Raw genomic sequence first — 57671 nt, 5'->3', positions numbered from 1 at the left:
TTTGCTCTCCAAACGTAAAATCCATATCCATAAATCGCACATAAATATAGGAGCACTGCAAAAAATTCAAATATTCTCGAGTATGTAATTCCTATTGCAACTGTCATAGGTGAAATCATGATTATAAACATAATAGCACCATATACTTTACTTCTCTTTTCTCTTTTTCTCCCTATTAAACCAGCTGATAATGGCAATAGAAACGCCGAATAATGAAAATGCGCTGCTGTGAGTAAAACAATGTCAGAGCTAAAATGCATAATTGAAAGTTTTGCTACTGAAGCAAAAAACCAAAAACCACCTAAAAACAAATAAATAAACGCACTATCTATGGCGATCTCTTCTAACGGCTTCCATCCTCTTTCTAGCAATCTACTTACACCAAATAACGCAACAATTCCTGTATATACAAACCAAACTAGCGCAAATACATTGTAATTTGTGACGAAAGCTAGCATTGCACAAATTGCTGCGATTGGATATAAAAACGATACGAATTTATAAAATAGTAAATACGATCCATCTCTTTTTCTTTTATCACTAATACAAAGTGACATTGGTATAAATAATAAAACAGATAATAATATAATTGCTTCAACAGGATTTATATTCGACCACTCATATATTAGAAAAACAACATAACAAGCAAACCCAAATATTATATTTTTCATATCGTTTATTTCCTTTCCACAAATGTTCCCTTATATGAAAAAAGCGAGCCAATTAACGGGTTTCGTACTTGTACATGAATTCGAAAACACTGTAGTGTTGCATCATAACTTTCAACAATTTTTGCTTCACCATACAAAAATTTTGGTAACGGCATTTTTCTTCCAAACATATAAAACCATTGTTTCTTTGAAGAAATATGCATTGCCCCTAACTCATCGATATGAAAATGCAGTGTAGAAACGAGTAAATGTGGTTCGCCAAAATAATCTACAATTTCATTTTCGTTTCCATCCAATTGCATAACTGCGTTAAAATATCTTTTCTTATTATGAAAATAAAAAGTACGGTTCCACCTTACTAATTCTTGTCCATATTCATCTCGCTCAGCTATGTTTTGTATCGTAAATGGAATTTCCTCTCCTCGTTCCGAGAAAAACATTCGAAACTTCGATGCAATTTTTAATATAAATTTCACGAAAAAAGAGCCACCGTAAATTTCATCCATCTTTCCTTCACCTGTAAAACTATTCTCTTCTGTAATCGCATAACGCTTCTGCAATTCAGGATGAAGATTTTTATAGGTATCCCCTAATAATCGTTCATATATATTAGCCATGCACTTATCCCTTTCTCGCCCTATTGCAATTTTTCGCTCTTGGTAAATCGAAACTATTTATATAACCGACAATTGATAACCCCATTAGAAGAACATTTAATGTAATCGGATTAAACGGCCCTGTAAAGCTTGCAATATTCGTAAATCCTGCCGCTAATGTTAAAACTAGTAATACAATAATATGCAGTATAAATAATTTTCGTTTTGTTATTGGCAACAGCCATACAACACCGAAAATTATTTCTAACACCCCAATTATTTTAAGTATATATACACTATTTTCATTTGAACCGATTAATACAGAAAGCATCTTTACTTCTTCTAAATGAGTAAAAAGTAGTTTTGGCACTATCCCTTGATATATCCATACAAAAGCAAATAAAAAACATACGAGCCAATACGTCATTGTTCTTCTAATTAGTAACCTAGGATGAAGCCCCTTTTCTAACCATAATTTTAAGGCATCAAAACTCCAAGCAGTCGCCCAACCTAATAACGGACGAAAAATATAGGAATCTATCACATTTCCTATACGACCAAATCTTGTATCATAATCATATTGTGTCTCAAAATGGATGTATTCTTTATTCGGCGTATACTTCCAATAACCACGTCCTATTTGAATAAGAGATAATGTATTATCCGTCCAAAATTTTAAAGAAGAAATTCTTTCACCAGTTTCTTTTCTTATTTCACCTATTGATTCCCCTTCTCCAGCTATTTCAAGCCCAAATCCAATCTTTGTTTTATACAAAAACTTCTGTGGTTCTCCTTCTTTTTTCTCTAAATACGAAATTTCAGTAAAGCGAGCATCCCACTCTGTATGTATATCTGGTTCTTGCGTATATTCCCATAATTTTCCCATTGTCGTGTTCATTTTTGTCGCAACATAAATAGGCTGTTTCCTTTTCATTCTCCCACCTCCTATGCACTATAAGTTTAATGTACATGCAATGAATTTATTTTGCTACATTTTTCACAAACTTCCTCAGAAAAAAGAAAGAATTTTTAAAATATATATAAAACACTTGATTCCCCGAAAAATTTAAATTATTATAAAACAAATGTTACCAACAACTTCATAAATCAAACACTCTCGCCTAAAACGTGAGATAGAGGTTGCGATACTTATGAGTATTCTAATGGAGACACAGAGATGTCTATGAACTTAGATGAAAGGAAGTATTGCCGAAATTGATAAGTTTCTCTGCATTTATCAATTGGGGCTGTTTTCGAATAGAAACAGAACTGTCATATGTACAGACGTGTACGTATGAAGAGCTATCTACAAAAAAGAGATATCATTTTTTATGATATTCCTTTTTTGGCGGTTTTTTTATTAGCTCCGTTTTCTGTTTCCCTTTTCCTGTAACAGCACCATCCTCACTTATTTGAGATGGTGTTTTTTGTTTGTCTTTATGGTAACTACAGGAGTATTGGGATTTATATATTTCCTAATCTATTCTTAAAAATAGACGAAAGAAGGAATTTGTAATGGAAACAATTGTTCAAAAATTTGGTGGCACTTCTGTCGGTAGCGTCGAGCGCATTCAACATGTAGCAAATTTAATTATTGAAGAATATGAACGAGGTCATAGCGTTGTCTCTGTCGTTTCAGCAATGGGAAAAAGCACGGATGAACTTGTCGCACTCGCTAACGCAATTACAGAAAATCCAAGTAAACGCGAAATGGATATGCTTCTATCGACAGGAGAGCAAGTAACTATTTCATTATTAACGATGGCACTACAAGCAAAAGGCTATCGTGCGATTTCATTAACAGGATGGCAAGCTGGTATTACGACAGAATCTGTACATAGTAGTGCACGGATTACTGAAATTAATACAGATCGAATTCAGTCTTATCTTACTAAAGGCACGATTGTTATTGTAGCTGGTTTCCAAGGAGTCAGTGAAGATTTTGAAATTACAACGCTTGGACGAGGCGGTTCTGATACAACTGCTGTCGCATTAGCTGCTGCACTAAACGCAAAAAAATGTGATATTTACACAGATGTGACCGGCGTATATACGACGGATCCACGAGTTGTAAAAGATGCTTATAAATTAGATGAAATTTCTTATGACGAAATGTTAGAACTTGCAAACCTCGGTGCTGGTGTATTACACCCGCGTGCTGTTGAGTTTGCTAAAAATCATAATGTCATTTTAGAAGTTCGCTCAAGTATGGAACAAGAAAACGGAACAATTGTAAAAGGAGAATGTAACATGGAACAACAATCAATCGTTAAAGGTATTGCATTTGAAGATAATATTACACGCATCACAGTGAAAGGATTAGAACAAGGTTCACTTTCAACTGTTTTCTCTACATTAGCAGCGGCACATATTAATGTAGATATCATCATTCAAAGTATTACAAATGAAGGAACTGTTCATCTCTCCTTCTCCATCCATTCTAATGATTTAAGAGAAACATTAGAAGTATTGGAACAAAATCAAGAGGCACTTCACTATGAAGCAGTAGAATATGAAAATCATTTAGCAAAAGTATCAATCGTAGGATCTGGCATGGTATCTAACCCTGGTGTCGCTGCAAATATGTTTACTACTTTAAAAGAAGAAGATATTCATATTAAAATGGTAAGTACATCAGAAATTAAAGTGTCTGTCGTTATTGACCGCCTTCATTTAGTAACAGGTGTTGAGGCACTGCATCAATCATTTATGGCGAAAATTGAGCCTTTAGTGCAAATGAGCTAATTTGATATGCTCAGTAACACTTATAAAAAAATCATATTAATCTACTTCCTTCCTATTAAATAAAAGCTGTTCGTTAACAAGATGCTATATGACATATAAAAAAACACCTTGTCAATTTTTCCTATACTGTGACAAGGTGTTTTTGACTGAAAGGAATTTGTAACTACTTAGTAGTATAATTATGAGGATGATTAAATAATGAACTTTTATACATAAGGAGATAAGACTATGGCAAAAAACAAATTACTACGAATGGACAATGTCAGCATCGTTGTAGAATCTCTTGATAACGCAATCTCTTTCTTTGAGGAGATTGGCTTGAATCTCGAAGGTCGAGCCAATGTCGAAGGTGAATGGGCTGGTCGCGTAACTGGACTCGGTTCTCAGTGCGTAGAGATCGCTATGATGGTCACTCCAGATGGCCACAACCGAATTGAACTTTCGCGATTTCTCACCCCTCCTACTATAGCAGATCACCGAAAAGCTCCTGTAAACGCCCTCGGTTATCTACGCGTCATGTTCACCGTTCAAGATATTGACGAAATGGTATCGAGACTCACTAAGCATGGTGCAGAGCTCGTTGGCGAAGTAGTTCAGTACGAGAACTCGTATCGTCTCTGCTACATTCGTGGAGTCGAAGGAATTTTAATCGGTTTAGCGGAAGAACTCGGTAATAAATAAGTAAGTGACGTTTTATAAAAAGGCACTATCATTGAATAAAACGTAGACTCTTAAGCGATTTTATTATTATATTTTGAACCCCGTCCTAGCTTTAGAACGGGGTTATGCTTGTTTGAGCTTTTAAAATTAAATAACTTTATTATCATTTTACATATAGATTTCAAGGATCTACCCAAATAGCTTTCATATTACCGATATCCCAAAATCATTATAATACAATGAAAATATTCGTTATACCCTTTCCTAGGAAATATAACTAACTCTTCTCACTTTTTATCACATATATCTTTTCGCTCTTTCTCTTGAAAAAACGATCTATATTCATTCAAAATAACTTTCTTCACATTCGAATAAAAAACCATCATGAATAGTGCAACTCCTAATACAAATACTTGTATTCCTTCATAATCAATGAATGCACTCATAATTAGCAATCCAAACCCAATATAAAAACCAAAATCATTCTCTTTCTCAAAATCCTCATCTTCTTCATCAATATGTATTTTTTCTTTAATATTCTGTTTCCCTTTTATCAACTCATCTAGCGTAACATTATACATTTCGCTCAGTAAAATTAAATTATCAATATCAGGATAACTTTTATCATTTTCCCATTTGTACACTGCTTGCCTCGTCACACCAATCTTTTTAGCAACATCCTCTTGCGAAAACCCCTTTGATTCTCGTAGTTTTTTTAGCTGCTCTCCTATGCTCATAACGTCCCCTCCTTTAACAAATTATTACATAAAAAGAGATATAAATGAAAGAAACCATTAGTAAAACTCTCTGTAAACCATTCGTTTACACAATTAAAAAAAGAGGGAATAGCTCTATATTTAAGCTATTCCCTCACTTCTATTAAAACAGATGAATGTTTTCTTTTTTACAAGCTGCACGTAAATCGTCAGGCCATACAGAAGATTGAACTTCACCGATATGTGCTTTACGTAAGAAGTACATGCACATTCTTGATTGTCCAATGCCACCGCCGATTGTTAATGGTAGTACGTCTTCTAATATACCTTTATGGAAATCATACTCACGTTTGAAGTCTTCACCAGTTTTCGTTAACTGCTCATCAAGCGATTTACTATCAACACGAATTCCCATTGATGATAACTCAAATGAAGATTGTAGTACTGGGTGCCAGAATAAAATGTCACCGTTTAATTTCCAATCGTCATAATCAGCTGCGCGTCCGTCATGCTTTTCACCTGAACGAAGTGCATCACCAATTCCGATAATGAAGACTGCACCGTGTTCTTTTGCAATTGCATGTTCACGATCTTTCGGTGTTAATTCTGGATATTTATCTTCTAATTCTTGAGAAGTAACGAAAACAATTTCTTCCGGTAAATACTTTCCAAGGAACGGATATTTTTCAAATAAGTGATCTTCTAAATCTTTGAATATTCCATAAATTGTTTGTACTGTTTTTTGTAAGTATTCAACAGTACGCCATTCTTTTTGAACGATTTTTTCCCAATCCCATTGATCAACATAAATGGAATGCGTTGCATCAAGTTCTTCATCACGACGAATCGCGTTCATGTTTGTATATAAACCTTCACCAGCTTCATATCCGTATTCATGTAATGCAAATCGTTTCCATTTCGCTAGTGAATGAACAATTTCTAATTCTTCTCCTGAATGTAACATATCAAATTCAATTGGACGTTCTACACCGTTTAGGTGATCGTTTAATCCTGATTTTTTCGTTACGAATAATGGTGCAGATACGCGGAATAGTTCAAGGCGTTTTGCTAATTGGTCCTCGAAAAATGTTTTAACTTCCTTAATTGCGATTTGAGTCTCTCTTACTGTCATTAATGATTGATACATGGTGGTTTCCTCCTAAAATGTTTGGATGTTGTGAAAAGAAGCCAACAAAAAAAGCCCTTCTTTCCCAAAAAACTGGGACGAAAGGCTTTGGTTCCGCGGTACCACCCAAATTAGCAACAGAGGTTGCTCACTTATACAATACGGAGATGAAATATCTCGATACTGTTCTTCTTGTAACGGCGAAGTTCCCGGCTAAGTCTACTTTCCTATAAAGGATTTCGGTTAGCAACTCCAGGAGGTTCTTCATAATAGGCTTCGTATCAGGCTCACACCACCCCTGACTCGCTTAAACTACGTCCTACTACTACTCGTCCTTTCATAGTCGTTTTGTTGTCACATCTCTGAAACATTTTATTAATGATTATTCTATACAAAAAATAAAGAAAGTCAACAAAAAGTTTTAAAATGTTTTTCAATTCTTTATTTTACGGCTTTATTGATTGTTGTTAATTTAACATCTTTACTTTTTCTGCCTCGTCAATCCAAAAAATGTTTCACTGACCGAAACTAACGTATACACAACAATTAATGTGATCGTTCGGAATATAGAATCTGCAGTATTTCTTATTATTTTCATTTTCTTTATAATTCCTTTCAGTTTACTTGCAAATTCATGTTATACTATAGCATTCAAGCAGTTTATTTTTACTTAAAGCAATCATAGTCATTTATAAAGAGTATTTTCTAAATCATTGACTATTATTAAATAAGATTTTTATATAACGGAGTGATCATATGAGTAAAACGAAAGCAAAACCGAAAAAAGGTGTAGGACAAGGTACAGGAAGTAAAGGATGGAACCGTTGGCAATCAAGTGCAAAGAAAAAGGCAGCTGCCAAACCATACAAAAGTAAAGGTACAAAGAAGTAATTTAAATAACATTTGATTTCTTTACTTTGTACAAAACAAAATATAATTATTACAACAAAAAGCTATGCCCTCATAAATTTGAAGGCATAGCTTTTTTATATTAAATCATTAAAATATCTCGAATTTCTTCCTCTGTGATTGAGGACAATTTCTCTTCTCCCGGCTCAATCACTTCAGCGATTAAATTTTTCTTACTTTCTTGCAGTTCATGCATTTTCTCCTCAATTGTTCCCTGAGCTACTAGCTTTATAACTTGCACTGTATTTTTTTGTCCCATTCGATACGCCCTATCGGCCGCTTGTTGTTCAACAGCTGGATTCCACCATAAATCATATAATATTACTGTATCTGCACCAGTTAAATTAAGTCCGGTACCACCAGCTTTTAAAGAAATGAGAAATAGATCTCCTTCTCCTTCGTTAAACCGATCGCACAGCTCTACACGATCCTGCGCTGGTGTACTCCCGTCTAAATAAAAGTATGGAATTGTTTGTCGATTTAACTCACGACCAATAATGGAAAGCATCTTCGTAAATTGAGAAAAAATTAATATTCTCTTCCCTGTACTTCTACATTCCTCTAAAATCTCTAACAGTTGTTCAAATTTAGCTGAACTTCCTTTGTAATCATCAACAAATAAAGCGGGATGACAACAAATTTGTCGCAATCTCGTTAAACCAGCTAAAATTCTAATTTTATTTTTACGTAACGTGTCTTTGTCTAAATGCTTTAACGTTTCTTCCCTTAACTTCGCTAAATAAGCAGCATAGAGACTCTTTTGATCGGGTAATAACTCCGATGATTGTAAGTGCTCTATTTTCTCTGGCAACTCATTTAATACGTCCCCTTTTAATCGTCTTAATACGAATGGTTTCACTCGCTTCGCTATATCTTCACGCCTTAAATCACCGAACTCTTTTCTTCCTGGTAATAATTCCGGGAAGACGACATGGAAGATAGACCATAGCTCTTCTAATGAATTTTCTACAGGTGTACCAGTTAGTCCGAAACGGTATTCAGCTTGAATTGTTTTCACAGCTCTTGCCGTTTGCGTTGTAGGGTTTTTAAACGCCTGTGCTTCATCAAGAAATAGTGTATGAAATGGTCTTGCATATAATCTTATATCTCTTCTCAGTAATGGATATGACGTGATTACGACATCAAATTCCGTTATATCTTTCAAAATTTTCCGGCGCTCTGCTTGGTTTCCATCTGCAATAACTGCTCTAATATGCGGGGCGAATTTTTTCAATTCACTAAACCAATTATAAACAAGAGATGATGGTGAAACGACTAATATTGGCAGTTTCTTTTCTCGAATCTCAGTCAAAACAGAATCTATAAAAGCAATGCTTTGCAACGTTTTTCCAAGTCCCATATCATCTGCTAAAATACCGCCAAAACGGTAATGAGCAAGTGTTTTCATCCATTCGAACCCATATACTTGATACTTTCTCATTTCTGCATTTAAAGTATTTGGCACAGCAAACTTTAATTTTTTCGGGTTTTGAATGTTTTCTACTAACTCTTGAACTGAATCATCCAAACTTAAAACATTGCCTTCGTGAAGTCCGTTCATCCATTTTACACTCCGAATAAGCGGAACATTTACCTCTTCTCCATGTAAAAATTCTTTCCGAATACCTGATTCTTTTATAAACTGATTAATTTCATTAAACTCTTTACTCTCTAGCGACAAAAACGAACCGTTCGCCAATCGATAATATTTACGTTTCTCTTCAAGGGCCGCTAATACACCTTTAATTTCTGCTTCTGGTATTCCTTTTATATCAAAACGAAATGACAACCAATCAATTCTTTCTTTTCTTCTCACTCTAATAAGAGGAACTGCATCCCCTTTACTAATTCGCAATTTGATTGCTGTCGTCGCATAAATATCAACTAAACCTTTTAATGTTGGCACGACGTGATATAAAAAGTTATACTCAGCTTCTTCATTATGCATAAAGTAACCGCCTTCTGTTTTTGCAAAGGCACTTTCACTCATAATGTCTAAAATCTCTTTTTCTTTTTTCTCATCACGATTAAAAACAGACGGCTGTCCATCCTCTTCTAGCGGATTAATCATGACGTTCCCATAGTGAAATTCAAGACCTGCTAATAAGCGATTTTTCACGCGGTCTAAATACAATTTCGCTTTTAGCGAAGGTGTTTCAACACGATCCGATATTACTTCATCAATGTGTACAGTTCCGAGCTTCATTAATCCTGGTACAACTTTCGCGACGAAATGTTCCATCTTACTTTCTGGAATATAAAACTGATTACTATTTGAGCGACTCATCATCTTTTGTAATTCAATAAGTCGCATACAATCTTCAATGTGTAAGTGATATAATTTCCCACCATAAAGTGCATTGTTATACATATCCATAACTTGTACACGATTTAGACCATCTATATGAAGTGTAAATCCGCCATTATTTCCCTTCGTAAATTCAAAGTGTAACGGCAACAAACCTTTTGAAACTTGTAATCCCTGAAACAGTTGTTTATTTTGTTTCAGCTGTACATATTCAACTTTAGAAAGTGAAGAGAGCATATCTTTCCATGAAGCTGGTGGTATAAATATCATACTTTCATCTTGTTTCGCATGTACTTCTAGCGCATCCTCATACATTTTTTCGTTATGATACATTTTAATGAGCTGCTGAATAATTGCATCCGTTTCTTGTTTAAAACTATGTACATCTGATGTATATGTAAATTCATTTGAACAATGAAAAGACTCTCTTTTCTCCACCTTAGAAAGAAATTCTCTAATATGATTTATGAAATACACTTTGGCAAGTTTCAATTGAATTCCAAGAAGAGCCCCACCACTTCTCGTAGCAACTGGTGTACATATAAACTCAATATCTAATATTTCACGTGTATCAAAACGGTGTTGTTTACTTTTTGGCCTCAGTGGTTTGTCTGCAAACAGCTGAAACATACCACTTGTCAATTGATCATTTCTGCTACTAGTAGAGCTCATTCCACCTGTTTGTTGATTATAGTTTATTTGTATTAATACTGCTGCAACATGTTGACAGTACGTTTGAAAAGACGCTAATGAAGGACAACTACATTTTGCAACAACATCACCCTTTTTGGCTTTTGCTACTGTAACATGGAAATCCTCGTTCCCTTTTACTGTCGCCTCACAAATTTCTTTATTTTCATCGTAATGATCTATTATCACTTTATTTGATTTATAATAGGTTTCACCTCTTTTATATGAGGTCTCTCCGCACACTTCTTTAATAATCGATTTATTCAATGTGAAACTCATCGCTTTGACACTTCCTTAATATAAAACCATTTTCTCTTACTTAACATTTTACATGCTCCACGAGAAAATATAAAATGTTGATTTAACAAAAGAAGATGCTTATTTATAAGCATCTTCTTCACTCTATCTCCATCAACCTCTTCGCCTCAAAATACAACACTTGAATAAACTTCTTCGTATTAATTCGCGTATGACCAGAAGATGCGAGTTCATCTTTCGTCATTTCTGTCATCCGTTTTCTAACTACGGTAAAATCGAAAAATTTTGGAGCATAGCTTTCAAATTTTGGATTTGAAAAGTCTGTTAATCCTAAAGAAGCCAAATGATTTAACGACTGATAAATAGCTCGACGTACTCTTTGTTCAGACGCTTTTTTCTCTTTATCAATATCCGCCTCTAAAGCTAGATCCCCTAATTTCCTTATCGTAATATGATGAAAAATTTCTTTTAACGCAGGAAAGCCAAACTCAAATGTCTGCGCCTTTTCTTGACCATATAAATATTCCAGCATACTAAGTAAATCTTTACTTCCATTCTCTCCCGCAATACCGAGTTCTGATAGTAAAAAGCGCCCTAAATCCCCTATCTTTTTTCCTTCTTGCACTGGTTCAGTGCGCAATTGCGGTTTTTCCCACTGAAACACGTTATTCAATGATTTTTGAATATCGTGTATAGAACGCTCCAATCTAATACGCTCCATCACTTTGCGTACAACAGATACAACTTCGATTTTATTTAATGGTTTTGTAATATAATATTCTACACCAAGTGTATATGCCTCACCTATAAGCTGCTTCGATTCCACTTGAGAAATCATAATGATTTTCCCCGTGAAAGTTGACGCAATGTGACGAACTGTTTCAATTCCGTCCCTCATCGGCATCAACAAATCAATAAATAAAATATCTACTTTTTTAAAATTTAGTTGATCCGCCTCAATAAAAGCTCCGTCATCCGCCTCACCAATTACTTCGCCAAGATCTCCATCTTCAATAATTTGCGAAAGCATCGAACGGAAAACTTCATCATCGTCTACGATATAATAAAACAAATCTATTCCCCTTCCCGCTTTAAACTACCCTCTGGTAAACAAACGATAAACTTACATCCTCTTTTATTTTCTCGGCCTTCTAATCTCACTTCTCCGCCTAGCTCTGTTACCATTTCATTTATGTAAGAAAGCCCAATACCAGTTGACGGTGTTCCCGTTTGATCATACTTGGAAGTAAATCCTGGCTTAAATACTAATTTCTTATACTTTTGTGCAATACCAGGTCCATCGTCAATTACTTCAAAAAATATATGTTGATCTCTTTTATATAGCTTAATAATAACGACACCTTTATCTTCAATTGCTTCAACTGCATTTGCAGCGAGGTTATTAAAAATTGATAGAACTGTATACACGTGGTATGCAGCATGCTCACCTTCTATATGTTTAGAAAAACGTATATCCTTTTCTAGCATTTCAGCATACTTCTCGTTTATTCTAACAATCATTTCTGCTAACTCATGTCCTTCTACATATTCAGCCACATTTTTATCTAATAACAGTTTAGATAACCCTGCAAATATCCTTTGATTATCCTTTTTTATTTCATGCACTTCCCCCGCTATTTTCAATGCTGTTTTACTACTTGAATCAGCGCTTACTTGTAAATTTCGATATAGTTGATATGCTTCTTGTGTAATTAACTCCGCATTTTGTAACGTCTTTTTCAAATGAACAGATTCCACATATAAATTAGAAAGATGCATTAACATATTTTCATTTTCTTTTCGAACTTGCGATTCTTTTAATTTCGTTTCATATAAATTCATCATATTTAAAAAACCAAGTGCAAAGAAACTACGAAAAATAGCAATAATAATAAGTTTATTCACTTCAGAAATCGTTATTGTTGTACCTAGTACTAACATGTGATAAAACGCAAGTTCTGACATACTTGCAACAATTTCAATTGAAATTCCAAGGCATCCAATAATGATTGGTTTCTGATGGAACTTATTTACCCTACAAAGCGAAAAGAAACTGCCATAAATAAAATAATAGAAGAACACAGGATAACGCAAATAAAATGATTCTGTCATATGAAATGAACCTTGCATGATCCAGTCAAGACATACTCGGAATAAGACTACAGATATACCAACAAGAATACCTGCAACTCCTGCTGGTACTCTTCTTAAAAATAATAATAAAAAGAAGAATAGCGGTGTACCGAAGCTAACTCGAAACGTATCATTAAAGGGATGAAAGTTCAGCTCCCCAGCAATCGGAACAACGACCATTAATATAATTAAAAGGGACATATCTTTCTTCCATAATTGATTCCAATTCAAAAGTGACACTTCCTATACTTTTTTTCAGTAGTAAAAGTGAAAGCCCGCTTATTGTTATAAACGGGCTTTTTTTTCTATATTCTAACCTTTTCTACCGCTTTTATTTCGCGATACTCTGGCTTCCACATTGCTTCTTGCACTGCCATCTTGATATCGTTATCACTTAAGTTCACTCTTGCAACACCTTCTGCAACTGCAACTTTCGCTACTTCAATTGCAACCATTTCTGAGATATTACGTAATTCTTCGACCTCTGGTAAAATAGGTGCTCCTGGCTGACTTGTATCTACCATACTTGCAACTGCTTCAGCAGCCGCTGCGAACATTCCATCCGTCATGACGCTTGCTCGTACTACAATTGTTCCAAGACCAAGCCCTGGGAAAATAAGTGCATTATTTGATTGTCCAATCACATACGTTACACCGTTATATGTAACTGGTTCAAATGGACTTCCTGTTGCAACTAACGCTCTTCCTTCTGTCCACTCGATTAAATCTGCTGGTTTTGCTTCAGCAAGTGGCGTCGGATTCGACATTGGTAAAATGATTGGTCTTTCTACGTGAGAAGCCATTTCTTTAATAATCTCTTCTTTAAATGCACCTGCAACAGTAGATGTACCAATTAAAATTGTCGGTTTTACATGTTTCACAACTTCTGCAAGTCCGATCACATCATTTTGCTTCCACTCACTTACTTCTGCTTCTTTTCTTGCGTACGGAATTTGGAAATCAAGAAGATCTTCCATGTTATCTGTAACTAATCCGTTTCGGTCAATACACCAGAAACGATTATGTGACTCTTCTTCTGATAAGCCAGCACGGACCATTGCATCTCTTACTTGATCTGCGATACCGATTCCAGCTGTACCAGCGCCAAATACAACAACGCGGTGTTCACTTAGCGGTACACCAGAAGCTTTCACTGCCGATAATACTGCCGCAAGTGAAACTGCACCTGTACCTTGAATATCATCATTAAACGTACAAACGTCATGACGGTATTTATCTAAAATTTTTCGTGCGTTACGAGAGCTAAAGTCTTCCCAATGTAAAAGTGCTTTCGGGAATTGTTTATTTACCGCTTGTACAAACGTATCAATAAATTCATCGTAAGCTTCACCTGTTATACGAGGGTGACGATTTCCAATATAAAATGGATTGTTTAATAGTTCCTCACGGTTTGTACCTACATCTAAAATTACCGGTAATACGCGGCTAGGATCGATTCCAACTGCGGCCGTATAAACAGCTAGCTTTCCGATTGCAATGTTAATACCACCAACGCCCCAGTCACCAATTCCTAATATGCCTTCTCCATCTGTTACAACGACTAAATCAATGTTCTCAGCTGTTGCACCAATATTGGTGAATGCTTCTTCAATACCTGATGGATCGTTAATCGATAAATAAACACCACGTGGTTTACGATATTCATGACTATATCTTTGAATTGCTACACCGACAGTTGGTGTATATACAATCGGTAACATTTCACGTAAATGATCTGTTAATATACGATAAAATAATACTTCATTTCGATCATGTAACGCAGTTAAGTATACATTCTTTAATAAATCATCCGGCTGAGAACTAAATTGTTCGTATGCTCGGCGTGCCTGTTCTTCTAACGTTAAAACCGCTGGCGGTAATAACCCTTTTAAACCTAACTCTTCTCTTTCATTTTGTGTGAAAGCTACCCCTTTATTTAAAAGTGGTGTTGATAATACTTCTGCTCCTCTTAATGTTGTTTCTAATGCGCCATTAGAAGCTACTGTAAACTTGCTCATAACATCCCTACCTCTATTCATATATAGCATTTCTATATTGTAAACAAAAAAGAGGGGCTTGTCCCCCCCTCTTCTTTTAATTTTTCTTTAAAAGAGTTGCTCCTGCAATCCCTGGATGTGTCATTTCGAATGGATCTAGAATTAACTCTAGGTCTTCTTGTGACAGTACACCATTTTTCACACAAAGTTCTCGAACGGATTGCCCTGTCGCAATTGCTTCTTTCGCAACGCGAGCTGCAGCTTCATAACCGATATGAGGGTTCACGGCTGTAATAATTCCTACACTTTTCTCAACATACTCTTTTAAGCGATCTTCATTCGCTTCAATTCCTTTTAAGCAATTATCTGTAAAGGCACGGAAACCGTTATTCATAATGCTAATTGATTGCAGTAAGTTGAAAACAAGTACTGGTTCCATAACATTTAATTCTAATTGTCCTGCTTCTGAAGCAAGGCAAATTGTATGGTCATTACCAATTACTTGGAACGCAATTTGGTTAATAACTTCTGGCATAACAGGGTTTACTTTCCCTGGCATAATAGAAGAACCTGGTTGACGAGCTGGTAACATAATTTCTGCTAAACCAACACGTGGACCTGATGCCATTAAGCGAAGGTCATTCGCAATTTTAGACATATTCATCATACATACTTTCAGTGCTGCAGATACTTCTGTGTATGCATCTGTATTTTGCGTTGCATCTACTAAGTCTTCTGCACCAACTAGTGGTAGTTCACTAATTGCAGCTAAATGTTTTACAACTGCTTCAATATATTCTGGGTCTGCATTTAAGCCTGTACCAACTGCAGTTGCTCCCATGTTCACTTCATATAAGTGTTGACGTGATTGCTGAATTCGTTTCATATCACGTTCAAGTACACGAGAGTACGCTTTAAATTCTTGTCCAAGGCGAATTGGCACAGCGTCTTGTAAATGTGTACGACCCATTTTAATCACATGATCGAACTGTTCTGCTTTTAATTCAAATACATCGTGCATATAACCCATCGTTTGTAATAAACCTTCTAATGCGTTTAATGTAGCGATATGAATCGCTGTTGGGAATGCATCGTTTGTTGATTGCGCCATGTTTACATGACTATTTGGACTAATATAGTGATAGTCTCCCTTTTCCATTCCTAATAATTCAAGAGCACGATTGGCAATGACTTCATTTGCATTCATGTTCATTGAAGTACCTGCTCCGCCCTGAATTGGATCTACGATGAAATGATCATGCCATTTTCCATCAAGAATTTCTTGAGCAGCTTCTGCAATCGCGCCACCCTTGTTCAATTCCAATCTTCCTACATCTGTATTAGCAAGCGCTGCTGCTTTTTTTACAATTGCGAACGCTCTAATTAAACCTTCATGGATTTTGTATCCTGTAATTGGGAAGTTTTCAACTGCACGCATTGTTTGTACGCCGTAGTATGCATAGTTTGGTACTTCTTTTTCACCTAAAAAATCTTTTTCAATTCGAACACCATTTTTAACTTCAGTTAATGTTGCCATGATTATTCACTCCTTAACGATTTCTTATGCTGCTTTTGTTTCTTTGACTGTTTCTACATATTGTTTTGCTTTCTCATTATCGAATTCGCCTTCCCACTTCGACATAACAATGGCCGCTAATGCATTTCCTAATACATTGACAGATGAGCGAATCATATCTAAAATGCGGTCAATTCCCGCAATTAACGCGATACCTTCTAGTGGTAGCCCCATTGAACCTAACGTTGCTAATACAACAACGAACGATGCACCTGGAACTCCCGCCATACCTTTGGATGTTAACATGAGAACGAATAATAACGTTATTTGCTCCGTTAGTGACATGTGCACACCGTACATTTGTGCAACAAACAATGCCGCTAACGCTTGATAAATAGCCGATCCAGTCAAGTTAAATGTATAACCTGTCGGAATTACGAAAGAGGCAACTGCCTTTGGACAACCGAACTCTTCCATTTTTCTCATTATATTAGGTAAAACAGCTTCTGAACTTGCTGTCGTAAACGAAAGAATCAGTTCTTCTTTTAAAATTTTTATTAATGTAAAAATGTTTACTCCAACCATTCGTGCATTAATACCTAATACAATCACAACGAATAGTATAACAGTTACGTATACAGCTAGCACTAGTTTTCCTAGCGGAAGTAATGTTGCTACACCAAATTTTGCAACCGTAACGGCAATTAATGCGAATACACCAAATGGTGCAAATTTCATAACTTGATTTGTAACCCAAAACATTGCTTCGAGTACACCTTCAAAGAAGTTAAAAACAGGCTTTCCTTTTTCCCCAATTGCCGCAACTCCTAAGCCGAATAATACTGAGAAGAATATAATCGGTAATAGGTCACCTTGTGCAATCGATTCAAATACGTTTTTTGGTACAATGTGAACAATTGTCTCAGCAAAACCTTTCTTCTCCGTTGCATCTGCTGTTTGTTTATAAGAAGAAATATCACTTTGCTGTAAATTACTCATATCAACACCAGTACCTGGTTGGAATATATTCGCTGCAAGTAATCCCATTAAAATAGCAATCGTCGTAATAATTTCGAAATAAAGAATTGTCTTACCGCCCAGTTTCCCAAGCTTTTTCATATCTCCTACACCAGCTACCGCAACAATTAAGGCTGAAATAACAATTGGTACTACAATCATCTTAATTAAGTGAATAAATATATCCCCAATTGGTGTGATATAAGAAATCGCCGTTTTATTGCCATAAAAGACTGCCCCTACTACAATCCCTAAAACAAGCGCGACAAAAATTTGTGTTGCCAATCCGAATTTTTTCATTTATGTTCATCCCCTTCATGCGAACGCTTTCAATTTGAATTTATAAAAGCTACTCACACATCTTATAAGCGAACCTACAAAATCATACAAAAACCTACAAGTTCGTCACAAAAAATTCAAATATTTTTCTTCTTTTTTTCATTGACACCATTTTGTTAAAAAACGATAAAATAAACTTGATAAGTAATCAGATTGTTTCGTATAATCAAAAAGATATATACTTAAAACAAATCAAAATGAAAAGGAGTGGATGTTATGAAAAACTATACAAAGCAATTCGTCCTGTCTTCTTCTTTTCTTTTTCATTTTCTTAAAAAGGAACAAAGGCATTCGCCTTTGTTCCTTTTTTATTGCGATCTATATAGGGGGAATTGTTATGAGACCATATAAACGTGTCTTAATTAAATTAAGCGGCGGTGCACTTGCCGATCAAACTGGAAATAGCTTTAACTCCAAACGATTAGAACATATCGCAAACGAAATTTTATCCATTGTTGATTTAGGTATCGAAGTATCCATCGTCATCGGTGGCGGTAACATTTTTAGGGGACATCTAGCTGAAGAGTGGGGAATTGATCGCGTAGAAGCTGATAATATCGGTACGTTAGGTACAATCATTAACAGCTTAATGCTTCGCGGTGTTTTAACAAGTAAAACAAATAGAGAAGTACGCGTTATGACTTCCATTCCATTTAATGCAGTAGCTGAACCATACATTCGCTTGCGTGCAGTCCACCATTTAGATAACGGTTATATCGTTATCTTTGGAGGCGGTAACGGCCAACCGTTCGTGACGACAGATTATCCAAGTGTACAAAGAGCCATCGAGATGAATAGTGATGCCATATTAGTCGCAAAACAAGGGGTCGATGGCGTCTTTACAAGTGATCCAAAGCATAATAAATCAGCAAAAATGTACAGCAAACTAAACTATAATGATGTCGTTAGACAAAATATACAAGTCATGGATCAAGCGGCATTACTGCTTGCCAGGGACTACAATTTACCAGCACATGTCTTTAACTTTGATGAGCCTGGTGTCATGAAGAAAATATGTTTAGGCGAACATGTGGGGACGTTGATCAATGATGATGTTACGATGCTGGTGCATGAGAAATAATGATTTCCCACCAAAAAGGGTGCCTTTTGTAGGCACCCTTTCCTAATTCATCGTTACAAATAAAAATCAAACAATCCCGCCACTTTCTCCTTACAACGCTCCCAAAAAGATAACTTCTCAAAAAACTCTTTCGTCATTTCTTTTGAATCACGAAAATCCTCTGTTAACGCCTTATTCACGTCCGATACAATAGTCCCGCCATGAATATACAAATTCATCTCATCATTTATATAGAAGCTACGGGCAGTAAAGTTTGTTGTACCTATAACAGTTAACTCATTATCAATTAGCATTAACTTTCCATGAAACATCCCTTTTTTATAACCATATACCGTAATCCCGTTATTAACAGCTTGACGTATATACGGATATGCCGCCTCTTTAATAAGGGGGATATCTGGTTTATATGACCAAAGTATTTTTACTGTAACACCACGTTTTTGCGCTTCAATTAAAGCATTCATTAATTCTTTATTTTTCGCTATAAAATAAGGTGTTGTAATGACGATTGAATGCTGCGCTTGCTTTATTAGCTGTATATATGTTTCAGCGACGTAATGCCCATTGTAACTAGTCATAGTATGTAAAGTATTCCCTTTACTAGCTTTATTCGTACTTCTCTTTATCTCTTCTTTCGTATCTCGTTTCCAATCTAAAGCGAATTGCTGTTCTAAATCTTTTGCCCCTTCTCCTTTAAGACGTACATGATAATCACGCCAATATCCAAATCGCTTATCTTTCCCTAAGTACTCATCTCCTATGTTAAATCCGCCTGTATAGCCAATCTCCCCATCAATCGTCGTAATACGGCGATGATTACGATGGTGAAGTGAATAAAATCCGAATGGTAATGAAGGTTTTCTACTATATGTAAAATGTACACCACTTTCCCGCAATTCATTTATCACCTTTCTTTCAAATGATAAATCATTAATGCGATCAACTGATAAATAGACGTTTACTCCTTCTTTTGCCTTCTCTTTTAATAAGTTTAAAAAAGTATGGCTACTTTTATCATCCGACAAAATGAAGAAATAAGTGTAGATGGAGCTTTTCGCTTCTCTTATATCAGTAAATAATTGTTTATAAAAAGACTTCCCTTCTACATATAATTGAAAGTCACTATAATGAGATGCATACTCTGTCGGCATGTTTTTCCCAGCTTCCATTTTCCTACCTAAGGTAACATCGATATGCATCCAAATTAAAATAAAAACAAAAATAGCAATAATAATAGAAGTAACTCGTAATATTTTTTTAATCATTTTGATTTCCTTCCGATCAAATTACTTTCTACTCTGTAGTGTTTCATTTAAATATGTTTTCATACGAAATGTATTTCTATTGATACCAAACGATTAAAGGAGAGAGAAATATGAAAAGAGGAAAAATCCCTATTGTTTTTATCCCAGGTCTTTTCGGTTCAATGAGTAATATTATCATTCCAGGTACTGGTAATTGGAGTTTTGGACTTTCTGCATTTGTTTACGAACCATTCATCATGATGTTAGAAAGTATGGGGTACGAACGAAATAAAGACTTGTTCATCTGTTTTTATGACTGGCGGCAGCGCATTGTTTTTTCTACACAAAAATATTTATTACAAACAATTGCCTATGCTAAAAAAATTACAGGGTGCGATAAGCTAAATCTAATGTGTCATAGTATGGGCGGGCTTCTTGGACGTTCTTACGTTCAAAGTGAAACATATAAAAATGATGTGAATCAACTTATAATACTCTGCACACCAAACGCTGGATCTCCACCAAATTATAGTTATTGGACTGGAGGTAGTCTCCCTATCCATGCCTCTTCTAAAATAAATATCGTTCATTTTTATATGGAACAATATATTCGTTACTTAAGCATCTTACATAAACTGAATAAGGTTGAGGCGATACATCTTTACTTTCCAGGATTACAAGATGTTATTCCTTGTAAAGATTACGGAAATTATTTATTTATAAGATCTGACTCTTCTCTTACATTTCTTCCTTATAGTAATATGCAAACGAAAAACCCTTTCCTCGATACATTAAATGAAAATAGATTTATTATACAAAAAAGAAATATTGAAACTACACTCATTGCCGGAGATGGAGAGGAAACAATTCAATATTTACAAGTTGTCCCTTCACACTCCAAACTGAAATGGACAGACGGCAAAGTCGTCGGTGATTTACTTACAAAACATGGTGACGGCAACGCTGTTTTACATAGCGTTTTTCTTCTAGAGGGAAATAAATATGTTGTGCATGCTTCACATAACGAAGTGCTCTACAAAAGCATTCCTATATTACAAAAGATACTCTAAATTACAAACAAAAAAGGTATGGCATTAAGCCACACCTTTTCACATTAAACAAAATTCCTCGCATCATTATTTCTTCCAAACTTATAAATCGCAATTAAGAAGAATGCAATTGCGAAAGCGAATAAAATTAAAATGTTTAAATACAACTCCGAGAATGGTATTCCTTGTTGTAGTTTCGATACTGTATCTAACAACCAGCGCTGCGGAAGAAAATTAGCTACTTTTTGTACTGCACTTGGCATAATGTCATATGGGAAATAACATCCAGCAAGTAAGCATGTTGGTACAATGACCATGTTTTGCATCGCATTTGCCGATGCTGAGTTTTTCGAAAAAGCTACAAGGACTAATGATATTCCAATTGCGATTAATGCAAATAGCATTAGTACGCCCATCATCACTATAAAAGGCATATTGATATTCGTATGAAAAACATTCGTTAGGAATAGGATTGTAATCAAAATTTGTACTGTTAGTATTATCATATTTACCCCGACATTAGATAATATGAACTTCTTCCCATCTATCGGCGTTGATAATAGTCTAAAGTACGTTCTATTCTCTTTTTCTTTTAAAATATGACCTGATAAGTTCGCTGCTGAAAACAGCATAAACATAATAAGGTAACCCATCGTTTGATTTGTCATATCTTTATTTTTCGAAGTATCTTCTAGCGTCTCAGTTTTCATTTTAAATGAACTTTTTTGATACCCTGCGTACATATTGTCGAATGTACTTTGATCTGTTCCTGCTACTTTACTAATAGCTGCTATATTATCAATATAATTATATAAATATGATTTTATAAATCCTGTTACTTGATCACCTTTAATCGATGAAATTTCAATATGCTCTGGTTTCCCTTCTCGAACACTTTTTGAAAAACCAGAATCTAATGTAATAACTCCATCAAGTTTTTTGGAAGTGAGTTTATCTTCTACTTCAGACTCCTTAACCTTACTCACATTCACATGATTTAATCCTTCTAAAAACTTTATCGTATCATTTGCTATCGGCTCATTTTCTTTATTTACAATCCCGATATTTAACGTTCCTTGCCCTGCATTTCCGTATATCGAGAAGGAAATGAGCGTCCCTATTATCGGCAAGCTAATTATAATGAGTAAACTTTTTTTATTTTTCAAAAGCACAGATAACGTTTTTTGTATGAGCCATAAAATATCCTTCATACTATAGCCCCTCCCGTCTACGTAATGCAATAATTGCAATTAATAAAAAGAGTGCTGAAATTCCAAGGTTTAAAGAAATGACTGGTAATGCTGCCCCTACATCATTTGCATAAATAATTTTCATAACAGCTGTATTTGCCCAAGTTAATGGTGATAAATTCGTAATGAAATTTTCTTCTATTACGAAATATGCACCTCCAAAAATAGAAGCTAATTGCACAACAACCATAATAATTGCCCTAGACGCTTCAGCTGTTTTCGTAATATATCCGATTCCTAAACCGAAGCTAATTGCTAGAAAGACTTCTGTTAATAAAATAAGAAATATGATTCCAAGATGGTCGCCCCAATTCGCTTGAAAAACAAATTTACTAAATAACATGACGAGTAATATGCACAGGGCATTCGCTACTATGCTACCAAGTACTTTTCCAATGAATATTTCAGCTTTACTTATAGGTGCAGCAATGAGACGATCTCCTGTTTTACGTATTCGTTCTCCTCGAATTAAAGAACTCGCTCCCATCGCAGCATATAGTGCAATCATCGTTGTCATTACAACCGCATAGTAATCCATAGAACCTGGTTTTTTCGCAGCTTGTAAAGATGTTTCTTTTATATAATCATTATGATTTCCGTTTGAAATAACCGTACTAACCTTAGTAGGATCTACTTTTGCAACTTCGACCGCTACATTGTACTTATCAACAAATGTTGTAAGCATTCCTTCCACAATACTTCCCTCAATACTACTTTTGTCACTTCCATAAAATTTTGCACCATCTTTATTTAACTCTACATAAGCGGCATATTTATTTTGCTTCACTTCTTCTTTCCCATCTATACTGCCGGAAGCTTTTTTAAAATGAATACCTGATTTATCCACTTCTTTCGTAAATGCTTCAAATGATTGAGAAAACGTGCTACTCGCTTCATCTTTATATAGCACTTGTATATCTTTAATCGAATGACTATCACTATTAAATGCGTTGGTTAACGCTGTTCCTAACACAAGCATAAGCACAATCGGAAATGCTAACATAAAAACTAAAGTCCTTACGTCTCTGAAATCTCTTTTAATATGCATAATTGCAATATTGAAGATGTTCAATTGATGAACCTCCCTTTACCTTTTCTTCATTTACTTTTTATTTATCTCGTAAGTTTCTTCCCGTCAATGTAAGAAATACTGTTTCTAAGTTGGGAGCCTGCTCCTCTAATGAACGAATTTCAATATCATGATTGATACAGTGTTGAATGATTTTATTTAAATTATTTAATCCCGCATCAGAATTCACTTTAATTACGTTTTCTTCAATTTGAACTGCTTTCACACCGTTTATCTCTTTTAATTTTTCCACGTCTAAATTTTCCACCGACTTCACTTCAATCCAAATATCTTTCGTATCAGTAATAATCGATTTTAGTTGTTCTTTCGTACCTTCTGCAATTACTTTACCGTGATCTACTATTGCTATTTTCGTACAAATCTCTTCTACCTCTTCCATGTAGTGACTCGTATAAATAATTGTACTTCCCATTTCATTTAATTTACGTACTGACTGCAAAATGTAGTTTCTTGACTGTGGATCAATTCCAACTGTCGGCTCATCCATAATAATTAACTTCGGTCTATGAGCAATTGCACAAGCGATATTCAGTCTTCGCTTCATCCCACCAGAAAAGTTCTTCGGATAGCTTTTCTGTTTATCACTAAGTCCTACAAATTGAAGAGCTTCCTCTACCCTAGCTTTTAATTCGGTTCCTCGTAATCCGTACAATCCAGCAAAGAATTTCACATTTTCATAGGCAGTTAGCTCTTCATAAATCGCAATATCTTGTGGAACAATACCGATATTCATTTTCGCAAATCGATTATGTTTCTTTATATTTTTTCCTAGTATGCTAATTTCACCTTCATTACTTCTTAACAAACCAGCAATCATATTTATCGTTGTACTCTTACCAGCACCATTTGATCCTAAAAAGCCAAATATTTCTCCTTCTTTAATAGATAAAGACATATTATCAACTGCGATGAAATCACCAAATTTTTTCGTTAAATTTTTAATTTCTAATGTATTCATCATTTTCACCCCTATTTCGGTTTCTCTGCTATTAGTATAAACAAAAAGAATGAACCTGCTCAGTGCAGAAGTTCATTCTTTTCACATGAGAATATTCACTTTTTTCATATGAGATGGTTCATCCTCGTCCCATTCTCTTTATATTGGCAACAACATCGTTACTGAAAAACCACTTGTCCCATCTACAATAATTTTTCCGTTTACAGACGCCGTTCGCTCCTCCATCCCCATAATACCGAGACCTTTTTTAACAAGTACTGCACCTTTGCCGTTATCCTTCACTTGTACCTTTACCATCTTGTTAAGTACATGAATATCTATAGAAATGACTGTCGCATCAGCATATTTCATTGCATTTGTTAGTGCTTCTGTAACATTCTCACCGATAATTTTCCACTGAATGGGAGAAATCATATCTAAGTTCCCTTTGTACACAAAAGGAATATTCACATCATTCTTACCGGCAAATTCCTCTATGAATAATTTCATACGATGAATGCCAATTTGCTCAGTTGGTGGTTTCATATTTTTTAATGTAATCCGAATGCTTTCAATACCATCTTTTGAAATGTGAATTGCATTTTGTAATAACTCGGCTGATTTTTCTTTATCTATCTCCATTAACCTCTTTGCTGCTTCCATTTGAATAAGTGCACCTGTCATCGAGTGGCCAATTTTATCATGAATTTCTTGAGAAAGTCGATTTCTCTCTTCTAACTTAAATGTGTATTCTGATTGCCTTATGTACTCTTTATTTTCATGTAAGCTTTTCGTCAATCGCTGCATATCTTTTCGCATCTTATCATTTTGTGATTCAAGCTTTACTACACGTGATATATATCGATCTGCCATAGTTAAAACGAGAAAAGTAAATGCAACAATTAATCCATAAGTCATTCGAATACTTTCATCTGAAATCGTAATTGGGAGCATCATAATGACAAAGCGTGGCCAATTCTTTTCTATGTAATAGAATGTAATTTCGTATAAATTCAAAGGTAAAAACAAAATAAAAAATGGATGAACCCTCCATGTAAATAACATAACTACACCAATTGACATACAGATTAATATTTTTTTATACGTATCTTTTTTAAATATAGAAATCATTACGTTTACAGAGAGGTAAATAAGTAAAGTAAATATAACCCACGATAAATTTGCTACATTTGCGTAAATATAACTAAACACAATATATAAAAAGACAATTAATTTACTTACAGTTAACCAAAATTCCATATCATTAATCTACTTTCCCTGTTAAGTAATAAATCGCAATTTGTGTGCGATGTTCAAGTCCAGTTTTCCCTAAAACTGATGTAATATAATTTGCGATTGTTCCTTCAGATATAAAAAGCTGCTTCGAAATTTCTTTATTTGAGAAACCTTTTGCAATTAATGCGATAATACTAAGCTCCCTTTCTGTGAAAAGGCTCTTATCAATTTTACATTCTTCCTCTTTACTTTCCATTAAATTAGACTTAATTTTATCGAGGACAACATCTTGCATAACAGTTTGACCGTTATATACTCCTTTTATCGCATCACGAATCCGCTCCGGATCGTTATTTTTTAATAAATAACCTTTCGCTCCGTTTTTTACTGCATCCAAAATATATTCATCATCATCAAACGTCGTCAAAATAAGCGGTTTTGTTTTCGTCTCTTCACAAATGAACTTCGTCGCCTCTACCCCGTTCATATTTGGCATGCGAACATCTAATAGAGCGATATCAACATCGTTCTTTTTGCAATACTCCACTGCTTCTTTTCCATCATTTACTGTATCTACAACTTCAAACTCTTCATATGTATTTAAAATAATTTTCATGCCTTCTCTAATAAAAGAGTTATCATCTGCTATCAATATTTTAATTTTCATGTTTGTTAGTATGGACCATCCGTACTAACATTCACATCCTTTCTTCCCGTAACATTTCCTACTTGCTCATTATATACTTCTCTTTACCATTTTTTCACACCTTTTTTCATCTAGCTCTCCTGCAAAAAATATATTATTCTTTTTTTATAAAATGTGTAGGGTGACTTATCATTCTTTACGTCTATATAATAGAATGCGTCAAAAAGGAGGGAGAGACCGATTGAGGAAAAACAATTAATTGAAAAAGCACAGCAAGGAAGCGAGCATGCTTTTCGTATCCTTGTACAAACATATCGTCATTATATTTTTCAAGTTATCTTTTCTATTTTAAGACATGAAGAAGATGCTAAAGATGTTACACAAGAAGTATTCGTAAAAATTCATACCTCTCTCCCAAATTATCAATTTCGCGGATTAAAAACGTGGATGGCACGTATTGCCACCAATCACGCTATTGATTATAAGAGAAAGAAAGCTAGAGAACACGAAGAACTCTCCTTATGTAAAGAAACAGAGGAAAATATAAAATCCTCTCATAACATTGAAGCTTTACTATTGACGAAAGAGCAAAAATTACTTATTGCTCAAAAACTGAGAGAACTTCCGGAAAATTACCGTGACGTTGTTCTCGCGCATTACTTGGAGGAAAAAAGTTATCAAGAAATTGCTTTCCAAGAAAACATCGAAGTGAAAACAGTCGAAATGAAACTGTATCGGGCAAGAAAATGGATAAAAAAACATTGGAAGGAGGAAGAGTTTCTATGATGCATTATTCAAAAGAAGATTGGCGCAATTATACATTAGATTTTATAGAAAACAATGAACGTGAATCTATGGAAGAACATCTTTATGAATGTGATCATTGTTTAGCACTTTATATGGAAAGTATTGATGAACAACATGAAAACCTTCCAATGATAAATGATGATTCATTTACGAACGAAGTTATGACGCAAATTAATTTTGAAACGCTACAACCTAATGAAAATATAAAAACAAACTCACTAAAACGCACAATTATTCACTACATAATTGCGACTGCAGCTACAATTATTTTTATGGTAAGTGGTTTATTCCAATATATTTTTACAGCGACATCAAATTTCGAGAAATCTTCAAAACATAACGAGTCTTCTATCTCACAACAAATTGTAAACAAATCGGTAGATACATCAAAAAAGGACGGAGGTTTAAAGCATGAATAAAAACCCCTTTTTAGCACTTGTATTAGGGCTAATTCCTGGGCTTGGACATTTATACTTAAAAAAGCTAGGACGGTTTATTCTATATAGCGGAGGATCTTTATTTCTATTCTCCTTTGCAGTATTTTGTACCATAGTAGTAAGAGGACGTGATATTGCTTTTCTTTCTCTATTTTTACTAGCTGTTCTATGGGTAATTAACTTACTAGATTTAGTTATCACCATTATAAAACAAACGAAAAAACAAGAAGCTGGAGAATTGATAAATTCTTCTAAAGAGAGCGAACGATTTTATATCATTCTCCTATCCATCATCCCTGGACTTGGCCATTTCCAATTAGGACTTATGCAACGCGGTCTTACGTTTTTAGTCGCTTGCGCTGGCTTAGGCAGCATGATTATATTTGTAACATTATTAACATCTCAAGGAAGTTTCCTTATCTTTCTTATTACGTTACCTGTTTTATGGATTTATAATTTCTTTGACGTTGTTCAGCAACTACAGAAAAAAGAACGCGACGAGCAATTAATTGACCGTACTATTTTCGAAGATTTTGAAGAACATCGAGAGCAAGGAAAGAAAAGTAAAACATTTGCTTCTATTTTAGCAATGTTCCCTGGAGCAGGTCATATGTATTTAGGTTTACAACGCCGTGGTCTTCAGCTTATGGCAGCCTTTTTACTATCTATTTATTTACTCGACTTATTAAGACTTTCTGCGTTTTTATTTTTAGTACCAATCATTTGGTTCTATAGCTTTTTTGATGCGTTACAGCAAACAGCAAAATACGGAAAAGAACGAGTACAAGACGAACCCATTATCGATTATTTTATAAATCATCAAAGATGGATTGGTATCGGATTAATTACACTCGGTGGTTATTATTTATTAAATCAAACAGTCCTTCCTATTTTGAATGATTATTTTGTAACTATATTTAATATTCATCTTAGTGAACTATATTATCGCTATTTCCAGACATCTATCGTTGCGCTCCTTTTAATTGGTGGCGGCTTTAAATTGTTACTTGGAAATAAAGAAAACAAAGGTGGGACAAGCGAATGAGGACTTGGCGTGTTGGAACATTCTCAATGGGGCTTTCTATTATATCGTTAGGATGCTTTTTACTATTTTCAGTAGTAAAAGGAATTCAAGTATTAGATACACTAACTGCATGGTGGCCAGTTTTACTTATCATACTTGGAGCTGAAGTTTTACTATACCTTCTATTTTCTAAGAAGGAACAATCATTTATTAAATATGATATTTTTAGTATTTTCTTTATCGGTGTTTTAGGAAGCGTCGGAATTGCTTTTTACTGTTTATTATCAACTGGATTACTAGAAGAAGTTCGTCACTCTATTAACACAACGAGGCAAACGAGTAATATTCCAGACGGACAATTTGATATACCTGAATCTATCAAAAAAATCGTAGTAGATGCAGGACATCAGCCTCTAACGATAGAGGGAAATAATACAAATCAAATTCACCTTTTGGGAACTTATGAAATGACGACGAAAGCAAATGAAAAACTCAATTTAAAACGAGATGATTTCCTTTCGGTTCAAACGGCTGGAGAAACGATGTACATCGCTTTAAAATCATTACCTGTTCAGCATACGTTATTTAACTCAGCACCACAGGTGAAACCTACGCTTGTTCTTCCGCAAAATAAAAATGTGGAAATTCGCGCTTCAAATAACGAGCTATCTCTTTATCCTGGCCAATTACAAAATAATTGGTTTGTACAAAACAACTCAAGTGTATCTGTTCATTTAGCTAAAGAAAGTGATGTTTCTTTAACAGCAATAACAAATCAAAAAGAAACACACGGAAACACACCTTGGGAGCAAGTAGAAGATTTAACGAAAAAAGAAAATAATTCTTCAGAAGAACATCCAGAATTAACCGAGCAAGAACATTGGTATAAAAATTCGATTAAAACTGGAAATGGGACGTACAAGTTAAATATTGAGAAAGCTTATAATTTGAATATGAGCGTTATCGAAAAATAAGAAAAACCTTCCACAATTGTGGAAGGTTTTTCTTATATAATCGCTTTAATTCCTTCTAATATTAATCCAATCATAAATCCACACACAGCACCGTTCACACGGATCCACTGCAAATCTTTACCGACATTATTTTCAATCATTTCGATTAATGTTTTATCATCTAACTTATCCAGGTTTTCTTGTACAAGCTTACCGATTTTCGAATGGTTCTTCTCAACAAGATTCACAACTTGTTTTTGTAACCAATCTTCTATTTTTTGAACAGTCATTTCGTCTTCTTTTATTTTATTCATTTGTTTTTGTAAAAATGGAATAACATATTCATCAGCAAATTCTTCATTATTTACAAAAGCAACTGCTCTTTGTTGCACTTGCTCTAGCATCTCTTTTATTTTGTCAGTAGCATTCCAATTCGCAATCCACTTTTCTTTCCAATTTTCTAATTCCTTTAATAAGGCTTCATTTTCTTTTACATTGATAATTTCTTGACGAATCTTCGCTAATATAAGTTGTCTTGTGCTATTATCAGCCTCTTGTAAGCTGTTAATATTACTAATGATAAACTTCTGCAAAATGCCGCCAATTTTATCTTCATCTACAATATTCATAAATGATTTCAAAGTAAACTGCAAGAATCCATCTACTTTTATATTTTCCATCGCCTTCATACCTAAGCTACCGAGCTGGTAACGAGCTTCATCTTGCGCTGTCCAATCTTTTACCTTCACTAATATGTAATCAAGTGTCTTTTCATCATATTCTTGCACAACTAATTGATCAACAAGCACTTGTAAAATGTTACTTGTATTAATTGTATGCAAATATGTTTTTAATTCTTTTTCAATAATAACAGCTAACTTTTCTGTATCTATTGTAACAATTGCTTTCTCTGCAATCGTTACAATCCCCTTTTTCACAGCATCAGACTGCATTTCTCTCTCAGCAATTTGCAGTACCATTTGTGCTAACTGCATCTCTTTTACTTTATTCGTAATACTTTCTTTCGTCAGCCATTCATTTTCTAACGTATGAATGAGCCCTTTCGTTACCCGTTTACGGTTTTTAGGTAACAAAGCTGTATGCGGAATTGGTATTCCCATCGGATGACGGAATAAAGCAGTAACCGCAAACCAATCCGCAAGTCCACCAACCAATCCAGCTTCAAATCCCCCTTGTATAATCTCTCCTGCTACCGTTCCTTGAAAAGGGATAGAAGCCGCAAAGCCGACACCCATAACCCCAAGCGAAATACCCGCTATATATTTAGTCTGTAATGACATCGTATACACATCCTCTTATTATGTAAAATAAAGCTTTTTTGTTGTATTTATTCAATATTAGTTATCCTTTATATATACTATAAAGAACTATTGTGAAAATAACAAAGATTTTTATGTACATGAAAAAATGAGGCTACAACTAGCCTCATTTTTCTTATACCGTTAAATCCAAACCTTTCCTATAATACTCATTCATTACATCTTTTGGAACCATACTTCCACCCGTTCCCCACACAATATGAGTACCTTTTTTCACCTTCTCTGTTACCTGTTGCTTTTGTAAATACTCACCTTCTTTGCATACTTTCATTGGCCCTATCATACCTGCTAGTGCAGAAGGCTCTAAATAAATATTTTCCGTATCAGCTAGTTCTTTTAACAATCTATATAACTCTTCATCGCTTACTGTGTAATTCCCACTCAAAAATGGTTCCATCGTTTTACCGACAAATCCAGATGGCCTTCCTACCGCAAGTCCATCCGCATCTGTTACATTATCAATTCCGATATCTTGAACGGAAATTTTGTCATGAAGGCCTGTCATTAAGCCGAGTAACATACAAGGAGAATGTGTTGGCTCTGCGAAGAAACAATGAACATTGTCTTTATACAATAACTTTAAACCGAATGCTACTCCGCCAGGTCCTCCTCCTACTCCGCACGGAAGATAAACAAATAAAGGATGGTTTTCATCTACTACAACCTCTAACTCTTCTAATTGCTTTTGTAATCTTGATGCTGCTACTGCGTATCCTAAAAATAAATCATGCGAGTTTTCATCATCTACAAAATAACAGCTAGGATCCGCATCCGCTTGTCTTCTTCCTTCTTCTACTGCTTTGCTATAATCATCTTCATATTCAATAACGTTTACACCTTTACTTCTTAATAAATCTTTCTTCCATTTTTTTGCGTCTGCTGACATATGAACAGTTACATTAAAACCTAGATTCGCACTCATAATCCCTATGCTAAGTCCTAAATTCCCTGTAGAACCTACTGCAATTGAATATTTCGAGAAAAACTCTCTACATGTATCACTATCTAAAACGGAATAATTATCTTCTTCTGTTACCATTCCGTGCTGCAATGCTAGTTGCTCAGCATGTTTCAACACTTCATAAATGCCGCCCCTAGCTTTAATTGATCCTGATATTGGAAGATGACTATCACATTTTAATAATAATTCTCCTAAAATAGGTTGCTCATATTTTCTCTCTAAAGCTTCTTTCATAGAAGGTATTTTCACTAAAGGTGATTCGATTATGCCGTTCGCCCCTTTCGTTTCAGGAAAAACTTTCGCAATATATGGTGCAAAACGCTTTAATCTCTCTTCCGCATCTTTTACATTCTCTTCATTAAGTGGTGAATCTTTTATTGCTGTTTCATACTTTTCTATGTTTGGATTTATCCAAAATACTTCTTCTGTTGCAATAAGCTTATTCACTAATGGATATTCTGCTTGTAATGCCCCTATTTCTTTCATTTTGTTTCCTCCTTATATCCTTGTAGCTCACCATACAATAAATTATAATTAAATTAATTTTAATATAGTTTAACACAAATAATCCAATTAAGTTAATTTTAATTTAATTTATTTAAATATAATTTAATAATTATTAAGGAGATTTTCATTATGGAAAATATAGATATTGGTAAAAAAGTTGAAAAACAAAGAAAAGAAAAAGGTTTAACTAGTAAAGAACTAGCAAAGATGGCCGATATTACACCATCAATGTTAAGTCAAATTGAGCGCGGGTCCGCTAACCCTTCTATCCAAACATTAAAAGTGCTTGCTAAAGCTCTTGATGTGCCAACATTTAGCTTTTTACTTGAAGATACAAATACAGACGATTTAATTGTACGTTCCCATAAACGAAAGAAAATGATTATTGATAATTTATCATATGAAATGCTTTCACCTGATTTCACTGGAAATTTAGCAACAGCAATTATGACCGTCCCGCCTAATACAGCTTCATCAGAAAATGTGCTAGAACATAAAGGAGAAGAATTAGCATTTGTCTTAGATGGGAAAATCACATTATATTTAAATGAGGAAGAATACGTATTAGAAACTGGCGACAGTGTAAAAATACCTGCTTATTTAAAGCATAAATGGGTGAATCATTTTGAAAAAAACGCGATTGTCTTATTTTCTGTTACTCCGCCGATTTTTTAATATATCAATAAAAACAGGATGATTCTTATAAAATGAGGATTATCCTGTTTTTATTAAATAAGAAAGTGAAATTTTTGTTAAAAACTTAACAGTTGGACCCAATCCGAACAATCCTCCTAATAACATATTTACAAGTGAAACTATCCCTCCCATTGATGCTAACGTATCATGGGTCAGATTCATCCCACCACTACCAGAGGCACTTGTAATATTCACATAACAATAAGAAATACGAAAAAAATTAATTAATTTTTCAGAATTTTGTTGAAAAATATGGTAAAATCACTCTTATACTTCTTCTATTTTGCTATTATAGAAATAATTAAATTAGGATACTTTTATCGAATGGGGGAATATATAATGAGTGTGTTATTAAAAGGGCATGAACAGATTGTCAACGAATTAAACATTTTATATCAAGTAATGGTAGCGGAGCAATTAATTGAAGCGAAACAATTAAAAGAAAAAATAGAGAAACAGATTAATAAAATTGAAGCTGATCAAAATCTATCGCTTTACTACTCCCTACTAAACTTTAAATATAAGGTCCTAACCGATTGGACAAACATTAAGTATGATACTTTTAGTCAAATTGTTCGTTTAGACAATCCAATAACTGAAGACTTTATTACTTATTATTATCACTTTTTTAAAGCTGAACATGCTACCATTATTGGAAATTATGATGAAGCAAAAAAAGAATACGAAAAAGCTGAATCCCTTTTAAAACATGTACCAGGCGAACTAGAAGAAGCTGAATATAAATATAAATTTGCTATATTTAATCACCATACAAACAAACCACTTACAGCAATCAATTATGCAAATCAAGCTAAAGAGATTTTCTCAAAATATCCACGTTATGAAATTAAAATAGCTCTATGCGAAAACATTTTAGGCTCATGTTCTGTTTATTTAAAACAATTCGAACAAGCCGAAGAGAACTATAATTCAGCAATCAATATTTTACAAAAGCTGAAAGACGATACACTAATCTTAAAAGTTCGAAATAACTTAGGTTGGCTCTACTCTTCTCAAAATCTATCAACCCTTGCTATTAGACATCTTACAATAGTTACAAACAAATTACCTAAACACCTAAAAGCCAATTTTCTACAAGCCAAAGAACATTTTAGTTTAAATGAAAAAGAACTTGCAAACAATTGGGTTCAAAAAGGCTTAGAAATTTGTAATGAATTAAATAATCAAGAATATAAACACCATTTCACTATCTTAAAAACACAACACACTGGTATTCTAGACGACTTAGAAAACGCGATCATTGCAGGCACTACATATTTTAACAGTAAAGAATTATACGATTATGTACAAGAATATTACGAATTATTAGCAGTAGAATTTCATAAAGTGAATAAAATAGAGAAATCTCAAAAATATTTTTTCAAAACTTACGAAGCAAAACAAAAATTATTAACTAAGGAGGCACTAAGATAATGAAAAAGATTAGTTTAGCTATTTTAACCTTTACATGCATACTTGCTTTTGGATTTAATAATTTTACTGAAAGTCAACAAGCAAAACAACTTCCAAAATGGGATACAGATAAACAAGAAACACATGCAGACCTATAGAAACCTAAAAACCCCTAATAAAGGGGTTTTTAGATTTCTACAATATAATGATTTAGCATATGATGAAGAAATAGGCTTATAAAAGATAGCCATATACTCTCTGTACATGGCTATCTTTTATTTTTTCGGCACCAACAAAATCCCTAAACTAATAATACAAAAGCTCATTATTTGCTCTGCTGATAGACCAAACAGAACCGAATTTTGTTCACTAACAAGCGAAATAATAATATGAGCAAACCCCTCAATAATTAGAAAAACACTTATATTCTTTCCATTTCCGAGCCTTTCATTTTTCATCCATAACAAGCCCATTATACAAAGAGCAAGGATGATCTCGTATACGAATATAGGGTGATATAAAAGTTTAGATTCATATATTTTCATTCCCCATGGTAGTGTCGTTTGTGCACCTACTTCATGATGTAATAGAAAATAAAAGATAATACTCACACACAGACCAAAAGGCAATGCATCAAGTAAAATACGAAGCGAAAATTGCTCCTTTTTACTTTTCCAAACAATGTATACACTCGCAATTACGCATCCTACTACAATATGTTGCATACTTCCAACAGCTAATATTGCTTGCACTGGCGCCCCAAAGGCCCATACAGGATTTAAAATTGCTGGTGCAAACTTCCATACAAATACGATGATAAGAAAAGCATTTGTTACGGCATCCATCATTTTTTCATATGATACATTTTGATGCCTCATCTTTCGTTTCATCAACATAAATCCAAATAGACTTCCAATTATAAGAGATATGGGTTGTAACCTCACGATCCACTCCATCGTCACGAAATCTCCTTTTAATTCTCAATCAATTTCTTAAATTTCTTTTCTAATTGATCTGGTGGTAATACACCTCGTACATGATCTACTATAATTCCATCTTTATTAACAAAAAATGTCGTCGGTAAAGAGAATACTTTATAATCTAGTCCAGCTACTCCGTCCATATCTAGTAGAACAGGAAACTCAAAACCATAACGATTAGCAAATGCGCTTGCTTCTTGTACTGGGTCACTAACAGTTGCATTCACCGCAAAAATTTCAACATCCTTTTTATATTTATCATACATATGAACTAAGTCAGGTGCCTCCATTTCACACGGCCCACACCATGATGCCCAAAAATTAATAATATACGGTTTTCCCTTTGCATCATTTAACGACTGTAACTTTCCGTCTAATCCTTTTAATGTGATGCTAGGTGCTTTAAAACCGACTTGTGGTAATACTTCTTTCTCCTGTAACTCTGCTTGCTTTGCTTTTCTTTCCTTCTCTTCTTTCTTTGAATTATAAAAGTTAACCCCCGCCCAAACGAGTGCCCCTACTAATATAATAGCAATTATTTTCTTCACTTTTCTTCCTCCTCATTTTTAAAAACCCGTAAATCCACCGAATAGACGAATAAAGAATGCTGTAATTTTCGTCATTTGATTTGTATACAATAAAATACCCGTTACAATCATCATTCCACCGCCAATTTTCATCATGACATTGGCATATGTAACAATCCATTTTACCTTCCCAATAAAGAACGCCATCACGAAAAATGGAACCGCAAACCCAAGAGTATACGCTGTAATATAAAGAAGTGCCCCTTCAGGATTCGTCGCGCCAAGCATGAGTACAGCTGAAAATATCGGTCCAACACATGGCGTCCAACCCGCTGCATATGTCATACCGACTAAAATCGAGCGAATAAATCCAGTCGATTTACTTCTATACTGCACCTTTTTCTCTGCCATAAGCCACTTAGGCTGAAACAAGCCCGTCATAAATAGCCCCATTAAAACAATAAAAATCCCACCAATTTGTTGAATCAATTTTTGGTTAGATGAAAATGTTATTCCAATCCAACTTACCGATAAACCTAACGCGTAAAATATAACCGAAAATCCGATCATAAAAAATACTGTATGTATAATCGCTGATTTTTGCATAATCCCACGATTTTCTTTTAAATCTTGAATAGACACACCTGTAATATAAGATAAATAAGATGGATATAGCGGTAAAGAGCACGGTGATATAAATGACAATACTCCTGCCCCAGCCACAAGCCAAATTGTTAAATCTCCTGCATTCATTTTATTCCCCCTAAAACACTACAATGAGTAGTGTTTATTCTAAAAAAAAGAGGCTATATGCACTCTCCGACAATAAGTACAACCGACATACAGAATAAACCTACTGTTACATATACCGAATTCGTATGTAACGGGATAGTAAGCTTAACAACCTTTTCATTTAACACTTGCTCGATTCGTAAATTTATTGCTGTTTTTGCAAATAAAGCTGTAACACATCGATTTTCCATTGTCTTTATTTTAATTAATTTTAATAACGCGCTACCTAACTCAAGTGAGGATTCCATTTTTTGCATCGCATATTTATCAGCAGCTAGTTCCTGATACGTATGATATCGCTGTAATAACCCTTTTAATATTGGTATGTACATCATTCCTTCTGCTAATAGCGTAAAACAAAATAATTTTAGCGGATCCCAATTCTTTTGATGATATTCTTCATGGAAAATAATTGCATCCATTTCTTCATCTGAAAATGTTTGAAGCATCCCTTCTGACATGACAACTTTCGGACGAAATAGCCCAATTGTAAATGCCGCAACTTCCGTAGTCGGCAATATATATATTTGTTTTCCTTTTCGGATGAAAGGGATAAGTACTTTTTGTAATTTTTTACTATAGAAAAATTGTCGCCAAATTCTTTTGCACACGATTAATACAGTAAGTAATAATAATCCAGCGATTATTATACGAATCAGCGATAATTCTTTCATATGTTTTTCTAACTGGAACAAGCAAAATTTTGAAAGAAGGAACATCTTATTTTGAAACAGAAATGGATATGTAACGTAATACAGTAACAAGCTGAAAAAGAGGGTACTAACAATTACTGCTAACAATACGATTTTACGCATTTGCCATTTCATTTCATTAATCCTCTTTTTTTAACTGACTCAATTTGTCTTCTAACTTTTTTATTAAAGTCGGATCAGCCTGCTCTAACTCATCTAACATATGATTTACAACTAAATCTCCAAATTCCCCCATCAATTCCTGTGTCATTTTCTTCGTTTGATTGGATAAGAATTCTTCTTTCGTTTGTACAGCACGATATATGCCACTTCTTTTCACAGTCTGTTTTTCTAAGTGTAATTTCTCTACTAACCTGTTCATAACTGTCATAACAGTGTTAAAATTCACAGGTGATTCTTCACTTAATTTCTGCTGCACTTCTTTAATCGTAATACCATCGCTAGACCAAACAATCTCCATAATTTTTGCTTCAAGCGGTCCAAAGAAATGATTTAACCCGTGCTCATTTAACTTATAGTTTTGAGTAAACATTGTACAACTCCTTTCACACTACGAATTGTAGTACAAATTAAATGAAAGGTCAAACGTAAATGATATATACGAAAATTAACTACCTATAAATACATAGGCTATTCCATTCATTTTAAACCTAATTTTTCTCCAAATGTATCAAAAAGGTACTGCTCTAATATTTGTACACTAAACTTCTCATTACGCCCAAGGGCAAATAATTCCCGATCTTTCGCTACGATAGTATCTAACGGAATAACTACATTATCCACTATTTTTACAATTTCGATTATATTACTTTTCACATTCACTTCTGTTTTAAATTCAACGTTTTCTAACACTATATGTGAACGTCTTCCTGATGCAAAAAAAGTAAAATTAGGATTTTTAACAACGCCAATTTCAGTCTCTAACGCATATAAATAGTGAAAAATTACATCTCTATGTCCATCTTTTATTATTTTTTCATCCTTCTCATCGTCTAAGTATTCTTTCAGCTTCGTTGTAAATTCAAATCGAAAATCCACTTTTTTCACGCTCCTTCTTTGTATTTCATATTAAATAAATATATTGAAATAATTTTACCATATTGTAATACAACTTCCTATTAAAAGTAAAAACTGTTTTAGAAAATCGCTATTATTTCCGATACCCTTTTAAAATATAAGTATAAATTCAATATGAACGAATGCGTCATTATATCTATTTAAACATATTTTTTCCATATTTTGAAACATTAGTATGAAATATTATATATCAATGAATGGTTTCTAATGCATTGGTATATATAGTCAGTAGTTTCTTTACTATTCCGATATACTTAAGCTATATTTTCTAATTATTGATTACATTACGGAAGGAATGTAACTCTCTTCTATCGAATTTTTATATAACAAAAATGATTAGGTGGTGCTTTACTATGAAATTAGCTGTCATTGGTGGCGGTGATTTACAAGATTCAAATCACTTGCCTATTAATGAACGCCTTATAGAATTAACAAATAAACAGTACCCAAAAATATTGTTTATTCCAACGGCTAGTCATGATGATGAAAGCTATATAAAATTATTTTTAGACACGTTTGAAAAACAATTACATTGTGAAGTACAAATTTTACGTACTACAACAGATTCACCTTCTAAGTATGAAATAGACGAGATGATTCATTCAGCCGATTTAATTTATCTAGGTGGCGGGAACTATATTCACATGCTTACGCAATGGAAAGAACATAGACTCGATGAAAAATTATTATTGGCTCTGCAACAAGGAACACTTATTGCTGGTTATAGCGCTGGTGCTATGTGTTGGTTCACGTCTAGTATCCGATCAGATTATGAAGGTTCTGGTTATATAGAAAGTAACGGATGGGGGATTGTTAATAAAAGATTTTGTCCACATTATAATCAATTAAACAGAATGAACGCCTTCCATTCCTTTTTACAAAATCATCAAGGGAATATAGAAGGAATTGCACTCGAGGATAATTGCGCTTTATATATTACAGAAGAATCCTTTGAGATTATCGGTGAACCGGAAAAAGCGTGGGAGTTTTATATGAGTGATAAAACACTCATTAGACAACATTTTGATATCACTTTAAAAAGCTATTTGTAAACCTGCACTTACGAAAAAATGTCCCTAAGTCTAATAACTTAGGGACATTTTTTCTATTTAACTAACTAATCGTGTAATTCGTTTCTTTTGCCATGAAAGCTTATAATATGCATACTGTAATATTAAGCTGACAATAAATGCTGCTGGATACCCGATCCAGATGCCTTCTATTCCAAGACTTGTATGGTAAGAAAGATAATATGCTACGGGTACTTCTACAAGCCAAATTGAAACAACTCCAATAACAGTTGGCCAAAGTACTGTACCGCTCGCTCGCATTGTCGCACTAATAATTTGTGCATGACCGAAAATTAAATAACTCCATAACGTAATCATAACTAAGCTATGAGCAATTTCAATTGTAGTTTGACTTGTTAAAAATAGTGATAAAATGTCTCTTGAGAATAAGTAAATAAGAGATATTAACACACCACCGATGACGTAGTTCATAATAATTCCAGCCTTCACAACTTTCTGCAATCGATCAAATTGATTCGCACCAATCGATTGTGCCGCAAAAATGGAAACTGTAATACCAAGGCTAACTGCTGGCATTTGTACATAACTTGCAACTTGATTCACAACGCCGTAAGCAGCTGTTGCATCCGAACCGTAACGATTTACAAATGCGATTACGGCAATCTCAGATAATGATACTAATATCATATTTATACTTGCTGGTATACCGAGCCTTAGCAATAGCTTTAATAACTCCCCATCCATTCGAAGGTATTTTCTAACCGTGCCATCTAGTTGTAATGGGTGATTTTTCTTCTTTAAATACACAAGCATGACAATAAACGTAATAACTGTAGATATAACAGATGCATAGGCCGCTCCATACACATCTAATTTCGGAGCTCCTAACCATCCAAAAATAAGAACTGGTAATAAAATCATATTTAGCGCTGTACTTACAATTAAAAAGTAAAATGGCGTTTTAGAATCTCCTGTACCTCTCATAAATGTTGTATATGCGAAATATAAAAATAATACTGGCATCGATATAAATAAAATCCGTGCATAATGTACACTTATTTCAATAATATTTTCTGGCGTTCCCATTAGACGCATAATATCCATCGCAAAAATACTGCCTATTATCGCCAACACAACTCCAATAATAAAGGTAAACGTCAACGTCGTACCAACGATAGCTTTTAAACGATCTTCGTTTTTAGCACCAAACGCCTGACCAATTAAAATAGAGCTTCCTGAACCGATACCAATTACAAATGAAACGAGCAAGAAAAATAATGGGAAGAATGCTGATATAGCCGCTAAATCATTAACTCCAAGCCATCTTCCTACTACTACCATACCAAATAATTGTCCAACTGATTGTAGTACATTACTTAATAATAACGGTACTAAAAACATCGACATCGATTTCCAAATCGGTTTACTCTCACTTTCCAACTTATGTGACTCCGCACCTTCTTTATTGTTATCTGCAGGTGGTTTCAAATTTCATTTCTCCTTTTATTAAACATCTATTTTCAATCTCTATCTCTTTGTATAGTTGTTATAATACTGTGCTTCTATTCATTTTCTTTTCGTATGATTATAACTTCACCCAATATTGACTTCCATCGGCTGTTCGATCTAAAAATCCATATTCGATTAAATATCTTCTTAATGTTACAAAATCAGGGTATACATTTTCTATCACTGTATTTACTTCTTTTTCAGTATACTTTTTATTACTATCAAACTTCTTCACTAAATGGCGCAATATAATTAATTTGCGCTTTTGTTTCTTCGGAAATTTAGAGAGAGGTCCATCTAATCCTTCTGTAAAATGAGCTTTTAATACTTCATCATTTTCTTCTTCCGTAATATTGTATCGATCATCCACCATCGTTGCTGTTCTATGAATTGGCACAAATTTCGTTTGTACTTTTGATTTTTCTTCTGATAATTCCATTAGCGCTAAAAATACTTTTGCTTGCTTCATTTTCTCTCGCAGTGTAAATCGATGATTACGAATTGTTGATGTACTTCCGCCATCCATTTCTTTTACAATTTCTTTATCATTCAGTCCCATATGGAAAAACTGAACCATTTTCTTTTGTAAATCCGTTAAACCAGTAAATTTCTTATCCATATTTAACAAATAATCAAACATAGACGTATGCTCATTTTGAATATGCAATTGGACGAACTTCTCTGCTTCATACAAAATTTGGTTATCTTGATAAATAACACCTTTAATAAATGTTTCACCACAAGCTAAGCAAATGTACTCCTCTTTTTCTTCATCAAACACATACCCTTTCTTTAATTCCTCTATTGACGCATCCCAAAACTTCTCTGAAATATCACTCATACTAAACACTCCTTTAAAATGTTTATTTAAAACCAAACAAATCAGCATAACATTTACTATCACTTCACCATCTTATCACAACGCAAACAAACATTTCAATGTTTCGTTTACCCATTTTATAAACTTTTATAAAAACATCTAACAAAAGGGTTTAATACAAAGAAAAGCGAATATGTTTATACAAATTCATTTTATAGGATGTGAAATAGAACATAAATATTCTTCAAGACCCTTAGTTTACCGATAAACAAATTGCACAGAATACATATGCGATTAGTGAATATGGAACTGGTATTCACTCATTCCAAAACTTCAGTATTCAATTTTAACTACAAAAAAGATGTTTTCGTATAAGAAAACATCCTTTACTTTTTATATATTCTATTTACAGTCTCTACTAAAACCTTACTTGCTTGTACAAATGTATGCTTTCGATTTCTATCTTCAACAAATTTATTAGCACAACTACTCATAATCATCATACAACTAATTATGACTAACGCTATCTTTCTATTCTTGTAAGTCACTTCATGCCACTCCACTATTACAAAACTTCTTTTGAATTTATCCCATCAAGAAATTTTACATGAATAATAAAACGTGTGAATATGCAATTCTGCATATTCACACGTTTTATCACAATGTTATGATTTAATTTAGTTAAAGAACAAGTATACCGAGGTGACAAACTTGAAATTTAAAGCGAAAAAAAATCCATTCCACGTCATTTTCATTACATTATTTATAATTATTTTTTTCGTTTCGTTATTCTTCCAAAATGAAAATTCTATTTTTTTCACTCTCATGATGCTGCTAAATATCGTGAATCTTTCTTCATTCTATTTCTCTCACTACAACGTAACGGAATCATCTCTTGTTGTAAAACACGGTTTCATACTTCGTACTGAAATCCCATTTAAAGACATTCGTCATATTAAGTACTCTGGCAAAAAACTTCGTTCAAAAAAATGGACGAGGCAACAATTAGAAATTAATTATAATTTATTTGACTCAGTGACCACTTTCGTACCACAAGAAGAAGAAAAATTCATTTCACTCTTAAAAGAGAACTGCCCACAGATGAAAGTAATGAATACGCCTGCTAACAAATAATATATTTTGAAGCTTGCATTATTGTAAGTAGATGAAACTTAAAAATGAACATCAAAAAAGCCAAGATTCTATACTAAGAATCTTGGCTTTTTCTATTACTCTTTTGGAGCAATCATTTTCTTTGGATCTACAATTTCATCAAATTGCTCTTCTGTTAGTAGTCCAGATTGCAATGCTGCTTCTTTTAAAGTTAATCCTTCTTTATGAGCATGCTTCGCAATTTTCGCTGCATTTTCATATCCGATATGTGGGTTTAGCGCTGTTACAAGCATTAGTGAACGATTCACATTTTCATTAATTACTTCTTCATCTGCTTCAATACCAACTGCACAATTGTCATTAAACGAAACAATTGCATCCGCTAATAAGTGAGCTGATTGTAAGAAGTTATAAGCAATTACAGGTTTAAATACGTTTAACTCAAAGTTACCTTGGCTCGCAGCAAATCCGATTGTTGCATCATTCCCCATCACTTGCGCTACAACCATCGTTAATGCTTCACTTTGCGTTGGATTTACTTTACCAGGCATAATAGAGCTCCCTGGTTCATTTGCTGGAATAATAATTTCTCCAAGACCACTACGTGGACCACTTGCAAGCCAACGTACATCGTTAGCAATCTTCATTAGATCCGCAGCTAATGCTTTTAATGCACCGTGAGTATATACAACTTCATCATGGCTCGTTAATGCATGGAACTTATTTGGTGCAGAAACAAATTGTTTACCTGTAAATTGACTAATTTCCTCTGATACCATCTCACCAAATTTAGGATGAGCATTAATACCTGTTCCAACCGCAGTTCCACCAATTGCTAACTCTTTCATATATGTATTGCTCTCTGCAATCATACGCTCTGTTTTTTCAAGCATACGGTGCCATCCGCTAATTTCTTGCCCTAAAGTTAACGGCGTTGCATCTTGTAAATGTGTACGACCAATTTTTATAATATGTTCAAATGCAGTTACTTTTTCTGCTAAAGTTTCTTTTAATTTCGTAATTGCTGGTAATACGTGATTTTCTACTGCGATTACACAAGCTACATGAAGCGCCGTTGGAAATGTATCATTTGAACTTTGTGACATGTTCACATCATCATTCGGATGAATGTGTACGTCAGATCCCTTCTCTTTCAAAATTTGATTCCCACGATTTGCAATTACTTCATTCACATTCATGTTTGACTGTGTACCACTACCTGTTTGCCATACGACAAGCGGAAAATGTTCATTCCATTTCCCTGCAATCACTTCATCCGCAGCTTCTACAATTGCTTCTGCTTTTTCTTCTGATAGCTTTCCTAATTTTTGATTGCTAAGCGCTGCACTCTTCTTTAAAATTGCAAATGCTTTTACAATTTCAAGCGGCATTGGCTCTGTTCCAATTGGAAAGTTTTCTTTACTACGTTGTGTTTGTGCTGCCCATAATTTATCAGCTGGAACTTTTATTTCTCCTAATGTATCTCTTTCAATTCTGTACTCCATGTTTTCATCCCCTTGAAAATATAATACCTACATCTCTTATAATAACAGACTTTCTCTTAAATGATAAGAATTCTCACTCTTATATATAGATATTCTATATTTATTTTAAAAAATTCCTCTTGACCTAAACTTAAGTTTAGGCTGTATCCTTTCCATTGTAACCTACTATAACACTACTGGAGGAATTCAATATGAAAAAATATGCTTTTATAACAGGTGCGAATAAAGGAATTGGATATGAACTTGTTCGTCAATTAGCAGAAAAAGATTATCACGTATTTTTAGGTGCTCGTAATGAACAACTTGGACAACAAGCCGTAGAATCTTTAAATGTTTCAAACGTTTCCTATATTCAAGTAGATATTTCAAATTCACAATCCATTCAAGAAGCAACAAAGAAAATTTACGAAACGACTGACCACTTACATTTATTAATTAATAACGCAGGCATAGCGCTAGACTTCAATACGCTACCTAGTGAATTAAATATTGAAACTTTACGCCAAGGATTTGAAGTTAACTTTTTTGGAACTTTCCAAATGATGCAAGCCTTTTTACCATTATTAAAGAAATCAAGCAACAGTAAAATCATAAATGTAACAACTGACATGGCCTCACTAACAATGTTTGCTAATGGTGAAACACATCCAATTAATACACTAGGATATAATTCTTCCAAAACAGCTATTAATGCTTTAACATTAGCTTTTAGTAAAGAATTTGCCACTAACGGTCCACAAGTATTTGGGGTAACTCCTGGTTTTACAACTACGGATCTTAATGGAAATTCCCCCGGTGGCCATACAACCACTGAAAGTGCTAAAATTATTATTAAATATGCATTAAGTGAAACAAATTATAATGGTAAAATACTAAATAAAGATGGCATTATACCTTGGTAATAAAAGGATGAATGATATGTATTATACAATTGGGCAAGTCGCCAAAATGCAACATTTAACTATTTCTCAAATACATTATTACGATAAACAAGGACTGTTCCCTTTTCTTCAAAGAAATGAAAAAGGAGATCGAGTTTTTGACGAAGAAGCACTGAAATATTTAGAGATGATTTTGTGTTTAAAAAACACTGGTATGCCAATTCAAAAAATAAAACAATTTATCGACTGGTCTATGGAAGGAGAATCTACTATCTTTCAACGGCTGGAATTAATGAAACAACAGGAAACCAATGTCTTACAGCTCATTCAAGACACTGAAAAAAACTTAAAAAAGATACAACAAAAAATTGCTAAATACGAGAATGAAATAACTTCAGAAAATGCTATTAAAAAATAAAAAATCACCTTCTACATATTGTAGAAGGTGATTTTTATTTTATGATGCTTGCTTTCCTTTATCTGCATCATCTACATACCAGATGAATTTGCCTGTATATCCATAAATAACTGCTAAAATTAACGATACGAAGCTTAACCACATAAACGGAACGTATGAGAACGTTGCTACACCTAAAATACCAGCCATAAAAATACCATTATCAGACCATGGAACCATACCTGAAGTTAACGTTCCACCTACTTCTGAGTTACGCGCTAATACACGACGGTCTATTTTTAATTTATCATAGCTATCTTCCATAATTTTTGGTGTTAAAATTAGTGATACATACATCGCACAACCAAATATATTAGCTAAGAATGCCACGATTAAGGTAGACAATGTTACATTACCTGCAGAATTTAATTTCTTCTCGAATTTTGATACGATTACTTTTAAAACACCTAATTTTTCAAGTAATCCACCAAATCCTAAACCGAAAATAATAACGGCTACTGAGCCAAGCATGCCGTTAATTCCACCACGGTTTAATAACTTGTCAACAAACTCAACACCAGATTGAATTGAGAATCCGTTATAAGCTGTTCCAATCGCCTCTCCAAAGTTCATCCCTTGGAAAAGAGTTGCCCAAATTGCACCAATTAAAGCTCCCATTGCAATTGTTGGCATAGATGGTTTCTTCATCGCTAATAGAACGATAACAATGACCGCTGGAATAAGCATCCATATTTTAATATCAAATTGCTTTAATAAAGCTTCTTTTAAAAATTCTACTCGATTCAAATCTACATTATCGCCGCCATACATCCAACCAGCTACAGTAAACATAATACTAGTAATAATATAAGCCGGAACATCTAATACGAGCATAGCTCGAACGTGAGCAATAACATCTACTTTCGCCATAGAAGCTGCAAGAACTGTGCTATCAGAAAGTGGTGATAATTTGTCGCCGAAATAAGCTCCTGAAAGAACTGCACCAGCAACAAGCGGAAGTGGTAAACCAAGTCCTTCACCAATCGCCATCATAGCAATACCTGCTGTTCCCACTGTTCCCCAAGACGTTCCTGTTGCGATAGAAGTTATAGAACAAATAATTAATGTTGCTAATAGGAATATGCTAGGGTGAATAAATTCTAATCCATAATAGATTAATGTTGGTACTACCCCACCAGCAATCCATGTTCCAATTAAAGCACCTACTGCAACTAAAATCAGTATTGCTTCTAATCCGTTAGAAATCCCTTTCGTAATTGCATCTTGCAATTCTTGATAACGAAATCCTAATCTTAATCCAAGCGCAATTACTAAAAACCATGAAATAAATAGCGCTAATTGAATTGGGAGATCAAAAATCGTTTGGAAGGAAAAGACAACAGCAAGAAATAGTAATAAAAGAACTATGATTTCTAGCATCGATGGTAATCTTACACTTTTCATTTTTTTCTCTCCTTACAAGTCGATAACATGACGTATGTCGTCTTACATGTATGTAATATACAATTAGCGAAGACAAAACAAAATTTTCATATTATTTCGATTTATTTTTCCAGTATAATATATTCACAACCCTTTCTATTGTAAAAGTAGATTACGTTTTTCGCAATGAAAAATATAAAAAATGTTGTATTTTTATTTATCCCGATATTTTCGGTCAATAAGACCCTTGTATCAAAATTTAGTAAGTGCAAAGCACTTAGTTAAGAAATTAACTACTGTAAAATCCCGAATTGACATGAACCTATTAAAGCTTCACTTTATTTACAAAAAACAATCCCATACTAACTCTTTTAATATTTGCTGCAACAAAACTTTTTACAACTATCTTCACTTTTTAATTCAAACCATAATTCCCCAAACAAAAATAGGGCACACATCATTAAAATGATGCATGCCCTACCTTTATTTATACATATTTTGTATTTCTTCTTTATTTTTAAGTATTTCCTCAAACTTATCACTACAACCCTTCGGAAATAACACTCCCAGTCCATATGAATGCGCAAATTGAAAATGAGGGTACTTCGCTTTTACCTCATCCCAAAACTTATATACGCCGAAATCACGACTTCTAACTTCAATATCATGAAATAATACAATACCGTTTTTCGCGACTTTCGGTAGCCATGTATTATAATCGTGAGAAACAGCTTCATACGTATGATAGCCATCAATATGCAAAAGATTTATCGTTTCATCTTGAAACCGCTCTACAGCATCATCAAAAGTAGATCGAATTAAATTTCCTATATTAAGGTAGTTATCACTCACTACTTTTTCTACTATTTGAAAAACCCCTTCTCCATATGGACCTGTATGCCCATCTCCAGCCCAAGTATCTACTGCAAAGCATTTAGTCGATAACCCTCCATCTTTTACTCCTTGACAAAAACTGAAGAAAGAAGCACCTAGATGTGTACCTAACTCAACTAAAGTTTCTGGTTTTTCAAATCGTACTAAGTCATATGCAAAATCTAAATGTCCACTCCACGCAGATTGTGACCGAATAATAGGACTAAATGTTTCAAATTCAAATGATGGTTTATGAGTAACCCAGTTCATCGCATAACTCCTTCTGCACATATTTTTAACAAACCAAATTACTCTTATCTTTATTTTTTTATCGCCTTGATTATGATTCTATTTCATGAAAATATGAAGAATTTATTCTTTTCTATTAAGGTAAAGCATCATATACATATGGGTCAGTTGGCTTATTAATTTTCTCGATTTTGTTTACTTTTACAAGTGGAAAGACTGTTCCTTTATATGTCGTTTCATCTAATAATCCTGTTATTTTCACCCATGTTTCTTCTGGAGTTTTTTCAATATTTTTCCCGGTAACAATCATCCCCCAGACTGATGCATCCGCAATACAACAAGTTATACCATATCGAGCCACTACTGCTTTATTACCCGTCACATCTTTATCCTTATATATAAACCCTAAGAATGTAATTTCTTTCCCTTTAAACCAATTAACATTTTGACCAATTACATTCATTGTTTGAACATAGTCCTTATCCTTTACTTGTAGTTTACGCTGTCCTAACATACTTTTTACTACTTGCTCTTCCGTTTTATAAGTCGTTGATAAATTTGATGTTTCTTCTGGATCAACGGATACTTCTCGCCCATCAAACTTAACCTGTTCCCCCTCTTTTTCGTTCCTTTCTAGACTTCTCGCCTGTACACTTTGATTCATACCCCTTTTTCCTGCTAAACTTCCATCAATTGTTACACTTCCAAAGAGAAAAGCACTAACTATCGGAACGACAAATAAAACATATACAAAGAAACTTTTTATCCCTGATTTTGATGTTGTATGATGTTTACAACAATTACAATCATGCTGTTTTTCTCTTCCATCTCCCAAAACTTGCACAGTACCAACAATTAAAATTACTACAAAAGCTATATACGTAAATTTGATCATTTTTGGAGCGATAAAATTATAAATATTCCCTGTTACAAGTAGCTTAAATAAGAGCATTGCTAAACCAATTAAAATAATGCCACGTATATAGCGATGATATGCCTTCCGCTCCTCTTTCTCCATTCTTTCTCACCTCCTATAACATTATGATTTGCAGGATGGTATACACAGATACAATCACAATTCCCATCAAAAAGAATACAAATCTCTTTTGAAAATATGCAAATAGCATTAACGTATTTTTCATATCAAGCATAGGCCCAAACACAAGAAATGCGAGAAGTGCCTTTACCGAGAAAACATTTCCAAAAGATGCCGCTATAAAAGCATCTGCTGCAGAGCAAATTGATAGAACATAACCAAATCCCATCATAATAAAGGGGGCAATTACTTCGTTATGTGCTATTGCATCCAGTACATTCCGATCAAAAAACGTTTGAAATACACTTGCTAAAAAAGCACCAATCAATAAATATTTACCAGTATCAAAAAACTCATCTACAATATGATTCATAACATCTTTCCAACTCTTTTTTTTGCTTGTTTGAACTGAAACCTCTACATCTTTTAAAACATTTCTTTCGCGATAGCAATAATACACAATTAGACCTATGAATAGAGCAACTAAAATTGTTATCCCAAAGCGTGCATATACTACGTAATCATTTTTTGGAAACGCATATACAGTAGATAAAAGAACAACTGGATTCATAATGGGTGCACTCAGTAAAATAACAATGCCTACATGAAGTGGTAACCCCTTTTGAATGAGCCTTCTTACAATTGGTATAATGACACATTCACACATTGGAAAAAGAACTCCCACAAATACTGCCGGAATCATTGCAACAATCGGAGATTTCGGCATTACTTTTTGAATCATATCTTCCGTCACAAACACTTGAATACATGAAGAAACAATTACCCCTAATAAAATAAAGGGTATTGCTTCAAAAATGATACTTAAAAATACTGTATTCACATTCAACCATTCCTGTGGCATATTTTTGTGCAAATTTGCTAGACTTGTAAAATCTACAAAAAATAATAAAAAGAGAAACATAGCGATAAGAGCTATGCCTACTAATTCTTTTGAAACTCTATTAAAGACCAAGCTTCTCGCCTCCATTTTATTTATATGTAAACATGTGCTTGTCCAAATGCTCCATACTACAGCACAAATTTTATAGTCTATTTCTATTCTTAAATCGTAATCATTATGATTTATTCTTGCTTTTTCTTTTCTCATCGTTTAACATAAAACGTAATCATTACGATTTAAAGGAGAGATCATTTCATGAAAAAAGTACCTATCACTGTATTAAGTGGTTTTTTAGGATCTGGAAAAACTACCTTACTACATCACATCTTGACTAATAAGAATAACTTAAAAGTAGCTGTCATCGTTAATGATATGGGCGAAGTAAACATTGATGCATCTCTTATAAAAAAGGGTGGTTTTTCACGTACGGAGGAAAAACTAGTAGAAATTCAAAATGGCTGTATTTGTTGTACACTACGAGAAGATTTAATGATAGAAGTGAATCGTCTTGTTGAAAATGGTGATATTGACTATATTATTATTGAATCTTCTGGTATAAGTGAGCCTATTCCAGTTGCTCAAACATTTACTTATACAGACGAAGTTCTTAACATTGATTTAACGAGAAATTGTCGCCTCGATACGATGGTTACAGTTGTAGATGCAAATAGGTTTTGGGATGATTTTGCAGACGGAGAAAGTTTATTAGACCGAAAACAAGCAATCGATGAGAATGATACCCGGGAAGTTATTGATTTATTAATAGATCAAATTGAGTTTGCAAACGTAATTATTCTTAATAAAATAGATTTGCTAGAAAAAGAAGATGTGATAGAGCTTCATCATTTACTAAAAAAATTAAATCCTAATGCAAAAATTCTTGAAGCTTCGTTTAGCAAAGTACCATTACAAGAAATTTTAAACACAAATCTATTTAATTATGAAGAAGCTAGTCAATCGGCCGGCTGGATACAAGAATTAAATAGTGAACATCATACACCGGAAACGGAAGAATACGGTATCAATTCCTTTGTTTACCGTCGCAAATATCCTTTCCATCCCGAGCGCCTTATGAATTGGCTAGAAAAATGGCCTTTAGATGTTGTAAGAGCGAAAGGATTCTTCTGGCTCGCATCTCGTAATAATATGATAGGGCTTCTATCTCAAGCAGGTTCCTCTATTACAATTCAAGGAGCCGGTGAATGGATAGCCGCATTACCTGAAACTGAAAGAAATCAAATGATTGCAGAAGAACCAGAAGTATTAAAAAACTGGGACGAGCGATATGGAGATCGAATAACTGAGCTCGTATTTATCGGTATTGATATGAATCGTTCTGTGATTGAACAATCATTAGATGATTGTCTATTAACAGAAAAGGAAATGGGACAAAAGTGGAATACATTTATTGATCCTATTCCGGCTTTTACTTATACTTCATAATAATTAATAAAAGGCTTCAGTAGAATGAAGCCTTTTTACTTTATAGCACTCTTATTTAATAGGTTTGCTTTAATTATAAATACAACTGTACCTAAAACAATTAATATAGCATATACGATACCAACTACATCCCCTATTTTTTCTAAGCCAAGCGGTAATATTATAGTAGCAACTCCAACTATATAAGAAAATGCTCCTGAAAGCTTCGCTAATTTATTTTTATCTCCAACAAACGTTTCTTCTTGATATCCCGCTAACAAAAACAACCTCTTTTTCACATGTATTTGATACCCTAAAAAAATGATAAGTAACCCAACAAATAAACAAACTAAAAATCCAGCTAACATATACTCCCCCTCCTCTACAATATTTTACTATACATAAAAAAATAAAATTAGAAATTTCAGTTTATTAACGAGTCATTCTGTGATATATTGCATATTGTATTCAATTTATATTTTTAGAAAGGAGAATTTTAAATCATATGGATTCAAATCGATTAAAAGGAATTATAATGGTCATAATCGGTGCTTGTTTATGGGGCTTGTCTGGTACAGCTGCACAACAGCTTTTTCAATATGACAATGTTTCAACCGAATGGTTAGTTACGATCCGTTTACTTATATCTGGAATTATTTTGCTCATTATTTCCTCATTCGGAACGAGAAAAAAAGAGATATTTGGCATTTGGAAACAAAAATCTGATGCTATTAAAATGATTTTGTTTGGTCTATTCGGTATGCTTGCTGTACAGTATACGTATTTCGCTTCAATTAAAGAAGGAAATGCTGCCGTGGCAACATTATTACAATATTTAGCTCCTATATTCATCACTGTATACTTACTTTTCAAATGGAACGTTCGTCCATCAAAAGTTGATTTCATTTCAATTACCCTTTCATTAGTAGGCACTTTTCTCTTACTAACAAACGGGTCTGTTCATAACTTGGCTGTTTCTACACCAGCTATTATTTGGGGTGTTTTATCTGGATTATCTCTCGCTTTTTATAGTTTATATTCAAAGGAATTGTTAGAAAAATGGTCTTCCTCCGTTATCGTTGGATGGGGCATGATTATTGGGGGTATTGGTGTAACGATTGTACACTTTATTTCTACAAACGAATTCATTTTATTATCAACTATGAAATATGTAAAACTAAGTACCCTACCGCTCATCACATTTGTCGTCATTTTCGGGACACTTATTGCCTTTTATTTATACTTAGACAGCATACGATACCTTACTCCGAAAGAAACAACATTATTTGGTTGCACAGAACCACTCGCAGCTATTATTTCTTCTGTACTTATATTGCACGTGCCATTTCAATCTTTTCAGTTATTAGGCGCTTTTTGTGTCATTGTAATGGTGCTCATCTTAAGCCAAAAGCCGGATGAAGGGAAACAAAAATTAAAGCTTGTTCATGCAAAAAAGGAAAATATACAATGAAAGGATTGAATTCACTATGCCTGTCCCTCAAAATTATAAAAAACCAGGAAGAATTTCAGCAAAATCACTCGTTTTAAATCAACTACAAAATTGGATTATTGAAGGTGTACTGAAGCCCAATGAAAAAATTAATGATGGGGAATTGGCTGAGGCACTAGGAGTAAGCAGAACACCTGTAAGGGAAGCACTTCAAATATTAGAGCTTTCTGGATTAGTGGAAATGGTACCAGGGCAAAAAACGAAAATTGCTCCTATTAAGTTAGACGACGTATCTATCATTTATGAAACGATGGCTGGTCTTCACTCTATTATAGGAAAGCAAGCTCTTCAAAACATTACAGACGCTGATATTCAACTACTTTCTGAAATAAATGATCATTTTCAGCACTCTATAGAGAAAAAAAACGCAAAACAAGCTTTAGAATTAGATATACAATTCCACAATACAATTTCTTCTATTGCTAAAAATCAATATATTGAACCCTTTCTAGAAAATATACAACTTCACGTTTTACGTCTTGAATATTTGTTTTTCCAAAACTTTGTTCCAGCAAGTCAATCTATTGAAGAACATCACTCTATCATTCAAGCATTGCAGAAGCAGGACGAAAAACAAATGGAACAAATAATGACTCAAAACTGGCTCCGTCCCATGAAAGAAATACAAAAAATAATTTCTACGAAATAAAAAGAGAGCTGGTTACATTATATCGTAACCAGCTCTCCTTTTACTAATCTATATAGCTACGCCTGAATATTTGCATAATCTTCCATATCTTCGTACTCTTTTTCCAATTCCTCTAAAGACAGCTCGTATAATTGTCGGTCGCGAATCTTAAACACACCTGCTCCAATTAACTCATCAATTAAATGCCTCTTACGATTTTCAACAGCAAAACGGAGTTGACTACTCATCTTTTAAAAAACTCCTTTCTACGATCATTGAAAATGATAATCTTTATCAATTACCACTTTTGATTATAAAAGATGACTCTTTATAAGTAAAGTAATTTCATGAAATATTTACCTTACAAAGTATTTGTGGCCACATTATATATATGTATGCCATGCGAAAAATGTTATGACACATTTTCTTACCCTTTTTCTTTCATACTTTGCAAGTTGTCTCACCATGATTAAATGCACCATCTATTTCTACTTGAATGGTGACATGTTCTACATGAAACTTTTCCTTTAATACATCCGTAGCCTCTTTTAATACACTTTGCGTTTCATTATCTTTAATAATCAAATGGCAAGTTAATACTTGAAAATCAGATGTGACAGACCATATATGCAAATCATGAACTTCTTTTACAACCGGAATATTTAATAACGTACTTTTTACCTCTTCAACATTTATGTGCTGTGGTGCACCTTCCATTAATATATGAACCGTATCACGTGTTACACGCCATCCACTAATAATGACTAAAATAGACACAAAAATACTAGCAATCGCATCTGCAGCAGTCCATCCGAAAAATTTAATAAGTAACGCAGCAATGATCGCTCCGACGGAACCCAATAGATCGCCTAGTACGTGTAAGAAAGCACTTCTTAAATTCAAATTACCTTTCACATCTCCGCCTCTCATTAATATCCAAGCTGATAAAATATTAATAAGCAGACCAAGGACTGCAATAATGAGCATCCCATTACTAGCAATCTCAACTGGTTCTTTAAAACGACGGATTGCTTCAATAAAAATGTATACCGAAATGACAATAAGAACGACACCGTTACATAATGCTGCTAACATTTCGACTCGCTTATATCCATATGTTTTCACAGTTGTTGCTGTTTTTTCTCCGAGCTTAAACGCAAGTAAACTTAAAGCTAAAGATACTGCATCACTTAGCATATGCCCCGCGTCAGATAGTAGTGCTAAGCTATTTGTTACAAATCCACCAATAACTTCTGCAATCATAAAACTTGTTGTTAGTAGGAAGGCAATTAGTAACGCCTTTTTATTTTTTGAATGACCATGATCATGCGAATGTCCCATACTTATACTCCTTTAAGTACAATATCTGTATGTTAGTATGAAACAAACTCCCCATCTTTATCCCGAATCGACTGATTGTAAACGCCCGCTTCCTCTGTATACACACTTCGCTATTTTTTAGACAATCCCTTTTTCTCAAATAAAACAAGACTACTTCTTTTTTATTTTCATATTGTTTACTAATGAAAGAATTTTAAGGAGGTTACTTAAATGAAACGTTTATTTCTCTGTATGGAACGTGAACTTGTTGTAGTGAAAGAACAATATGATAATTATGAAACGACTTACCACTTACAAAATATGCAACCTACCTGTATCGCTGTTGATCCGTTCCACCCAAACCGTGTATATTGCGGAACATTTGGACGAGGTTTATGGTTAAGCGATGATGGTGGGGATTCTTGGCGACCAATTGGGGATTCCTATCGTTACTTTGATTTCCCTAAAGAAGATGGTATTTTGCACTCCTCTATCACTTCCATAACAATAAGCTCAAATGAACAAGTGAACGGATATGGGGTCGTTTATGTCGGCACAGAACCGAGCGCTTTATTTCGCTCTGAAAATGGTGGTGAAACGTGGACTGAACTTAAAAATATGAAATCATTATTATCTTCTTATACGTGGGCTTTCCCGCCTAGACCTTTTACCCATCACGTACGCTGGATTACAGTTGATCCAAACAACCCTAATACAATACACGTTTCAATCGAAGCTGGTGCTGTTATTCAAAGTAATGATAAAGGGCATACATGGATTGATAAAAAATTCGGTGCTCCTATCGATGCTCATCAATTACTTATGCACCCTGAAGCACCAAATCGTCTTTATGCATCATGTGGTGACGGATTTATGGGCGGACCTGATCGTGCTTATCTTGAAAGTTATAACAATGGAAACAGCTGGATCTCATGTAGTGAAGGACTTGAACATCATTATTTATACAGCATGGCAATTGATCCAGCTGATTGTAATACGATTCTAGTTTCTGCCGCGCCAAGTGCTGATCTGGCTCATCACCGTATCCCTTATGAATCTTATATTTATCGAAAAACGAAAGATACTCCTTTCCAGCAAGTACAACAAGGACTACCATCTGCAATCGGTACAGTCATTTCGATGTTTGCGACAAACAAGGCTGAACCACATACGTTTTACACGTTAAATAACAATGGCGTCTTTCAATCCAATGATAGCGGCGAATCGTGGGAACAACTAAATATTCCGTGGAAAGATGAATATAAAACGCAGCATCCGCATGCATTGCTCGTTACTAGTTCTTAACGAAAAAAAGACTGCCTAAATGGTTTTAGGCAGTCTCTCTTTTATTTCTTTAAATCAATGACCATATCATCTAACACAATATCTTTACTCTTCGCTTCTTTTTTCGGCACTTCTATTTTCTTCTCTTTCCCATTCACATACTCTACTCCACCATGATTTTCAGGTGTATGTACTTGCAAGTGCACACGAGGTGTAACGATAAGCTTTGTTGCATTTTCGTTTAGTTTTTGGAAGGTGGCACTCCAATGGATATTGTAAGGATCGTTGCCACTTCCCCCATTTCCTTCACCCGAATAAATATTCCCTAAATCATCCTTAACCGTCAATTCAACATCTACACTATCCCATTCTTTCCTCGCGCCCTTAGAAACCTCTTGATTGTAATAAAGAATAAATGAAACTGGCGATATTGCGACCTTTTCCATATTTGCTTTTATACCTTCTTTTTCCGAACTCCCACCAATTGTTCTCTCTTTACTATCCACTGATTTTACAGTTAAGGCGAAATTCCAATTACCTTGTATTGATTTTTTCCTATCTGGCATCTCTATTCTCTCTATATTCCATCTAAAGTTTACTTTGTCCTTTTTATTGCTATCATGATGCGTCGTTGTTACCATACCTACATACTTTTTTTCATTAACTTTAGTCATTTTACCACTGCCTGAACTACCATGAGCGTCCATTATATCCAATCCACCTAATAATATGATAGGATCCTCCCCTAAGTCCTGCTCACTTTCCAGTGAATACGTTATAGATAATGTTCTGCCATCAGAAATTACATCATTAATGGTAACCTTAACTCCATTACTCTCTCTCGTCATATTCAACTCAGTCGAAAATTCTTTATAATTTTCATATAACCCTGTTCTACCATTATCTAAAAATCGGAATATGTCACCGACAATTGGCAATCCCCCCGCATATGTAGGAAATCCGATACCGAGTGTTGCAACTGATAATCCTACTAAAATAGATGCAGCAGCGACACCTTTTTTCCAACTTTTCATCTTTTTCTTCGTACGTATCGATTGTTTTACATTTCGTTTTACTTTTTCCTTTTCAATTTCAGAAGCCTCAATTTCTTCTAGTTCTTTTTCGTCTATATCAATATCATTTAATAGTTCATAAATGTCTTTCATATTGCACTACCTCCAAAACTAATATTCGTAGCATTTTGTTGTAGTTTCTTTTTCCCACGGTACACTCGATTATCAATGGCTGCCCGAGTTAATCCTAACTTGTCACCTATTTCCTCTGTCTTCATACCAAATAAATATTTCA

Annotated in this window: 59 protein-coding genes, 1 riboswitch and 1 other annotated feature (2 of these 61 cut by a window edge); of the genes, 20 read left to right on the top strand and 39 right to left on the bottom strand. The window is 34.1% G+C overall.

Going from position 1 to position 57671, the window contains the following annotated elements; translation table 11 throughout:
* The 3 genes in view from AC3EMB_RS09235 to AC3EMB_RS09225 are tightly spaced (at most 5 nt apart) and all read right to left on the bottom strand, a layout consistent with a single transcriptional unit that may run on beyond the window.
* On the bottom strand, nucleotides 1-671 hold the 5' portion of the coding sequence (locus AC3EMB_RS09235) for a YndJ family protein (RefSeq protein WP_095691094.1). Its footprint begins 955 nt before the window's first position; only the first 671 of its 1626 coding nucleotides appear in the window; it begins with the start codon at nucleotides 669-671; the stop codon falls past the left edge of the window.
* 5 nt (nucleotides 672-676) lie between these two features.
* The gene (locus AC3EMB_RS09230; protein ID WP_001284321.1) at nucleotides 677-1288 is read right to left on the bottom strand and encodes a DUF4166 domain-containing protein; all 612 of its coding nucleotides are present in this window, start codon (nucleotides 1286-1288) and stop codon (nucleotides 677-679) included.
* Nucleotides 1289-1292: 4 nt separating this feature from the next.
* The gene (locus AC3EMB_RS09225; protein ID WP_089170781.1) at nucleotides 1293-2201 is read right to left on the bottom strand and encodes a DoxX-like family protein; all 909 of its coding nucleotides are present in this window, start codon (nucleotides 2199-2201) and stop codon (nucleotides 1293-1295) included.
* A gap of 192 nt (nucleotides 2202-2393) precedes the next feature.
* Nucleotides 2394-2580, top strand: a riboswitch (Lysine riboswitch).
* A gap of 202 nt (nucleotides 2581-2782) precedes the next feature.
* Here AC3EMB_RS09225 and AC3EMB_RS09220 point away from each other — a divergent pair.
* Nucleotides 2783-4012, top strand: a complete 1230-nt coding sequence (locus tag AC3EMB_RS09220) for an aspartate kinase (RefSeq protein WP_488517645.1) — start codon at nucleotides 2783-2785, stop codon at nucleotides 4010-4012.
* 228 nt (nucleotides 4013-4240) lie between these two features.
* Nucleotides 4241-4693, top strand: a complete 453-nt coding sequence (locus AC3EMB_RS09215) for a VOC family protein (protein WP_001107258.1) — start codon at nucleotides 4241-4243, stop codon at nucleotides 4691-4693.
* Between the two features lie 266 nt (nucleotides 4694-4959).
* Here AC3EMB_RS09215 and AC3EMB_RS09210 read toward each other — a convergent pair whose 3' ends face one another.
* Both AC3EMB_RS09210 and asnA read right to left on the bottom strand, forming a co-directional pair.
* Complete coding sequence (locus AC3EMB_RS09210; RefSeq protein WP_023521645.1) at nucleotides 4960-5409, bottom strand: helix-turn-helix domain-containing protein; 450 nt, start codon at nucleotides 5407-5409, stop codon at nucleotides 4960-4962.
* 142 nt (nucleotides 5410-5551) lie between these two features.
* Nucleotides 5552-6535 carry an aspartate--ammonia ligase gene (asnA, locus tag AC3EMB_RS09205; RefSeq protein ID WP_000284916.1) on the bottom strand — a complete coding sequence of 328 codons (984 nt, stop codon included), beginning with the start codon at nucleotides 6533-6535 and terminating at the stop codon, nucleotides 5552-5554.
* Between the two features lie 70 nt (nucleotides 6536-6605).
* Nucleotides 6606-6864 (bottom strand) — a binding site (T-box leader).
* A gap of 406 nt (nucleotides 6865-7270) precedes the next feature.
* Between asnA and AC3EMB_RS09200 the strand changes: the two genes are divergently transcribed.
* Complete coding sequence (locus AC3EMB_RS09200) at nucleotides 7271-7405, top strand: DUF3934 domain-containing protein (protein ID WP_000047588.1); 135 nt, start codon at nucleotides 7271-7273, stop codon at nucleotides 7403-7405.
* A 100-nt stretch (nucleotides 7406-7505) separates the two neighbouring features.
* Here AC3EMB_RS09200 and AC3EMB_RS09195 read toward each other — a convergent pair whose 3' ends face one another.
* From AC3EMB_RS09195 to AC3EMB_RS09170, 6 genes are all read right to left on the bottom strand, one after another.
* Nucleotides 7506-10700 carry an SNF2 helicase associated domain-containing protein gene (locus tag AC3EMB_RS09195; protein WP_488517644.1) on the bottom strand — a complete coding sequence of 1065 codons (3195 nt, stop codon included), beginning with the start codon at nucleotides 10698-10700 and terminating at the stop codon, nucleotides 7506-7508.
* A 118-nt stretch (nucleotides 10701-10818) separates the two neighbouring features.
* Nucleotides 10819-11751, bottom strand: coding sequence for a response regulator (locus AC3EMB_RS09190; protein ID WP_000500302.1), 933 nt, complete (start codon nucleotides 11749-11751; stop codon nucleotides 10819-10821).
* Nucleotides 11752-11753: 2 nt separating this feature from the next.
* Nucleotides 11754-13052, bottom strand: coding sequence for a sensor histidine kinase (locus AC3EMB_RS09185; RefSeq protein WP_078400936.1), 1299 nt, complete (start codon nucleotides 13050-13052; stop codon nucleotides 11754-11756).
* Nucleotides 13053-13117: 65 nt separating this feature from the next.
* Nucleotides 13118-14830, bottom strand: coding sequence for an oxaloacetate-decarboxylating malate dehydrogenase (gene malS, locus AC3EMB_RS09180; protein WP_488517643.1), 1713 nt, complete (start codon nucleotides 14828-14830; stop codon nucleotides 13118-13120).
* A 76-nt stretch (nucleotides 14831-14906) separates the two neighbouring features.
* A complete protein-coding gene (gene aspA, locus AC3EMB_RS09175; RefSeq protein WP_000224194.1) occupies nucleotides 14907-16346 on the bottom strand; it encodes an aspartate ammonia-lyase in 1440 nt (479 codons plus the stop codon).
* A gap of 24 nt (nucleotides 16347-16370) precedes the next feature.
* Nucleotides 16371-17642: a cation:dicarboxylate symporter family transporter gene (locus tag AC3EMB_RS09170; protein WP_000713291.1), complete on the bottom strand. Its 1272-nt coding sequence runs from the start codon at nucleotides 17640-17642 to the stop codon at nucleotides 16371-16373.
* 376 nt (nucleotides 17643-18018) lie between these two features.
* Here AC3EMB_RS09170 and pyrH point away from each other — a divergent pair, with 376 nt between their 5' ends.
* Nucleotides 18019-18762 carry a UMP kinase gene (gene pyrH, locus AC3EMB_RS09165; RefSeq protein WP_001248059.1) on the top strand — a complete coding sequence of 248 codons (744 nt, stop codon included), beginning with the start codon at nucleotides 18019-18021 and terminating at the stop codon, nucleotides 18760-18762.
* A 53-nt stretch (nucleotides 18763-18815) separates the two neighbouring features.
* Here the strand turns inward: pyrH and cls are convergent, their stop codons facing one another.
* Nucleotides 18816-20027 carry a cardiolipin synthase gene (gene cls / locus AC3EMB_RS09160; protein ID WP_140155599.1) on the bottom strand — a complete coding sequence of 404 codons (1212 nt, stop codon included), beginning with the start codon at nucleotides 20025-20027 and terminating at the stop codon, nucleotides 18816-18818.
* 110 nt (nucleotides 20028-20137) lie between these two features.
* Here cls and AC3EMB_RS09155 point away from each other — a divergent pair, with 110 nt between their 5' ends.
* Complete coding sequence (locus tag AC3EMB_RS09155) at nucleotides 20138-21076, top strand: esterase/lipase family protein (protein ID WP_095691097.1); 939 nt, start codon at nucleotides 20138-20140, stop codon at nucleotides 21074-21076.
* A gap of 44 nt (nucleotides 21077-21120) precedes the next feature.
* Here the strand turns inward: AC3EMB_RS09155 and AC3EMB_RS09150 are convergent, their stop codons facing one another.
* The 5 genes from AC3EMB_RS09150 to AC3EMB_RS09130 form a co-directional block, all read right to left on the bottom strand.
* Nucleotides 21121-22266: an ABC transporter permease gene (locus AC3EMB_RS09150; RefSeq protein ID WP_000651881.1), complete on the bottom strand. Its 1146-nt coding sequence runs from the start codon at nucleotides 22264-22266 to the stop codon at nucleotides 21121-21123.
* Between the two features lies 1 nt (nucleotide 22267).
* Nucleotides 22268-23377, bottom strand: coding sequence for an ABC transporter permease (locus AC3EMB_RS09145; protein ID WP_089170775.1), 1110 nt, complete (start codon nucleotides 23375-23377; stop codon nucleotides 22268-22270).
* A 37-nt stretch (nucleotides 23378-23414) separates the two neighbouring features.
* Complete coding sequence (locus AC3EMB_RS09140; RefSeq protein ID WP_088023064.1) at nucleotides 23415-24353, bottom strand: ABC transporter ATP-binding protein; 939 nt, start codon at nucleotides 24351-24353, stop codon at nucleotides 23415-23417.
* A 138-nt stretch (nucleotides 24354-24491) separates the two neighbouring features.
* The gene (locus tag AC3EMB_RS09135) at nucleotides 24492-25592 is read right to left on the bottom strand and encodes a sensor histidine kinase (RefSeq protein WP_488517642.1); all 1101 of its coding nucleotides are present in this window, start codon (nucleotides 25590-25592) and stop codon (nucleotides 24492-24494) included.
* A gap of 4 nt (nucleotides 25593-25596) precedes the next feature.
* A complete protein-coding gene (locus AC3EMB_RS09130) occupies nucleotides 25597-26235 on the bottom strand; it encodes a response regulator transcription factor (RefSeq protein ID WP_000694106.1) in 639 nt (212 codons plus the stop codon).
* A 219-nt stretch (nucleotides 26236-26454) separates the two neighbouring features.
* Here AC3EMB_RS09130 and AC3EMB_RS09125 point away from each other — a divergent pair, with 219 nt between their 5' ends.
* Genes AC3EMB_RS09125 through exsE form a run of 4 tightly spaced genes read left to right on the top strand, consistent with a single transcriptional unit; the run spans nucleotide 26455 to nucleotide 29456 of the window.
* Complete coding sequence (locus tag AC3EMB_RS09125; RefSeq protein ID WP_306236426.1) at nucleotides 26455-27000, top strand: RNA polymerase sigma factor; 546 nt, start codon at nucleotides 26455-26457, stop codon at nucleotides 26998-27000.
* Nucleotides 26997-27440, top strand: coding sequence for a hypothetical protein (locus AC3EMB_RS09120; protein WP_016082116.1), 444 nt, complete (start codon nucleotides 26997-26999; stop codon nucleotides 27438-27440). The genes AC3EMB_RS09125 and AC3EMB_RS09120 overlap by 4 nt, the downstream gene beginning before the upstream one ends.
* A complete protein-coding gene (locus tag AC3EMB_RS09115) occupies nucleotides 27433-28503 on the top strand; it encodes a hypothetical protein (RefSeq protein ID WP_016082117.1) in 1071 nt (356 codons plus the stop codon). Before AC3EMB_RS09120 ends, AC3EMB_RS09115 begins: the two co-directional genes overlap by 8 nt.
* Nucleotides 28500-29456, top strand: a complete 957-nt coding sequence (gene exsE / locus AC3EMB_RS09110) for an exosporium protein ExsE (protein WP_088023070.1) — start codon at nucleotides 28500-28502, stop codon at nucleotides 29454-29456. Before AC3EMB_RS09115 ends, exsE begins: the two co-directional genes overlap by 4 nt.
* A gap of 32 nt (nucleotides 29457-29488) precedes the next feature.
* Here exsE and AC3EMB_RS09105 read toward each other — a convergent pair whose 3' ends face one another.
* Both AC3EMB_RS09105 and dsdA read right to left on the bottom strand, forming a co-directional pair.
* A complete protein-coding gene (locus AC3EMB_RS09105; RefSeq protein ID WP_098975784.1) occupies nucleotides 29489-30736 on the bottom strand; it encodes a DUF445 domain-containing protein in 1248 nt (415 codons plus the stop codon).
* Between the two features lie 154 nt (nucleotides 30737-30890).
* Nucleotides 30891-32222, bottom strand: a complete 1332-nt coding sequence (gene dsdA / locus AC3EMB_RS09100; RefSeq protein ID WP_088023076.1) for a D-serine ammonia-lyase — start codon at nucleotides 32220-32222, stop codon at nucleotides 30891-30893.
* A 150-nt stretch (nucleotides 32223-32372) separates the two neighbouring features.
* Here dsdA and AC3EMB_RS09095 point away from each other — a divergent pair, with 150 nt between their 5' ends.
* Entirely contained in the window at nucleotides 32373-32918 is a 546-nt protein-coding gene (locus AC3EMB_RS09095) for a helix-turn-helix domain-containing protein (protein ID WP_488517641.1), read from the top strand.
* A gap of 39 nt (nucleotides 32919-32957) precedes the next feature.
* On the opposite strand, the gene AC3EMB_RS09090 is transcribed toward AC3EMB_RS09095, so the two are convergent.
* A complete protein-coding gene (locus AC3EMB_RS09090; RefSeq protein ID WP_098236624.1) occupies nucleotides 32958-33134 on the bottom strand; it encodes an ATPase in 177 nt (58 codons plus the stop codon).
* 144 nt (nucleotides 33135-33278) lie between these two features.
* Between AC3EMB_RS09090 and AC3EMB_RS09085 the strand changes: the two genes are divergently transcribed.
* A complete protein-coding gene (locus AC3EMB_RS09085; RefSeq protein ID WP_098975788.1) occupies nucleotides 33279-34373 on the top strand; it encodes a response regulator aspartate phosphatase in 1095 nt (364 codons plus the stop codon).
* Nucleotides 34373-34510: a hypothetical protein gene (locus tag AC3EMB_RS09080; RefSeq protein ID WP_000724012.1), complete on the top strand. Its 138-nt coding sequence runs from the start codon at nucleotides 34373-34375 to the stop codon at nucleotides 34508-34510. The genes AC3EMB_RS09085 and AC3EMB_RS09080 overlap by 1 nt, the downstream gene beginning before the upstream one ends.
* A gap of 117 nt (nucleotides 34511-34627) precedes the next feature.
* Here the strand turns inward: AC3EMB_RS09080 and AC3EMB_RS09075 are convergent, their stop codons facing one another.
* The 6 genes from AC3EMB_RS09075 to AC3EMB_RS09050 form a co-directional block, all read right to left on the bottom strand.
* Entirely contained in the window at nucleotides 34628-35308 is a 681-nt protein-coding gene (locus AC3EMB_RS09075; RefSeq protein ID WP_098127815.1) for a prolipoprotein diacylglyceryl transferase family protein, read from the bottom strand.
* 17 nt (nucleotides 35309-35325) lie between these two features.
* The gene (locus AC3EMB_RS09070) at nucleotides 35326-35880 is read right to left on the bottom strand and encodes a TlpA family protein disulfide reductase (protein WP_000719879.1); all 555 of its coding nucleotides are present in this window, start codon (nucleotides 35878-35880) and stop codon (nucleotides 35326-35328) included.
* A gap of 18 nt (nucleotides 35881-35898) precedes the next feature.
* Entirely contained in the window at nucleotides 35899-36612 is a 714-nt protein-coding gene (gene ccdA, locus AC3EMB_RS09065) for a cytochrome c-type biogenesis protein CcdA (protein ID WP_488517640.1), read from the bottom strand.
* 53 nt (nucleotides 36613-36665) lie between these two features.
* Nucleotides 36666-37478 (bottom strand): M56 family metallopeptidase, encoded by an 813-nt coding sequence (locus AC3EMB_RS09060; RefSeq protein WP_065228601.1) that lies wholly within the window; start codon nucleotides 37476-37478, stop codon nucleotides 36666-36668.
* Nucleotides 37479-37482: 4 nt separating this feature from the next.
* Nucleotides 37483-37896 (bottom strand): BlaI/MecI/CopY family transcriptional regulator, encoded by a 414-nt coding sequence (locus AC3EMB_RS09055; protein ID WP_000495052.1) that lies wholly within the window; start codon nucleotides 37894-37896, stop codon nucleotides 37483-37485.
* Nucleotides 37897-38003: 107 nt separating this feature from the next.
* Nucleotides 38004-38402, bottom strand: coding sequence for a DUF3942 family protein (locus AC3EMB_RS09050; RefSeq protein ID WP_000347529.1), 399 nt, complete (start codon nucleotides 38400-38402; stop codon nucleotides 38004-38006).
* A 392-nt stretch (nucleotides 38403-38794) separates the two neighbouring features.
* Here AC3EMB_RS09050 and AC3EMB_RS09045 point away from each other — a divergent pair, with 392 nt between their 5' ends.
* Nucleotides 38795-39493 (top strand): peptidase E, encoded by a 699-nt coding sequence (locus tag AC3EMB_RS09045; RefSeq protein WP_000762116.1) that lies wholly within the window; start codon nucleotides 38795-38797, stop codon nucleotides 39491-39493.
* Nucleotides 39494-39550: 57 nt separating this feature from the next.
* On the opposite strand, the gene AC3EMB_RS09040 is transcribed toward AC3EMB_RS09045, so the two are convergent.
* The 3 genes from AC3EMB_RS09040 to AC3EMB_RS09030 form a co-directional block, all read right to left on the bottom strand.
* Nucleotides 39551-40960 (bottom strand): MATE family efflux transporter, encoded by a 1410-nt coding sequence (locus AC3EMB_RS09040; RefSeq protein WP_000804127.1) that lies wholly within the window; start codon nucleotides 40958-40960, stop codon nucleotides 39551-39553.
* A gap of 97 nt (nucleotides 40961-41057) precedes the next feature.
* Nucleotides 41058-41822, bottom strand: a complete 765-nt coding sequence (locus AC3EMB_RS09035) for a DUF2087 domain-containing protein (RefSeq protein ID WP_001280271.1) — start codon at nucleotides 41820-41822, stop codon at nucleotides 41058-41060.
* A 365-nt stretch (nucleotides 41823-42187) separates the two neighbouring features.
* Nucleotides 42188-42349 carry a hypothetical protein gene (locus tag AC3EMB_RS09030; protein WP_000221432.1) on the bottom strand — a complete coding sequence of 54 codons (162 nt, stop codon included), beginning with the start codon at nucleotides 42347-42349 and terminating at the stop codon, nucleotides 42188-42190.
* Nucleotides 42350-42512: 163 nt separating this feature from the next.
* Between AC3EMB_RS09030 and AC3EMB_RS09025 the strand changes: the two genes are divergently transcribed.
* The gene (locus AC3EMB_RS09025; RefSeq protein ID WP_000669072.1) at nucleotides 42513-42935 is read left to right on the top strand and encodes a PH domain-containing protein; all 423 of its coding nucleotides are present in this window, start codon (nucleotides 42513-42515) and stop codon (nucleotides 42933-42935) included.
* Nucleotides 42936-43030: 95 nt separating this feature from the next.
* On the opposite strand, the gene fumC is transcribed toward AC3EMB_RS09025, so the two are convergent.
* Nucleotides 43031-44419: a class II fumarate hydratase gene (gene fumC / locus AC3EMB_RS09020; protein WP_168410433.1), complete on the bottom strand. Its 1389-nt coding sequence runs from the start codon at nucleotides 44417-44419 to the stop codon at nucleotides 43031-43033.
* A 191-nt stretch (nucleotides 44420-44610) separates the two neighbouring features.
* Between fumC and AC3EMB_RS09015 the strand changes: the two genes are divergently transcribed.
* Nucleotides 44611-45321 carry an SDR family NAD(P)-dependent oxidoreductase gene (locus tag AC3EMB_RS09015; protein WP_416474536.1) on the top strand — a complete coding sequence of 237 codons (711 nt, stop codon included), beginning with the start codon at nucleotides 44611-44613 and terminating at the stop codon, nucleotides 45319-45321.
* A 16-nt stretch (nucleotides 45322-45337) separates the two neighbouring features.
* Nucleotides 45338-45718 (top strand): MerR family transcriptional regulator, encoded by a 381-nt coding sequence (locus AC3EMB_RS09010; protein WP_340784258.1) that lies wholly within the window; start codon nucleotides 45338-45340, stop codon nucleotides 45716-45718.
* Nucleotides 45719-45757: 39 nt separating this feature from the next.
* On the opposite strand, the gene nhaC is transcribed toward AC3EMB_RS09010, so the two are convergent.
* The 4 genes from nhaC to AC3EMB_RS08990 form a co-directional block, all read right to left on the bottom strand.
* Nucleotides 45758-47161, bottom strand: a complete 1404-nt coding sequence (gene nhaC, locus AC3EMB_RS09005) for a Na+/H+ antiporter NhaC (protein ID WP_000843986.1) — start codon at nucleotides 47159-47161, stop codon at nucleotides 45758-45760.
* A 462-nt stretch (nucleotides 47162-47623) separates the two neighbouring features.
* Entirely contained in the window at nucleotides 47624-48283 is a 660-nt protein-coding gene (locus AC3EMB_RS09000) for a class I SAM-dependent methyltransferase (protein WP_488517639.1), read from the bottom strand.
* A gap of 115 nt (nucleotides 48284-48398) precedes the next feature.
* Nucleotides 48399-49280, bottom strand: a complete 882-nt coding sequence (locus tag AC3EMB_RS08995) for a TIGR03943 family putative permease subunit (protein ID WP_340784262.1) — start codon at nucleotides 49278-49280, stop codon at nucleotides 48399-48401.
* Nucleotides 49281-49293: 13 nt separating this feature from the next.
* Nucleotides 49294-50286, bottom strand: a complete 993-nt coding sequence (locus AC3EMB_RS08990; protein WP_340785042.1) for a permease — start codon at nucleotides 50284-50286, stop codon at nucleotides 49294-49296.
* A 168-nt stretch (nucleotides 50287-50454) separates the two neighbouring features.
* Between AC3EMB_RS08990 and AC3EMB_RS08985 the strand changes: the two genes are divergently transcribed.
* Nucleotides 50455-51642, top strand: coding sequence for a GTP-binding protein (locus tag AC3EMB_RS08985; protein ID WP_089170767.1), 1188 nt, complete (start codon nucleotides 50455-50457; stop codon nucleotides 51640-51642).
* 35 nt (nucleotides 51643-51677) lie between these two features.
* On the opposite strand, the gene AC3EMB_RS08980 is transcribed toward AC3EMB_RS08985, so the two are convergent.
* Nucleotides 51678-51989, bottom strand: a complete 312-nt coding sequence (locus tag AC3EMB_RS08980; RefSeq protein WP_089170766.1) for a DUF3784 domain-containing protein — start codon at nucleotides 51987-51989, stop codon at nucleotides 51678-51680.
* Between the two features lie 137 nt (nucleotides 51990-52126).
* Between AC3EMB_RS08980 and AC3EMB_RS08975 the strand changes: the two genes are divergently transcribed.
* On the top strand, nucleotides 52127-53092 hold the full coding sequence (locus tag AC3EMB_RS08975) for a DMT family transporter (protein WP_089170765.1): 966 nt from the start codon (nucleotides 52127-52129) through the stop codon (nucleotides 53090-53092).
* Nucleotides 53093-53108: 16 nt separating this feature from the next.
* Nucleotides 53109-53780 (top strand): GntR family transcriptional regulator, encoded by a 672-nt coding sequence (locus AC3EMB_RS08970; RefSeq protein ID WP_089172099.1) that lies wholly within the window; start codon nucleotides 53109-53111, stop codon nucleotides 53778-53780.
* A 56-nt stretch (nucleotides 53781-53836) separates the two neighbouring features.
* Here AC3EMB_RS08970 and fbpA read toward each other — a convergent pair whose 3' ends face one another.
* Nucleotides 53837-54007, bottom strand: a complete 171-nt coding sequence (gene fbpA, locus AC3EMB_RS08965) for a Fur-regulated basic protein FbpA (RefSeq protein ID WP_000098302.1) — start codon at nucleotides 54005-54007, stop codon at nucleotides 53837-53839.
* 193 nt (nucleotides 54008-54200) lie between these two features.
* Entirely contained in the window at nucleotides 54201-55100 is a 900-nt protein-coding gene (locus AC3EMB_RS08960) for a cation diffusion facilitator family transporter (RefSeq protein ID WP_089170764.1), read from the bottom strand.
* A gap of 210 nt (nucleotides 55101-55310) precedes the next feature.
* On the opposite strand from AC3EMB_RS08960, the gene AC3EMB_RS08955 reads away from it, so the two are divergent.
* Nucleotides 55311-56384 (top strand): WD40/YVTN/BNR-like repeat-containing protein, encoded by a 1074-nt coding sequence (locus AC3EMB_RS08955; protein ID WP_098678587.1) that lies wholly within the window; start codon nucleotides 55311-55313, stop codon nucleotides 56382-56384.
* Between the two features lie 41 nt (nucleotides 56385-56425).
* On the opposite strand, the gene AC3EMB_RS08950 is transcribed toward AC3EMB_RS08955, so the two are convergent.
* Nucleotides 56426-57529, bottom strand: a complete 1104-nt coding sequence (locus AC3EMB_RS08950) for a DUF4179 domain-containing protein (RefSeq protein ID WP_488517638.1) — start codon at nucleotides 57527-57529, stop codon at nucleotides 56426-56428.
* On the bottom strand, nucleotides 57526-57671 hold the end of the coding sequence (locus tag AC3EMB_RS08945) for a sigma-70 family RNA polymerase sigma factor (RefSeq protein ID WP_053564809.1). 421 nt of this gene lie beyond the right edge of the window; the window shows 146 of its 567 coding nt (coding positions 422-567); its start codon lies beyond the right edge, outside the window — the gene reads right to left on this strand; it ends in the stop codon at nucleotides 57526-57528. Before AC3EMB_RS08945 ends, AC3EMB_RS08950 begins: the two co-directional genes overlap by 4 nt.

This window comes from Bacillus sp. LQ16 (assembly GCF_057784645.1).
Note: the sequence above shows the minus strand (reverse complement) of the source record. Positions and strands in the feature narration are given on the sequence as shown.

What these genes read in the sequence shown, in the direction of transcription:
- AC3EMB_RS09230 (WP_001284321.1), bottom strand. Translation starts at nt 1,288, where the DNA reads ATGGCTAATATATATGAACGATTATTAGGGGATACCTATAAAAATCTT.
- AC3EMB_RS09225 (WP_089170781.1), bottom strand. Translation starts at nt 2,201, where the DNA reads ATGAAAAGGAAACAGCCTATTTATGTTGCGACAAAAATGAACACGACA.
- AC3EMB_RS09220 (WP_488517645.1), top strand. Translation starts at nt 2,783, where the DNA reads ATGGAAACAATTGTTCAAAAATTTGGTGGCACTTCTGTCGGTAGCGTC.
- AC3EMB_RS09215 (WP_001107258.1), top strand. Translation starts at nt 4,241, where the DNA reads ATGGCAAAAAACAAATTACTACGAATGGACAATGTCAGCATCGTTGTA.
- AC3EMB_RS09210 (WP_023521645.1), bottom strand. Translation starts at nt 5,409, where the DNA reads ATGAGCATAGGAGAGCAGCTAAAAAAACTACGAGAATCAAAGGGGTTT.
- asnA (WP_000284916.1), bottom strand. Translation starts at nt 6,535, where the DNA reads ATGTATCAATCATTAATGACAGTAAGAGAGACTCAAATCGCAATTAAG.
- AC3EMB_RS09200 (WP_000047588.1), top strand. Translation starts at nt 7,271, where the DNA reads ATGAGTAAAACGAAAGCAAAACCGAAAAAAGGTGTAGGACAAGGTACA.
- AC3EMB_RS09195 (WP_488517644.1), bottom strand. Translation starts at nt 10,700, where the DNA reads ATGAGTTTCACATTGAATAAATCGATTATTAAAGAAGTGTGCGGAGAG.
- malS (WP_488517643.1), bottom strand. Translation starts at nt 14,830, where the DNA reads ATGAGCAAGTTTACAGTAGCTTCTAATGGCGCATTAGAAACAACATTA.
- aspA (WP_000224194.1), bottom strand. Translation starts at nt 16,346, where the DNA reads ATGGCAACATTAACTGAAGTTAAAAATGGTGTTCGAATTGAAAAAGAT.
- AC3EMB_RS09170 (WP_000713291.1), bottom strand. Translation starts at nt 17,642, where the DNA reads ATGAAAAAATTCGGATTGGCAACACAAATTTTTGTCGCGCTTGTTTTA.
- pyrH (WP_001248059.1), top strand. Translation starts at nt 18,019, where the DNA reads ATGAGACCATATAAACGTGTCTTAATTAAATTAAGCGGCGGTGCACTT.
- cls (WP_140155599.1), bottom strand. Translation starts at nt 20,027, where the DNA reads ATGATTAAAAAAATATTACGAGTTACTTCTATTATTATTGCTATTTTT.
- AC3EMB_RS09155 (WP_095691097.1), top strand. Translation starts at nt 20,138, where the DNA reads ATGAAAAGAGGAAAAATCCCTATTGTTTTTATCCCAGGTCTTTTCGGT.
- AC3EMB_RS09150 (WP_000651881.1), bottom strand. Translation starts at nt 22,266, where the DNA reads ATGAAGGATATTTTATGGCTCATACAAAAAACGTTATCTGTGCTTTTG.
- AC3EMB_RS09140 (WP_088023064.1), bottom strand. Translation starts at nt 24,353, where the DNA reads ATGAATACATTAGAAATTAAAAATTTAACGAAAAAATTTGGTGATTTC.
- AC3EMB_RS09135 (WP_488517642.1), bottom strand. Translation starts at nt 25,592, where the DNA reads ATGGAATTTTGGTTAACTGTAAGTAAATTAATTGTCTTTTTATATATT.
- AC3EMB_RS09130 (WP_000694106.1), bottom strand. Translation starts at nt 26,235, where the DNA reads ATGAAAATTAAAATATTGATAGCAGATGATAACTCTTTTATTAGAGAA.
- AC3EMB_RS09120 (WP_016082116.1), top strand. Translation starts at nt 26,997, where the DNA reads ATGATGCATTATTCAAAAGAAGATTGGCGCAATTATACATTAGATTTT.
- AC3EMB_RS09115 (WP_016082117.1), top strand. Translation starts at nt 27,433, where the DNA reads ATGAATAAAAACCCCTTTTTAGCACTTGTATTAGGGCTAATTCCTGGG.
- exsE (WP_088023070.1), top strand. Translation starts at nt 28,500, where the DNA reads ATGAGGACTTGGCGTGTTGGAACATTCTCAATGGGGCTTTCTATTATA.
- AC3EMB_RS09105 (WP_098975784.1), bottom strand. Translation starts at nt 30,736, where the DNA reads ATGTCATTACAGACTAAATATATAGCGGGTATTTCGCTTGGGGTTATG.
- dsdA (WP_088023076.1), bottom strand. Translation starts at nt 32,222, where the DNA reads ATGAAAGAAATAGGGGCATTACAAGCAGAATATCCATTAGTGAATAAG.
- AC3EMB_RS09095 (WP_488517641.1), top strand. Translation starts at nt 32,373, where the DNA reads ATGGAAAATATAGATATTGGTAAAAAAGTTGAAAAACAAAGAAAAGAA.
- AC3EMB_RS09085 (WP_098975788.1), top strand. Translation starts at nt 33,279, where the DNA reads ATGAGTGTGTTATTAAAAGGGCATGAACAGATTGTCAACGAATTAAAC.
- AC3EMB_RS09080 (WP_000724012.1), top strand. Translation starts at nt 34,373, where the DNA reads ATGAAAAAGATTAGTTTAGCTATTTTAACCTTTACATGCATACTTGCT.
- AC3EMB_RS09075 (WP_098127815.1), bottom strand. Translation starts at nt 35,308, where the DNA reads ATGGAGTGGATCGTGAGGTTACAACCCATATCTCTTATAATTGGAAGT.
- ccdA (WP_488517640.1), bottom strand. Translation starts at nt 36,612, where the DNA reads ATGAATGCAGGAGATTTAACAATTTGGCTTGTGGCTGGGGCAGGAGTA.
- AC3EMB_RS09060 (WP_065228601.1), bottom strand. Translation starts at nt 37,478, where the DNA reads ATGAAATGGCAAATGCGTAAAATCGTATTGTTAGCAGTAATTGTTAGT.
- AC3EMB_RS09055 (WP_000495052.1), bottom strand. Translation starts at nt 37,896, where the DNA reads ATGTTTACTCAAAACTATAAGTTAAATGAGCACGGGTTAAATCATTTC.
- AC3EMB_RS09045 (WP_000762116.1), top strand. Translation starts at nt 38,795, where the DNA reads ATGAAATTAGCTGTCATTGGTGGCGGTGATTTACAAGATTCAAATCAC.
- AC3EMB_RS09035 (WP_001280271.1), bottom strand. Translation starts at nt 41,822, where the DNA reads ATGAGTGATATTTCAGAGAAGTTTTGGGATGCGTCAATAGAGGAATTA.
- fumC (WP_168410433.1), bottom strand. Translation starts at nt 44,419, where the DNA reads ATGGAGTACAGAATTGAAAGAGATACATTAGGAGAAATAAAAGTTCCA.
- AC3EMB_RS09015 (WP_416474536.1), top strand. Translation starts at nt 44,611, where the DNA reads ATGAAAAAATATGCTTTTATAACAGGTGCGAATAAAGGAATTGGATAT.
- AC3EMB_RS09010 (WP_340784258.1), top strand. Translation starts at nt 45,338, where the DNA reads ATGTATTATACAATTGGGCAAGTCGCCAAAATGCAACATTTAACTATT.
- nhaC (WP_000843986.1), bottom strand. Translation starts at nt 47,161, where the DNA reads ATGAAAAGTGTAAGATTACCATCGATGCTAGAAATCATAGTTCTTTTA.
- AC3EMB_RS09000 (WP_488517639.1), bottom strand. Translation starts at nt 48,283, where the DNA reads ATGAACTGGGTTACTCATAAACCATCATTTGAATTTGAAACATTTAGT.
- AC3EMB_RS08995 (WP_340784262.1), bottom strand. Translation starts at nt 49,280, where the DNA reads ATGGAGAAAGAGGAGCGGAAGGCATATCATCGCTATATACGTGGCATT.
- AC3EMB_RS08990 (WP_340785042.1), bottom strand. Translation starts at nt 50,286, where the DNA reads ATGGAGGCGAGAAGCTTGGTCTTTAATAGAGTTTCAAAAGAATTAGTA.
- AC3EMB_RS08985 (WP_089170767.1), top strand. Translation starts at nt 50,455, where the DNA reads ATGAAAAAAGTACCTATCACTGTATTAAGTGGTTTTTTAGGATCTGGA.
- AC3EMB_RS08980 (WP_089170766.1), bottom strand. Translation starts at nt 51,989, where the DNA reads ATGTTAGCTGGATTTTTAGTTTGTTTATTTGTTGGGTTACTTATCATT.
- AC3EMB_RS08975 (WP_089170765.1), top strand. Translation starts at nt 52,127, where the DNA reads ATGGATTCAAATCGATTAAAAGGAATTATAATGGTCATAATCGGTGCT.
- AC3EMB_RS08970 (WP_089172099.1), top strand. Translation starts at nt 53,109, where the DNA reads ATGCCTGTCCCTCAAAATTATAAAAAACCAGGAAGAATTTCAGCAAAA.
- fbpA (WP_000098302.1), bottom strand. Translation starts at nt 54,007, where the DNA reads ATGAGTAGTCAACTCCGTTTTGCTGTTGAAAATCGTAAGAGGCATTTA.
- AC3EMB_RS08960 (WP_089170764.1), bottom strand. Translation starts at nt 55,100, where the DNA reads ATGGGACATTCGCATGATCATGGTCATTCAAAAAATAAAAAGGCGTTA.
- AC3EMB_RS08955 (WP_098678587.1), top strand. Translation starts at nt 55,311, where the DNA reads ATGAAACGTTTATTTCTCTGTATGGAACGTGAACTTGTTGTAGTGAAA.
- AC3EMB_RS08950 (WP_488517638.1), bottom strand. Translation starts at nt 57,529, where the DNA reads ATGAAAGACATTTATGAACTATTAAATGATATTGATATAGACGAAAAA.